Here is a 54,971-nt window from a genome sequence, read left to right on the forward strand (position 1 = left end):
CAGCAGCAGGCGTCGCTGCTGTCGTTCATGGACGTATTCTTCATGCTGACGGTTTTGTTCGCGACGCTTGGGCTCTTCACCCTGGTGATCCGCAAGCCAGCCGCTCAGGGCGGCGGTGGCGGAGGCCATTGAGGCGCGCTGGATCCCCGCCTGGCGCCCTCGCGCATGACCCCGAAAAGCGATTTCGGGGTCATGCGCAAAATCAACCATTACGAAGTCCTCGCGCTCTCCGACAAAGTCAGGGGCGCAGCCATCCTCAGGCCGTCGCCGGCTTGAAGGTCAAGGCGACACCGTTGATGCAATGCCGCAACCCGGTCGGCGGCGGACCGTCGTCGAAGACGTGGCCGAGATGGCCACCGCAGCGGCGACAATGGACCTCGGTGCGGGTCATGCCCAACGACCTGTCCACGGTCTTGCCGATCGCGTTGGGGATTTCCTGCCAGAAGCTCGGCCAGCCGGTGCCGGAATCGAACTTGGTCTCTGACGAATAGACCGGCAGGTCGCAGCCGGCGCAAGCGAAGATGCCTTTGCGGTGCTCGTTGAGCAGCGGACTGGTGCCCGGGTATTCCGTGCCCTCCTTGCGCAGCACATTGAAGGCCGCGTCGGACAGGATGGCGCGCCACTCGGCCTCGGTCTTGGTAACCTCGAAAGTCTCGGCCGCGCGTGCATCCTGGGCTCCGCCCATGCGCAGCGCGGTGGCGCCTGCGACAACGCCAATGGCTGCCGCACCACTCAAAAGAAGCTCGCGACGGTTCATGCCCATTCCTCCTGTTACTGCTTGTGCCAAATTCGACCGCCAGACGGAAATCAAAAGCCGGTGACGATCGCTGTCCTCAAAGCGGGACTCCGCGCCTATCCACTTGCGTGAACGGCGCGGAGTGTGCGCAGGGAGGCCCTTAGCGATATCTTCGCCGGCAGCGTGCGTTTGTTACATCTTCGGCAGGAGAACCTTGTCGACGACGTGGATGACGCCGTTGGACTGCTCGACATCGGCGATCGTCACATTAGCGACATTGCCGTTCTCGTCGGTCACGGTGACCTTGCCGCCGTCGGTCTTGAGCGACAGTTCGCAACCACCGACCGTCTTGACCTTGTGGGTGCCACCGTCATCCTTGACCATCTTGGCGACGTCGGCGGCCATCGCCTTGGCGCCGATGACATGGCAAGTCAGGATCTTGACGAGCTTGTCCTTGTTTTCAGGCTTGAGCAGCGTCTCCACCGTGCCGGCTGGAAGTGCCGCAAAGGCCTCGTTGGTCGGCGCGAACACGGTGAAGGGGCCAGCGCTTTGCAGCGTATCGACCAGGCCGCCTGCCTTGACGGCAGCGACCAGCGTCGTGTGGTCCTTCGAGTTGACAGCATTTTCGACGATGTTTTTCTGGGCATACATGGCGGCGCCGCCGACCATCGGATTTTGGGCATAGGCAATGGTGGCGATCGCAGAAATCGCAACCGTGCCGGCAAGCAAAAGGGTGGCGAATTTACGCATGATTTCAATCTCCTTGGGTTATCGTTCCCCTCGTTCGGGAACGCAAGAAGATACGCAACAGAAATGCCGGAGTTTCGTCCTCACGTAAGAAATATTGTGTCGCTTCAATTTTCCATGTGCTAATCGGTCACCGCCGACAAGCTTTGCATGATTTTGGTTCGTGAGAGATAGATTTCAGGTCTTCTTCCGAAGCAAGAATCGGTCAGATGCTCTTCAGATCGCCCGCTGCGACCACCGGTCCAGTCGGCTGGCCGGTCGGCGAACCGCCGGCAGGCTCGACGCTGACCGCAAGCACGGCGCCTTGCGCCAATTTCTCCCGGACGGCGGGCGGGATGGCCAGATGCGCGGTCGCACCGGCCGGGATGACGCCCATCGAGACCGGCGCGTTCTTGCCTTCGATCATCCACAACTCGAAGTCCTTGCCGGCGGTCCGCTCGCCGGAGACGTGGGAAAGGCCGACATCGTGACGGACGGCGTCGTAGACGACGAGATATTTGACATCGCTGCCTTCGGCTGCCAACGAGGCGACAAGCCGGGTTTGCGGCTCGACGACCGGTGGATTGACGTAAGGCAAGGCAATATAGATTGCCAGCGCCGCAATGGCGGCGGCGGCAAGACCGCGCCAGAAGCCAAGGCTCGACCAGAGGCCGGCGCGCGGCTCTGCAGCGAACAGCCGGCGGTCCAATGCTTCCTTGACCCTGATCGGAGGCTCTGTCTCCGGATAGGCGGCGGCCATCGGCGAAAGATGCGCCTCCCAGGCATCCACAAGGCGCGCGAAGGCGGCGTCCGCATCGATGCGGCGCGACGCGATCTCGCGTTCATCGGCGGCCAGAACGCCAAGAACGTATTCGGCGGCGAACAGGTCGTCGCCCCCACGTTCCGGTCCATTGTCGTCAGCCAGCGTCATCTTTCCAGGCATTCTCTCAGTTTCAACAGGCTGCGCCGCAGCCAGGTCCGCATCGTGTTCAGCGGTACGCCATAGCGCTCCGCCAGCTCCGCATAGCTTTTGCCGTCCAGATAGGCGCCCCGGACGGCCGCCGCCCTGTCCTTTTCCAATTCATCGAGACAATGGTAGATGCGTCCGGACTCACCGCCCGCCACGGCCATGGCCTCCGGCCCCGGCGCCGGATCGGCCACGTCGAGCGCGGCATCGATATAGGCGGCAGGCTCTCGCCGCGCCCTGATCCTATCGATCGAATGATTGCGCGCAATGGCCACCAGCCAGGAGATCGGGCTCAGATCCGAAACGGCGAAACGGTCCGCCTTCGTCCATATTTTGACGAAGACCTCCTGAAGCGCCTCTTCTGCATCTCCCCGGTCCTTCAATACACGAAGGCAGACGCCGAAAAGTTTCGCGCTGGTCTGCCGGTAGAGCAGATCGAACGCGGCCCGGTCCTTCATCGAGGTCCGGACAATCAGGTTGCTGATGTCCTGCGGCGTCATCGGCCGCCAAATTAGGCGATTGCAATGTATTTGCAACGACTGAAATGGTCTGGCCGCACCGGCAGCGCCAGCGTCGATTGCCAAGGAAATCGCCGCCCGCTAGCTTGCCATGAGCGGGAGGGCGACCATGTCGATCGAGCGGGTTCTGTGGGAGCATGACGCAACCGGCCAGGCCGCACTCGTGCACAAGGGAGAGATCACACCGCAAGATCTCGTCGATGCGGCGATCGCCCGGGCCGAGGCCACCCAGCCGGAGATCAACGCCATCGCCGAACCGCTTTTTGAGGCGGCGCGGGCGCGAGCGAAAACCGTCGACCACAAGCTGCCGCTTGCCGGAGTGCCCTTTGCGCTGAAGGACCTCGGCATTGCCATGAAGGGCGTGCCGACGCATGGCGGCAGCCGCATCCCAGCCTACACCCCCGATTTTAACTCGGTCATGACGGAACGCTATCTGGCCGCCGGCCTGGTCCCGATCGCCACCAGTACCGCACCCGAACACGGGCTGAGGCTGGTGACCGAGTCGGTGGCTTACGGCGTCACCCGCAATCCATGGGACACCGCTCACACGACCGGCGGTTCCTCGGGCGGCGCGGCTGCGCTGGTCGCGGCCGGCGTCGTGCCGGTGGCGCACGCCTCGGATGGCGGCGGCTCGATCAGGGTGCCTGCGGCCTGTACCGGGCTGGTCGGGTTGAAAACCTCGCGCGGCCGCGTGCCCTTGACGCCGCTCGTCACTGAAAGCTGGTACGGCTTTGTCGTCGACCATGCGTTGGCCCGCTCGGTGCGCGATACGGCCCCGCTGCTCGACCTGACCCACGGGCCCGACCCGCTGTCGCCCTACGCGGCACCCTCGCCGAACGGCAGTTTCACTGCGGCCGCCGGGCGCGATCCGGGCAAGCTCAAGCTCGCCTTCTACCGAAAATCGCCGCTCGGCCTGCCGATTTCGGAAGAAACCTTGAAAGCTCTGGATGCGGCGATTGGGCTGGCGCGCGAAGGCGGGCACAGCGTCGAGGAGATCGACCTGCCCTATATCGACCGCGATTTCATCGCCGATTTCGCCAGAACCGTCGCCGCGGCGGTGGCCGGCACGATGCGTGGCGAGGCCTTGCGCGTCGGCCGCTCCATCTCAGGCGATATCGAACGCGCCACGCGCGTGATGAGCCGGTTCGGTGAAATCCTCTCGGCCGGCGAAATCTATGCCGGCCTGCAGCGGCTGCACGCAACCTCGCGCCGCCTTATCACCGAAACCGCGCACTATGATGCAGTGCTGATGCCTGTCATCGCGCACCCGCCGCTCGCCTGCGGCACCATGGACCCGAAAGGCGCCGACGAATTCATCGAGAATGTCCTGGACAGACTGCGCCTCGCCGGCCTGCTGAAGTTCAAGCCGCTATTCGGCCAGCTGATGGACAAGAGCCTTTGGTTCACCCACTGGCCGGCGATCCAGAACGTCAGCGGGCAACCGTCGATCACGCTTCCGGTTTACGTGACCGATGCCGGCCTGCCGCTCGGCGTCCAGGCCGCCGGCCGCCCCGGTGACGAGGAGACGCTTTTGTCGTTCGCCGCGCAGATGGAAAAGATCTCTGGCTGGCTGGGACGGCGGGCGCCGCTGCGGGTGCCGGCATAGAGGCGGGATGATTTGATCGATCATGACAGCAAAGCCGTTTGCGGCCTGCTGCAATTCCCGCTAAGACGCCGCCGTTCATGCCAAGCCGGGAACCAAGCCGATGACGGATGTCGCCGCCACCGCCGAAATGCAGGCCGCGCTGCTTTCAAGGGCGCTGCCCTATATGCAGCGCTACGAGAACAAGACGGTCGTGGTGAAATATGGCGGCCACGCGATGGGCGACATCGCGCTCGGCAAAGCCTTCGCCCGCGACATCGCACTGCTCAAGCAATCCGGCGTCAACCCGATCGTCGTGCATGGCGGCGGGCCGCAGATCGGCGCCATGCTCAGCAAGATGGGCATCGAATCCAAATTCGAGGGCGGCTTGCGTGTCACCGACCAGAAGACCGTCGAGATTGTCGAGATGGTGCTGGCCGGGTCGATCAACAAGGAAATCGTCGCGCTGATCAATGCCGAGGGCGAGTGGGCAATCGGCCTGTGCGGCAAGGACGGCAACATGGTGTTTGCCGAAAAGGCGCGCAAGACCATGATCGATCCTGATTCCAACATCGAGCGGGTGCTCGACCTGGGCTTCGTCGGTGAACCGGTCGAGGTCGACCGCACATTGCTCGACCTCCTGGCGCGATCCGAAATGATCCCGGTGCTGGCGCCGGTGGCGCCCGGCCGCGACGGCCATACCTACAACATCAACGCCGACACTTTTGCCGGCGCCATCGCCGGCGCCTGCCAGGCGACGCGCCTGCTGTTTCTCACCGACGTGCCCGGCGTGCTCGACAAGGACAAGAAGCTGATCGACGAGTTGACCGTGGCCGAGGCCAAGGCCCTGATCAAGGACGGAACGGTCTCGGGCGGCATGATCCCCAAGGTTGAAACCTGCATCGAGGCAATCGAGCGCGGCGTCGCTGGCGTCGTCATCCTCAACGGCAAGACGCCGCATGCGGTGCTGCTCGAGCTGTTCACCGAACACGGCGCCGGCACGCTGATCGTGCCGTGAGTGGCCTCAGTCTGTTCAACGCCGCGACAGACCGGAAGACCATCCGATCACCATCGCAGCGCTTGTCGAGACAGGCGGGCGGGCGAACGGTCGACTAGGTAGTCTCCGCCTTCGTCGCTCGCCGCCAATCGATCATCCGGACTGAGGAAGGCGCGCGATGACCTTTATCTCAAAATCGAAGCCCGCCAGCCAATTCACCCCCACCGCGGTCCAGTTCGGGTAGGGCGGTTCACCGATCGCCCTAAGTCGAACGGCGTCAATCGCCTCCCACTGCTTGGCCGGGTCGGTGTGGAACGTGGTCACGTCAACGATGTCGTCGAACGTGCAACCGGCGGCCTTCAGCACCGCCGCGAGATTGTCGAAGGCAAGCTGGACCTGCTTTTCGAAGGCTGGCTCCGGCGATCCGTCCTCGCGGCTGCCGACTTGGCCCGAGACGAACAGAAAGCCGCCTGAGCGGATCGCCGCCGAATAGCGATTGACTTCGTAGAGGGCCTGCCGACCGGCAGGGAAGATCGCATCGCGTTTGGTCATTGTTTCACTCCAATCAGACAAGGCAGGCCGGTCCCGACCATCGCGATGTGGCTTCTCCGAGAAGGTGAGAGCCGCCCGCAAGACTTCGGGGTTTTGGATCGCTGCGTTCCATTTTCCGGGGCGGTCGCTGATATCCGTCCCGTATCCCGAAGTGGGTACATACATTCCGTATGTCAATATACATACGTTGCGTATGCTTGTTAAAAGATTGCCCGAGCCGGTCAGGCGCGCGACGAAATCGTGGTCGCAGGCGGTGTCAGCCTGCGCGCCGGGTGCGCGACCACCATCGATTCCTCTTCCTCGTCCTGCGGCGCGCCCCAGAATTCGGCGAGCGTCGGGCCATTCTTCAGGCGGCGGTCGCGAACCAGAAAGCCCCAGACTTCGCGGAACCAGACGCGGCGGCCCATTTTGGTGTACCAGCGCATCGAATGCCGTTGCTCCGGATCCTTGTGGAACAGGATGCGCGCCAAGGCCTTGGGCCGCGACTGCACGGCCAGTTCGATCAGCTTGACGGCGAAGAACAACATCCACGGCTTGAGGCGGGTCATCTGCAGCACCTGGTGCTTGTAGTCCCACAGGCGGGCGTCCAGCTGGATCACCTTGCGATCCCTGGCAATCCTGAAGAACGGCGTCCAGCGGTGCGGCGTCACATAGAGCGCCTGGATCTGGTCGGGGTCATAAGCGATCAGCTGGCGGAAGCCGCGCCAGAGGTCGCGGAAACTTTCGTCCTCGAAACCGGCCACCCAGGTCGCCATCGACAAGATGCCGTTGAGGCGCAGCAGCCGTATCGCCTCGCGGTCGGATGAGGTGCTGCCGCCCTTGCGGATCAACTGGAGCGTCTGCTCGTCGGTATTTTCCATGCCAAGCAGCCAGCGGATGACGCCGGCCTTGCGATAGAGATGCAGGCTGCCGGCGTCGCGGACGATGTCGTCGGCGCGGGTGGAGCCGACGATCAGCACCGGCACATTCTCGGCGATCATCGCATCGAGAAAGGCGCGCCAGGCTTTTTTGGACGAGGTCGGGTTCTCGTCGGCAAGGTTGATCAGCTCGACGCGGTGCTCGCGGTATAGCCAGGCAATCTCCCGCGCGAACTTCACGGGGTCGCGGTGCCGCCAGCGCGTCCAGAACCCCCGCTGGCCGCAATAGTTGCACAGATGCGGACAGCCTCGCGAGAACTGCATGACCACCGCACGCTTGCCTCCCCAATAGCTATAGCGAGTGATATCGATCAGTTCCCAGCCGATGCGGTAGTCGTCGAGATTGGCGATCGTCCTTGCCGGGTTGGTGGCAAAAGGCCGCCGCAAATCGTCGCGAAAGGCGATGCCCGCCACATCCGACAGCGGCTTGCGTTTTTCAAGCGCTTCGACCAGCGCGACGATGGTCGCCTCCCCCTCGCCACGAACGATGAAGTCGAAGGCCTCCGTTTCGGCCAGTATGTCGCGCCAGTGATAGGTCGGAAACACGCCGCCATAAATCAGGATTGTCGCCGGATCGATGTGTTTGACCATGCCGGCGATCAGTAGGGCTGTCGGATGCGCAGAGGTCGAGCCGGAATGGCCGATCAGAATACAGTCGGGATGATCGCTCAAGGCGTCCCGGACCAGCGTGGCAAGCGGCATCGGCCCGAATTCGGCGTCCACAAGTCGCACTTGATGTCCCGCGTCGATCAGCGGACCGCCCAGTGCCAGCAAACCGAGCGGCGGCAGATGGTCGTCCGGCACACGGCTGCCGATGGCCGTATGTGGCGGGTTGATCAGGACGATTTTCATGGCGGACCTTATGCAATGGCGGTCCGCATGTCGTAGTCGGCGATCTAGCGCTGGAGATTGGCTCGCTTCAGCAGTTTGTGTGCAGCTTTTCCGCAGAAATGCCTACCGTCTGAGATGTGCAAGCGGGACATGGCCCGGCCCCTTGATGTTCTGCAGCACAAGCTGGGTGTGGACGTCGCGCACGCCTTCGAGCCGCATCAGCCGGTGCATGACGAAGGCATTGAGCTCGTCGACCGACGGCACCATCACATGCAACAGGAAATCATGATCGCCGGTCATGGTCCAGCATGAGGACACCTCGTCCATCCGCTGGACGGCGGCGATGAAGCTTTCGGGCGAGCCGTCGCTGTGGCTGGTCAGGCGCACCTGGATGAACACCTCGACCATCAGCCCAACGGCACGACGGCTGAGCACCGCGGCGAAGCCCTTGATGATGCCCGCCTGCTGAAGCGCCTCGAAGCGCCGCGCGCAAGGTGTCGTCGACAGGCCGATCTCCTGCGCCAGTTCGGATACCGGCTTGCGCCCGTCGCGCTGCAGGCTGTCGAGCATCTTGATCTCGAATTCGTCAAACTGAGGCATTTTCACTCTCCCAAAGCTCGATCGTGGAGTCTTTTACCTCCAACCCCGCATTTGAGCCACCATCAAAGCTGATTTGCCTCACGCCATCCGGCTAGAATTTCCGACGATCCGCTGATCATGATTTCCAGGGAGAGCAAGCCATGACGATGAACGTTGCCGACTACGCCCGCGAATGCGCGGCGCGAGGCCTTCGCGGCGATTATTCGGTCTGCCGTGCCGATTTCACCGTGGCGCAGGGCTACAATTATAGCGACGAAGAACAGGCGGTGTGGCGCACGCTGTGCGACCGCCAGACGAAGCTGACCAGGAAGCTCGCCCACCATTCCTATCTCGATGGCGTTGCGGCGCTCGGCCTTCTCGACAAGATCCCGGATTTCGGTGAGGTCAGCGAGAAGCTGCGCAAGCTCACCGGCTGGGAGATCGTCGCGGTGCCGGGGCTCATTCCGGCCCAGCCGTTCTTCGACCACCTCGCCAACCGCCGCTTCCCGGTCACCAACTGGCTGCGAACCCAAAAGGAGCTCGACTACATCGTCGAGCCCGACATGTTCCACGATTTCTTCGGTCACGTGCCGATCCTGACGCAGCCGGTCTTTGCGGACTTCATGCAGATGTATGGCAAGAGGGCCGACAGCGTGATTGCGCTCGGCGGCGACGAGATGATCACCAGGCTTTACTGGTACACCGTCGAATACGGGCTGATACGCGAGCCGGGCCAGCCGCTGAAGGCGTTCGGCGCCGGGCTGATGTCATCCTTCACCGAGCTTCAGTTCGCGGTCGAAGGCGGCGACGCGCACGATGTCCCCTTCGACCTGGAAACCGTAATGCGCACCGGCTACGAGATCGACAAGTTCCAGCGTGCCTATTTTGTGCTGCCGTCTTTCGACGTGCTGCGTGATGCTTTCGAGACCGCCGATCTTGCGGCGATCGTGGCGCGCCGCAAAGGCGAGCCGGCGCTCGACCCGGCGAGCCTATAGGCTGTCGGCTGTTTCCAGGGCCTCGGCTTTCAGCCGGGCAAGCTGGTCGCGCTGAAGGTCGAGCGATGCGGTGACGAAGCGAAGGATCGTGGCCAGCTCGGTGTCGCTAAATGTGGCGATCACCCTTTCTCCCTCCTGCGCGATCGCACCATAATAGCGCGCCGATAGTTCTCGCGTGAGTTCCGTCGCCTCTATGACCACCTTGCGCCTGTCCTCGAGGCTGCGCGTTCGTGTCAGCAGGCCGCGCGCCTCCAGCCGGTCGATCAGCGCGGTGACTGCGGCCGGCGTCAACCCTGTTGCGGCCGCGACCTCGCCAGCCGATTGCGGGCCGCCATAGAGCAGCGCCAGGCAATGGCGTTCCGCCGTACTCAGCTCAAGCCTATCGCCTACTGCCTCGTCATAAGCCTGCGTCGCGTCCTGCCAGCCCATAATGGCGAGGCTGATGGCCGTCTTCATGTCGGCCCGATTCATGCTTGACGAATTTACTTCGATCATCTAACTATCAAGTTGCCTAACATTACGGCTATTATAGTAATATGCTGCGTCGGGCGCAAGGCACGGCCTGTCGCAGCACGCAAGGAGTGGACAATGAACCAGAACCAGACGCGCGGCCCACTCACACCGGCCGAAGAATTCAAATACGCCAAGCTGGCGATGGAATGGTATGGCTGGGGTTCTCCCATTGGCCTTGGTATTGCACTGGTCGCGCTGGCGGCCGCTGCCCTGCTGTTCCGCATCGCCATCTTCGGATTTTGACAGCACTGGCCGCGGCGCGGTTGAATTCTGATAGGTAGAATTTTTCCAGCACAAGGCTTAGGGCTGAGCTCACGCCGCTTCGGAAATGTCACGATCGATGATCGACAGGTTGCGGCCGCGATGCTTGGCCTCGTAGAGCCGCTGGTCGGCGGCGCGCATCAGCTCCGACACTGCGGCGTCCTCGCCGCAGGTGGTCCCGCCGATACTGACCGTCAGCGGAACGGTTCGTTCGTCGACGGGCCGGAAACGGATACGCTCTACTTCACGGCGGATGCGCTCGGCGACGCGCCTGGCTTCGTGTTCGGTGGCGCCGATCAGAAAGGCGCAGAATTCCTCACCGCCGATGCGGCCAAGGACATCGCCGCTGCGCACGCCACGCTCTATCGCACTTGCGATCAGGAGCAGCGCCTCGTCGCCGATCAGATGGCCGTAGCTGTCGTTGATGGTCTTGAAATGGTCGGCATCGACGATCAGCAATGCCCCGCGATCGGATTTACGCCGAGAGCCGTCGAGGGCGGCAAAGAAACTTTCGCGGTTGAGCATGCCGGTCATGTCGTCGCGGCTCGCCTTTTCCGCCAAGCGCCTGTGGGCGGCCGCGAGCTGGGCATGGGCGCGGGCGAGTTCGCGATGCGCGGTCTTCAACCTTTCGCCCTGCCAGACCGTATAGGCGCCGGCGCCCCAGGCAAGAGCCAGCGGGCATACGGTAGACGTCAACCAGATGGTGCGATTGATCGGAAAACCCATTGCCGGCACGACGATCAGCGTCAGCAAAAGTGAGACGGCGACGGAGGCGAAAGCGATGGCGGCAGACTTTAGAAATATGCGATTCATCGCTTGCTCCCACTGGTCCGTCTTGGTGCCAGCAAGCGCTGAATGTCACCTTTCGGCGATGCTTAAGATTTTAATCACGGCACCATTTTCACCACCCAGGGCGCGCATAGGTTGTGGATAAACCTCCTGTTAGAAAGATCGTTTCGTGCCATAAGGACGGTATGACCACGCTTCCCGACCCCGCCCGCTTTGCCCATGTCACCGACTGGGTGTTCGATCTCGACAACACGCTCTATCCGCACCATTCCAATCTGTTCTCGCAGATCGATGTGAAGATGACCGCCTATGTCGGAGAATTGCTGACGCTGCCGCGCGAGGAAGCACGCAAGCTGCAGAAGGAGCTCTACCGGGAATACGGCACGACACTGAACGGGTTGATGACGCGCCACGGCATCGACCCCGACGACTTTCTCGAGAAGGTCCACGACATCGATTATTCCTGGCTGGTGCCAGATCCCGTCCTCGGCACCGCCATACGCCAGCTTCCCGGCCGCAAATTCATCTTCACCAATGGCGATCGCCGGCATGCCGAACGCACCGCGCGGCAGCTGGGCATTCTCGAGCATTTCGACGACATTTTCGATATCGTCGCAGCCGGGCTGAACCCCAAGCCGGCGCGACAATCCTACGAGAAATTTGCCGAACTCCACGCCGTCACCGGGCAAAATGCGGTGATGTTCGAAGACCTCGCCCGCAACCTGTCGGTGCCGAAATCGCTGGGCATGACCACGGTGCTGGTGGTGCCGCGCAATTTCGAGCCGACCTTCTCGGAAATCTGGGAACGCGACCCGGCCAACGAGGACGACGTGGACTTCGTCACCGACGATCTCGCCGGCTTTCTCACGGCGATCGTCGAAGTCCCCGCTTGAGGCAGTCGGCGCGCTTCAAATTCTTGCTTGCATATCAGAGCTTATAGAAGCGGCTGACGATCCCCCAGGCCTCGTCGGCGGTGTCGACGAAATCGATGATGTCCTGGTCGCCGGGGGTGATCGTACCTTGCTCGGCGAGGAAATCGAGGTCGATCGCCCGTGCCCAGAAAGCCTTGCCGAACAGGATGACCGGCACCCGTTCCATGCGGCCGGTCTGGATCAGGGTCAGCGTCTCGAAGAACTCGTCCATCGTACCGAAGCCGCCGGGAAACACCGCAACGGCCTTGGCACGCATGACGAAATGCATCTTGCGGACCGCGAAATAGTGGAAGTTGAAGCAGAGTTCCGGCGTCACGTAGGCGTTTGGCGCCTGCTCGTGCGGCAGCACGATGTTGAGACCGATCGACGGCGCGCCTACATCGTCGGCGCCGCGATTGCCGGCCTCCATGACGCCAGGCCCGCCGCCGGTCACCACGACGAATTCGCGATAGTACGAAGTGGCCGACTGCTGCGAGCAGAGGCGGGCGAATTTGCGCGCCTCCTCATAGTATTTGCTGTTTTGCTCGAGATTCTTCTTCTGCGTCTCGTTCTTGGCCGCCCAGGCTTCACCGCCGGGCTCGGGGATGCGCGCGCCGCCGAACAGGATGACGGTCGATTGGATGCCGCGCTCGGCCAGGATCATCTCCGGTTTCAGCAGTTCGAGCTGCAGCCTGACCGCGCGCAACTCGCGCCGCGTCATGAAATCGGGGTCGTTCCAGGCCAGCCGATATGTCTCCGCGCGCGTTTGCGGCGTGTCCGGCACGCTTTTCGACCGCTCCAGATCCTCGTCCGAATGCGGTAGCGGCGTCCACCCCGCCTTTTCCATGGGAGTCATATTTGCTTTACCCGTCCAATCATTCACTTGCGCCGTCCCGTGACGCTGCCGCGATTGACCCTCCCCAAGCCTTCACATAGGGTCCGCGCGACTTTCAAACAGGTTAAGGCGCCGGCCCTTAACAGCTTGGTAATGGAGCGAATTCATGTCGAAGCCCGATCTCGCGAGTCTCGAGAAGATCATCGAGAACGCCTTCGAGGAACGCGACACCATTTCGACCGCAACCCGCGGCGAGACGCGCGAGGCCATCCAATCGGCGCTCGACCTGCTCGACCGGGGCGTCGCCCGCGTCGCCGAGCGGCAGGCCGACGGCAAATGGCACGTCAACCAGTGGCTGAAGAAAGCGGTGCTGCTGTCCTTCCGGCTCAACCCGATGGAGATCATCAAGGGTGGTCCCGGTCAGGCGGTATGGTGGGACAAGGTGCCTTCGAAGTTCGACGGCTGGAGCGCCGTCGATTTCGAGAAGGCCGGCTTCCGCGCCGTGCCGTCGTCGATCGTGCGCCGCTCTGCCTATGTCGCGCCGGGCGCCGTGCTGATGCCGTCCTTCGTCAATGTCGGCGCCTATGTCGATAGCGGCACCATGGTCGACACCTGGGCGTCGGTCGGCTCCTGTGCCCAGATCGGCAAGAATGTGCATCTGTCGGGCGGCGTCGGTATCGGCGGCGTGCTGGAGCCGATGCAGGCCGGCCCAACCATCATCGAGGACAATTGCTTCATCGGCGCCCGTTCCGAAGTGGTCGAGGGCTGCATTGTTCGCGAGGGCTCAGTGCTCGGCATGGGTGTCTTCATCGGCCAATCGACCAAGATCGTCGACCGCGCCACCGGCGAGATCTTCTACGGCGAAGTGCCGGCCAATTCCGTCGTCGTCGCCGGCTCACTGCCGGGCAAGCCTTTTCCAAACAACGAGCCCGGCCCCAACCTCTACTGCGCCGTCATCGTCAAGCGGGTCGACGCAAGAACCCGTTCCAAGACCTCGATCAACGAATTGCTGCGCGATTGATCTCCCGAGAACGGATGCCCCGGGTTGACTGACAAACCTCAATTCCTATGGCTTTTCTTCAGCCTTTCTGGGCGGGTGAATCCGAGCGCTTATGTTTTGGCTGGCCTCTTGCCGGTCATCGTTCAACTCTTTCTGCTCTACCAGTTCGCGCGAACGCCGTTAGGCACTGCCGCGAGCCAGTATTGGGCGCTCGCCTTATGGATCGCTGTGTTCGTCTCGACATGGTCGACCTTTGCGCTAACGGCGAAGCGGTTCCATGATTTCGGCAAGCCTGCCTATTACGCATTGATCTCTCTCATTATCGGCTTCGTCCTGCTTTTTATCCTGGCTTTTTTCAAAAGTGACCCAGGCCCCAACCGCTACGGCAAGCGCACCAACGCACCGGCCGAACCCTGAGCGCCAATCGGACATTTCGTCATGCGCTACCGCTCGCTTGATTCGAAACTGATCCTCGAAACCGCCGAACGGCTGGAAGAGCGCGTCGCCGAGCGCTTTCCCGATGCAGGCCTGCGCGGCGTCGCCGCCGAGCTCGTGTCGCTGTCGCGCGATCTGGCAAAGGCAGCCAAGGCGCTGGAGGCGCCGATCTGGTGGCTGCGCGGCCTCATCATCGCCGCTTTCGTCGTCGGAGCGCTGATGTTCCTGTTCGTCGGCACAATCCTGCCGCTCGGCCGCATCTCGGGAAACCACGATGCCTTCCAGTCGGTGCAAGGCATCGAAGCCTCCCTCAACATGATCATCCTCGCCGTGCTGGGCTTCCTGGCCCTGATCCGCTCCGAGGAGCGGATCAAGCGCAAGCGGGTGTTCCGCCAACTCCACGGGCTGCGGTCGCTCATCCACGTCATCGACATGCACCAGCTGACCAAGGATCCGGCAGCACTTTCAGCCAGTTTCAAGCCGACTGCACATTCGCCAGCCCGCATCACCAACGCCGCCGACCTTGCCCGCTATCTCGACTATTGCTCCGAAATGTTGTCGATCACCGGCAAGATCGCCGCGCTGTTTGCCCAGTCGGTCAATGACGCCGTGGTCATCGATGGCGTCAATGACATCGAGAACCTGGCGTCGAACCTGTCGCGAAAGATCTGGCAGAAGATCACGCTGATCGAAACCCCTCATGGGCAGCCGGCACATGCGAAGAAAACCGATCCCGAGCCGGGTCCGCCGCGTCGGCCTGCAGTCCGCAGACGACCGGGGCCGGCAAGCTAAGACCCGCGAGCCGGCGGCAGATCGGCTAGAGCGGCAGAGCGGGGAGTTCCGAAACCCGGTTTTGCGCCGGACGCTCTAAGCGAATGTTAATCACCCTGGCCCAGCATGCCGGCGAAAACTGTGTCGACCGGCACGGAGCGCTCGACTGGCAAGCGACCTATCCCTGACCACCAAGGAGCCGCGCAAAACGTGGAGCGCCGCCGCTCGCCTGTTTGCCTGGTTCTCTTCGCCGATGAGATTGGAACCGGAAGCCGTCCGCGCCCGGCTTCTCGACACCACTTTCGACCGCAAATTCGCAGTCTTGTTCGGCACCATCAGCGTTCTGGTGGTTGCGGTCAGCGCCGCACTTGCCACGAAGGATTGGTGGCCCTACGCCTGGATCGCAGCCGACCTGATGCTTTTCGTCGTCCGCGTTCTGCTGATGCGGGAATGCGAGCAGGCCCGCAGGCGCGGCTCGAAAGGGCCGCTGGCGGGCCTGATGGCAGCCAGCGGTGTATGGTCGGTCGTTTTCGGCCTCGGCTGCTATGGCTGTGTTGCCAGCGGGAATATGGCGCTTTCCGTACTTGCCGCCTTGAATGTCGCAGGTGTCGTTGGCGTGGTGTCGTCACGCAATGCGGCCACCCCGCGCTTCGCCATATTCGTCATGTTGGCCGTAAGCCTGCCTTACGTGGTCGGTGCATTGTTTTCCGCAGCGCCCGGAATGCCGATCGTCGGAATTCAAACGCCGTTCTATGTGGCCGGCGTCATCATCGTGCTGCTTCAGAACCACGCAATCAACGCCCGCATGATCCGCGCCGAGCTGGACAATCGCGACCTGGCGATCAAGGACGCGCTGACCGGCCTGCCAAACCGCATCTTCCTGCAGGAAAAATTGCGCGACATGTGCCGCGACCTTGCGGCGCCGGCCGCCAATGGCGGCAAGCCGTTTGCCGTGCTCAGCATGGACCTCGACGGCTTCAAACAGGTCAACGACCGTTTTGGTCATGCGGTCGGCGACGTGCTGCTGCGCAAGGTGGCCGAACGATTGAAGCGCGGCTTCCGGCCGGGGGACGTGGTCTTCCGTATCGGCGGCGACGAATTCGTCATCCTTTTGCCCGCAACCTCGGAGATCGAGGCCACCTATCTGGCAAAGCGGGCCATCGAAAAGGTCTCGGTGCCTTTCGACCTCGGGGTCGGTTCCGCCATCCATGTCGGCTTGAGCGTCGGCAGCGCCTTTGCACCCGCCGACGGCGGCGATCCGGAAATCCTGCTCACCTGTTCCGACCATGCACTCTACGAAGCCAAGCGCACCGGCAAGGGCCGTTATTGGGCGCCTGTGCGGGCTACGATCTGACGGTCGCAGCGACAGCTTCCGGCGGCAAGCAAGGCGATCCGCGCCTCTCCTGCTCGGCCGCGCGCACCAGTGCAGTGACATGCTTCAGCAAAGGCGCCGGCGTGCCGGCCTTTTCGGCCAAACGCAGGACCGCGCCTTGCAGTTCGCCGATCTCCGTCGACCGGCGGCGCCGCAGGTCATCCCACATCGACGAACGCGCGGCCGGATCGATGGCAAGCATCCGCCGCGCCAAGAACTTGAACAGCCCGTCGGGCAGGCGAAGCACTTCGGCAGCAGTGCGGGACGCAGGCCGGCGATGCGAGCGGGTTCGATGCCTGTCGCCGTCATTGCCGCCAATGCTTCGTCGATCTGACCGGCCAGGATCAGCCGCCAGCGGCGATCGGCAAGCTCTGCCGCCAGCGGCAGACCGGAAAGCGCCACCAGCGCGTTGTTGAGGTTGAGCAGCAGCTTGTCCCATAACACCGCGTCGATGTCACCATGCGTCGCGACGGCAAACCCCTCGACATCAAGCAGTTCGTCAAGGCCCGCCGAGCCCTGTTCGATCATCACTTTGCCGCCGCTGGCGCGGTGCAGGCGAAGCGGCAATTCGCCCTCCGGCGATTGGACCACGTTGAACGGCACCATGCCCGCGAGCACCGGCTGGGCGGTGAGATGGGCTCGCAATTTATCGGCATTGTCGACGCCGTTCTGCAGGCTGAGTATCACCACGTCCGGTCGGGCATGGGCGGCAATCAGCCCGGCCATGTCTTGCGTCGCGCCGCTCTTGACCGTTACCAAAATGACATCGGCATCGGAGAATGCTACCGCCGGATCGGCGGTGACCGACAATGCGTCCGGTTTGACAGAACGGTCGCGGCCGTCAGGGTCGGTGATGCGCAATCCAGCTTCTTGCAGGGCCTTCTCGACGCGCGGTCGCGCCAGCAGAAACACCTTTCGCCCGGCAAGTATCAGGCAGCCGCCGGCGTAGCAGCCGATACTGCCGGCACCGGCGATTACGATCGTCTTGCCACGCGTGACCATGCGATGGCCCTGTTCTGGTCGAGAGACCTTGCCGCAATTATACGACATGAAAACCATAATGTCGGCGGCATGGCTGGCCCTCACGTCTGGCCGTGACAGACCTTGCGCTTTCGACTATCGCTTTTGCCCATGATGCTGCCTACCGATCCGGTTAGAAATCTCGCTGCACTCATCCGCTGTGCTTCCGTGACGCCCGCCGAAGGCGGTGCGCTGCGCGCGCTGGAGGCGATGTTGAAGCCGCTCGGCTTTGCGGTCGAGCGACCGGTGTTTTCCGAAGCCGGCACACCGGACATCGAGAACCTTTACGCGCGGCGTTCCGGCAATGGCCCGCATCTGATGTTTGCCGGCCATACCGACGTGGTGCCGGTGGGCGACGAGGCAGCCTGGACGCACCCGCCCTTTGGCGCCGAGATCGCCAATGGCGAGATGTTCGGCCGCGGCGCCGTCGACATGAAGGGCGGCATTGCTTGTTTCGTCGCGGCGGTGGCGCGACATGTCGAGCAGAAGGGCGGCCCGAAGGGGTCGGTCTCGCTGCTGATAACCGGCGATGAGGAAGGCCCGGCGATCAACGGCACGACGAAGCTGCTCGAATGGGCGGCCGCCAAAGGCGAGAAATGGGATGCCTCGATCGTCGGCGAGCCTACCAATCCCGACGCGCTTGGCGATATGATCAAGATCGGCCGGCGCGGCTCGCTATCGGGCACGGTCGTCGTCAACGGCCGCCAGGGCCACGCCGCCTATCCGCAGCTAGCCGACAATCCGGTGCGCGGCCTGGTGACGCTGGTCGACGCCTTGCTGCACCCCGTCTTCGACAACGGAACAAGGGATTTCCAGCCGACGAATCTTGAGGTGACCTCCATCGATGTCGGCAATCCCGCCACCAACGTCATCCCGGCGAAGGCAGCAGCTACCTTCAATATCCGCTTCAACGACACATGGACCGCCGAGACGATCCAGGCCGAGATCCACAACCGCCTCGACCGGGCGGCGAAACGCAAGAAATACCGCGCCGGCAAGAAGACGCCGGTCGACTACGAGATCGTCTGGCGCGACGGGCCGTGCCATGTTTTCCTGACACGCGACGACAGGCTGATCGAGACGCTTGGCGGTTCGGTCAAAGCGGTGACCGGCAGGAAGCCGGCGCTCTCCACCTCCGGCGGCACCTCCGATGCCCGCTTTATCAAGGATTATTGTCCGGTGGTCGAATTCGGCCTGGTCGGCAAGACCATGCACATGGTCGACGAACGTGTGGCGATTGCCGATCTCGAGACGCTGACGCAGATTTATCTGCGCTTCGTTGAAGACTGGTTTGCGCAGGACATATCCTAGTGATGCTTTCAGCGGATGAAACCTATGCTTCGCTTGCCGGCGCCTGGCGGCTGATGCTCGGCAAGGCCGACGGATTTCGCCTGCTCGACCTTTCGGCGGACGGTTTCTGGAACTCCTTTTTTGCCATCGTCGTCGCGGCGCCGGCATTGATCGTCGGCTGGGTCGGCATTGCCAACGAGATCGGCGATCCCGACGCATTCGTCGGCCGTTTCAGCATGTTGATCCGGCTGGCCACCGTCGATATCGGCGCCTGGGTGCTGCCGCTCATCGGCCTGGCCCTGGTCGCGCCGCGGGTCGGCGTCGGCAGCCGTTTCGTCCATTATGTCGTCGCCAGCAACTGGGCCTCGGCGATCATCGCCTGGATGATGCTGCCATCGGCGTTGATCCGGCTTTTCCTGACATCGGCCAACGAAGTCTCCGGGCTGGTGTCGCTGCTGCTGTTCGCGCTGTCAATGGTATTGACCTGGCGGATGACCAACGTTGCCATCGGCAGGGGTGCGGCTGTCGGCAGCGCTGTTTTTGCCGGCATGTTCGTGGCGTCGCTGATCGTCCTGTTCGGCCTGCAGGCGCTGCTCGGTATCAGCGTGCCGGATCAGCCAGGCGTCGGATAATCGACGCCGACTAGAAACAGCCCGTCGGGCGGCGCCACCTGACCGCAGGCCGCACGGTCGCGCGCCTCGAGCGCGGCCTTGAGGTCGGCAATGGCCCAGCCGCCTTCGCCGACACGTTTGAGCGAGCCGACCATCGAGCGCACCTGGTTGTGCAGGAATGACCGCGCCGAAGCGCGGACTTCGATGAAATCGCCCGCCCGGCTGACATCCAGCCGGTCGAGCGTGCGGACCGGGCTGGTGGCTTGGCACTGGGTCGAGCGGAAGGTGGTGAAATCATGCCGGCCAAGCAGCACTTTTGCCGCTTCGTGCATGGCGGCGGCATCGAGCTGCTTCGGTACCCACCAGATCTTACCCTTGTCGAGCGCTGCTGGCGCGCGGCGGTTGACGATACGGTAGAGATAGTGGCGGCCGATCGCCGAGAAACGCGCATCGAAGCCATCCGGCACGACGGCGGCCTTCAGGATGGCGATGTGCGCCTTGGCCGCTTGCAGATGCGCGTTGACGGCGTCGCGCACCTTGTCGCCGGGCCATGCCTTGACCAGATCGACATGCGCCACCTGAGCGGTCGCATGGACACCGGCATCGGTGCGGCCGGCGGCGCGCAGAGAGACCTGCTCGCCGCAGAACTTCTCGATCGCCTGCTCGATCGCCTGCTGCACCGAAGGCTGATTGGCCTGGCGTTGCCAGCCGGCAAAGAGACTGCCGTCATATTCGATGTCGAGGCGAAAACGCGGCATTCCCGGATCGAGGCGAAATCAGGCGGCGAGGGCTGAGCCGAAGGCCGAGGCGTAGACCAGCCTGCCGGTCTCCGGCGCCTCGCCCCAGGCAAGCGCCTGCAAAGCCTCGCCTTGGTAGTCGCTCTCGAATTTCGCTGCACGGGCGCGGCTGTAGCCGAAGCGGCCATAGTAGGCCGGATCGCCGAGCACCACAGCGAGCGTCTCGCCGGCGGCTTTCAGGCGGATATGAGCCTCGCGGACCAGGGCACCGCCGATGCCGGTGCCGTGGAACGACGGCTCGACTGCCAGCGGCGCCAGCGCGACTGCCGGGAAGCTCTTGCCGCCATTCTGCACGAAGAGCCGTGAAAACAGGATATGGCCGACCACTTGCCCGTCTTCGTCCGCCACCAGTTCGACGACGGCATCACCGCCGGTGACCAGCGCGTCGACCAGTCCGGCCTCCGCCTGCTGGCCGAATGCGTGTTCTTCGACAAGGCGGATCGCCTCGCGGTCCCGCGGCGTCGCCGCGCGTATGGACATCATGCTCATGACAATTTCATCCCTTTTTCGAGCTTGGCCCCGCGCAGAAACTCCTGCGCGGCAATGGGCCTTCCGCCCGCACGTTGAACTTCGACCAGCCTGATCGCGCCTGACCCGCAGGCAACCGTCAGCCGGTCATCGAGAATTCCTCCCGGTTCGCCGGCGCCTTGCGAGAGCGTCGAGCGAAGCAGTTTCAGCCGTTCCATGCGGCCGCCGATTTCGGCCTCGCACCATGCACCGGGAAAGGGCGATAGGCCGCGAATCTGGTTGTGCACGTCGCCGGCAGGTCGCAGCCAGTCTATGCGAGTCTCCGATTTATCGATTTTCTTGGCGTAGGTCACCCCCACCTCCGCCTGTGTGGTAAATGTCAGCGTATTCCGCTCGAGCCGTTCGAGCGCTTGCACCATCAGCGCAGCACCCAGGATCATCAGCCGGTCGTGCAGATCGCCGGCCGTCATGTCCGGTCCAATGGCGCATTTTTCAACCATTGCCACAGGCCCGGTGTCGAGGCCTTCCTCCATCCGCATCACCATCATGCCCGTCTCGGTATCGCCGGCCATGATGGCGCGCTGGATAGGGGCAGCGCCGCGCCAGCGCGGCAATAGCGATGCGTGGCCATTGAGGCAACCGAGCCGCGGCGCCTCGAGAATAGGTTTGGGCAGAAGCAGCCCGTAGGCGACGACCACGGCGACATCGGCGCGCAAGGTGCGGAACGCCTGCTGCTCCGCCTCGCTCTTCAGCGACACCGGCGACCGCACCTCGATGCCAAGCCGCTCCGCCTCACGCTGCACCGGCGACGGCGTCAGCTCGAGCCCGCGCCGGCCTGCGGCGCGCGGCGGCTGCGTGTAGACGGCTGCCAATTCATGCCCTGCCCCGGCGATCGCTCGCAGCGTCTGCACGGAGAATTCGGGCGTACCCATGAAGATGACACGCAGGGGCATTCGTCGACCCCTATCCCACCATCTTGCCCGGCGCCTTGTCCCTGGCGAGCTTCTTGAATTTCTTGACCACCATGTCGCGCTTCAGCTTGGAGATGTGGTCGATGAACAGCACGCCGTTTAGGTGGTCGATCTCATGCTGCAGGCAGGTCGCCATCAGCCCCTCGGCCTCGATCTCCTGCAGCTTGCCGTCGCGATCGAGATACTTCACCCGCACCGCTGCCGGACGCTCGACCTCGGCATAGTAATCCGGGATCGACAGGCAGCCTTCCTCGTAGACCGAACGCTGGTCGGAGCTGTCGAGGATTTCGGGATTGATGAAGACGTGCGGTGCCGGCGTCTCGTCCTCCTTGGCGAGGTCGATCACCAGCAAGCGCAAGGGTTCGCCGACCTGGATCGCCGCGAGGCCGATGCCGGGCGCGTCATACATGGTGTCCAGCATGTCGCCGGCCAGTTTACGCAAATCACCGTCGACACGCTCGACCGGTTTTGAAACCTGACGCAGGACGGGATCGGGGAGGATGATAAGCGGCTTGATCGACATGGCGTCTCACCTAAGACCTCGCAGGAAAAGCGTCAACCGGGACGCCTTCTGGTCGTTCACGTTTTGATCTGTGCCGCCAGACCGAATCATCTATGCTGTCGGCATGAACGATCTGGCCACCATCCTGTCCGAACCTGTCGCCCGCCTCGGCGCCACCACGATCACGCTCGGCCATGCCCTGGGTTTCGGCGCAATGCTGTTCCTCGGCCTGTTCGTGGCGCTCGTCATTGCGCTCTGGCGATCGGCCAAGGCGCGTGCAATGGCGGCCGCCGAAGCCGCCGACCACGCCCGCGACGCCGAGGTGCGGATGGCCGGCATCTTGGCAAGCCAGGCGGAAATGCAGGGCCGTATGGGCGCTATCGCCGAAGTGTTCGGGGCGCGTCAGGCCGAACTGACCCAGTCGATCGGCCAGCGCCTCGACGCCATGACCGGCCGCCTCGGCCAGACCATGACCGAGCAGACGAGATCGACGCATGAGAGCCTCGCCAAGCTGCAGGAGCGGCTGGCGGTCATCGATATCGCGCAAGGCAACATCCAGTCGCTGGCCGGCCAGGTCGTGCAATTGCAGGCGATCCTTTCCAACAAGCAGACGCGCGGCGCCTTCGGCCAGTCGCGTATGGAAGCCATCGTCGCCGACGGATTGCCCCACGGCGCCTATGAATTCCAGGCGACCTTGTCGAATGGCAGCCGGCCCGACTGCCTGGTGAAGATGCCGAACGGCGCACCGTCGCTTGCCATCGATGCAAAGTTTCCACTCGAGGCCTGGAATGCCATCCGTGCCGCCGAAGGCGCCGACCTGCAGAAGTCCGCCGCTCAGGCTTTCCGCCGCGACATCGAGGTGCATGTCCGGGATATTTCCGAAAAATACCTGATCCAGGGCGAGACGCAGGACACTGCCTTCATGTTCGTGCCCTCGGAATCGGTGTTCGCCGAAATCCACGAGAATTTCGAGGCCGTTGTCCAAAAGGCGCATCGATCGCGGATCGTCATCGTCTCGCCATCGCTTTTGATGCTGTCGATCCAGGTCATCCAGGCGATCCTCAAGGATGCCCGTATGCGCGAGCAGGCGCACCTGATCCAGGGCGAGGTCATCCGGCTGATGGAAGACGTCTCTCGGCTCGACGAGCGGGTGCGCAAATTGCAGACGCATTTCGGTCAATCGGCCAAGGATATCGAGGACATCCTCGTCTCGACATCGAAGGTGACCAGGCGCGGACAAAAGATCGAGGCGCTGGAGTTTGGCGTGCAGCCGGCGGAGGACACCGCTGGGTCGAATGGCAGCGGAGCAAAAGCGGAAAGCAGCGCGCGTGTTGCCGATTCGAAAACCGGGCAGCTGAGGCTAAGGGTCGTCGAAGGCGACGATTGAGAGCTACGCCGGAACCGGAGCCGAGGCTTCGCCCGGTCTGGCGCTACTGCTCCTCGATGATTGTTGTGCCTTCGAATTCCGGCAGCCAATGCAGCGCCGAGCGATGCCAGATCTGCTTTCTCGGCACCAGTTGATCGCGCTGCCATGCCGTGCCGACCCTGATGCCGTAAACCTTCGGTCCCGCGCCCGCCGACGTGGCGTAGAGATGCGAGCCGCACTCACCGCAAAATGCCTGAGCGCGCTTGGCACCACTCGAACCGGTCTTGATGTAGATTTTCGGCGCGCCCTTGGTGATCGTGTAATTGTCCTCGGACGCCGGCACGGTGACGCGAAAGGCCGTTCCGGTTAGCTTCTGACAATCGACGCAGTGACAAATGGTGGTCTTTTCCGGATCGACCTCGGCCTCGTAAGTAATGGCGCCGCAATGACACCCGCCGTCGATTTTCATCTTCGTTCCTCCTGGAGCTTTTGCGCGCAATCATAACCGGGACTGCCCGATGGCGCAGCCATTTTCCTCAGGCCGGCTCCCCTCCGGACGCCGCCAAGGCCTTGCTCCGCCGTTCCCAGGTGCCGGTGGTCTGCGGCTTGACGAACAGGCGCGTGACCTCCGGCATCTCCGCCTTCAGCCGTGTCTCGAGGCGTTCGACGCAGGTCTCTATCTCGGGCGCCGACAAGTGGTCCTCGAACTCGATGCTCAGAGCGGCGACGATCTCCTGAGGCCCCATATGGAGCGTCAGTACGCCATTTGCCCGCTGCACCGCCGGGTCCTGCTGGACAATGGCCAGCACTTTCATTTGCACCTCGGGCGAGGCCGGCTCGCCGAGCAGCAGGCTCTTGCTTTCGCGGGCCAGGAAGATCGCGGTCGCGCCCAGGATCAGCGCGATGCCGATCGACGCGGCGCCGTCGAGCTTCGGCATGTCCAGCAGTTCCGCCGCCAATATGCCGGCGAAGGCGACAACGAGGCCGAGAAGTGCCGCGCTGTCCTCGAAGAGTACGGTGTAGACACTCGGGTCCTTGCTGAGCTGCACCGCCTCGAGCCAGCCGTGGCTGCCTTTTTGGTGGCGGAACTCGTTCAGCGCCACCAGCCAGGAGGTGCCTTCGAACAGGAAGGAAAGGCCAAGTACAGCGTAGTTCACCTTTGCGTTGGCAATCGGCTCCGGCGCCATGATGTGCGTCACGCCTTCGTAGAACGATATGCCGGCGCCCAGTGCAAAGACGAGGAGCGCGACGATGAAGCTCCAGAAATACAGCTCGCGACCATGGCCTAGCGGATGCGTCCGATCGGCCGGCCGGGCGGCGCGGTGCATGCCGTAAAGCAGCAGGCTGCCATTGCCGGTATCGACGAGCGAGTGGACGCCTTCCGAGAGCATTGCCGAGCTGCCCGTGAACAAGGCAGCGGCGAATTTGGTCAGGGCGATCGCAAGATTGCCGGCGAGCGCCGCATAGATCACTTTTTTCGACCCGCCATGCGCCGCCATGGTGTGCTGCCTTGGTTGATGCACCGAGATTAGCGGAGCACGCCCACGCTCCACAGCTCGAACAACGCCCGAAGTGTCGAGTTGTTCAAAAGGGCAGCGCGAGAGGCTATTCGATGACCTCCTCCGTCCAGACCTTGAAGCCAGCCAGCGCGCCCGGTCCAAAAATGTGGGTGAGTGGGACATCGGCGGCATCGCGTCCGGAGGCAATCAGGATGCGGCCGATGCGCGGCGCGTTGTTGCGCGGGTCGAACGCGTGCCAGCGGCCCCCGAGATAAACCTCCATCCAGGCGGCGAAATCCATGTCCGACCACGGCTTTGGCAGGCCGATATCGCTGATATAACCGGTGCAGTAGCGGGTCGGGATGTTCAGGGCGCGGCAGAAGGCGACTGCGAGGTGGGCAAAGTCGCGGCACACACCACTCTGCTCGCGATAGGCTTCGGCTGCGGTGCGTGTCGGCCGTGCATTGAAATAGTTGAAGACGATATGGTTATGGACGAAGTCGCAGACCGCCTGGACGCGCGGGATGCCGAGCGGGGTATTGCCGAACAGCCGCCAGGCTTCGTTCGCCAGCACGTCGCTCTCGCAATAGCGGCTGGGCAGCAGGAACAGCAGCGTCTCCGACGGCAGATCGCGCACCTCATGCTGCCATGCCGTCAGCTCGCGCGTCTCGAAGGAGCCGGGGTCGCGGATGACCGCGTCCGTGCCGAACGCAAAGCGCCCGGCCGGCGCAACGAGACGGTTGCACCAATTGCCGAAACTGTCGCGATAGCTTTCGATCGGCACCGGCGGGTTCGACGTCAGGAAGTCCGGCCGCTCGAGATCGGATGCGCGCGAATAATGGACGTTGAGCATCGCGATCAGCGGTGTTTCCTGCGGGAAGTCGAAGCTCATCTGGCAACCGATGTGGATCCGCATTGTCGTCCTGACCGGACTGCGCGATCATCAGCCGGCGAAACGCAAGGGCTGATGCTGCAGTGCGAAGAGGACCATCGCACGGACCGCTGCGGTTTACGAGGGAATTAGAAACCGGTTGACAGCCATCGGCCAAGGCGACTGCACGGCAGCGGCCTCTTGCAGTCTAGCGTTTTCTCTTGTTTCACTTCGCCAGACATCAACCGGAGGAACGAATCATGGCTAAAGGTGCGATGAAGGCAGGCAAGGAAGCCCGCAAGCCGAAGAAGGACGCGAAGAAACCCGCTCCGGCGCCGGCCCTGAAGGCACCGCCGGTGAAGGCGATGAAGCTGAAGGACAAGTAGGGCCGCAGCTACCGTTTTGGCTTATTTCAACCGGCCGCAAATGCGGCCGGTATTGTTGTTCATTAAGCGCACGAGCATCCCATATGGATGCGGCGAAGATAGTTTTTGCGCTTTCAAGAGATCGGCCGGGAGCCATCGAAACGGAGCGTTCCGATGTCGTGGATTTTCCTGTTCTTCGCCGGCCTGTTCGAGATCGGCTGGGGGATCGGCCTAAGATACACCGACGGATTCTCGAAGCCGCTGCCAACCGTCCTGACGGTAGCCTCGATGATTGTCAGCCTGACCTTGCTCGGCCTGGCGCTGAAGGCACTGCCGGTCGGCACAGCCTATGCGGTATGGACCGGCATCGGCACCGTCGGCACGGCGCTGTTGGGGATATGGCTGCTCGGGGAGCCGGCGACCGCGATCAGGCTGGCCTGCATCGCGCTCATCGTTTGCGGCATTATGGGACTGAAGCTCGCGGCTTAAGTCGGCCCGACAGACCAAACGCCTTCAGGGCCGCTGCAAGGCGGCCCTGATTCTTGAATTCGGCTGATCAGCGCCGGAAGGCGCTATCGGGCGGAGAAGCCGGGCGGCGTCCTGCCGGTGCGCTGCTTGCGCGCGGCATAGCGTGCGTCACGCTTGGCCTTGCGTTCGGCCTCGTCGGCAAGAAAACGGGCGATGCGCTCGTTCTCTTCAGCTTCCCGGATCTTCGCTTCGGCCTGTGCTGCCTCTTCGGCGGCAATGCGTGCCGCTTCGGCAGCTGCCTCGCGCTCGGCCTTTTCGGCCGCTTCGCGCGCCAGCTTTTCCTGCTTCAGCCTGGCCTTTTCGGCCTCGCGTATCGCGCGGGCCTCGAGGATTGCCTTGCGCTCGGCCTGTCGTGCCAGCACCGCTGGATCATCTGCCGCCGGCTTTGCCTTGAAGCGCTCCAGAAGCGCCTTCTTTGCCTCGTTTGCGGCATTGCGCCGCTCGAAAACGTCTTTTTCCCTGTAGATAGCCAAGTCCACTTCCCTAGAGTCAATTTGCGAGGCTTACATACGCGTGAAAACCGAGAGTTCAAGCGCCAAAACGGTATGCCAGCCATGAAATTCTGATCTGTTGCAACCGGGAGACGCCATTTCGATCGAATTCGGCTGAAAGCCACCCGCACTGTTCACCATCCAGGCCTCTGGCGGCGCAGCGGACTGATCGCTACCTGTAGCGCCAAGACAAAACGCTAGGATGACACCACTATGGAACTCGGTCTCTACACCTTCGCTGACGTCAGCCCGGAACCGGGTCCCGGTGCGATCGGTGCGCATGAGCGGCTGCGCAACCTGATCGAGGAGATCGAGCTCGCCGATCAGGTCGGGCTGGACGTCTTTGGTCTCGGCGAGCACCACCGTCCCGACTATGCTGCCTCCGCTCCGGTGGTGGCGCTGGCGGCGGCTGCCGAACGAACCAAGCGCATAAGGCTGACCAGCGCGGTCACCGTTTTGTCCTCCGACGATCCGGTGCGCGTCTTTCAGCAGTTTGCCACCCTCGATCTTCTGTCCGGCGGCCGGGCCGAGATCATGGCCGGGCGCGGCTCGTTCATCGAATCCTTTCCGCTGTTCGGCTATAATCTCGAAGACTATGACGAGCTCTTTGCCGAGAAGCTCGACCTGCTGCTCGCCATCCGTGATCATGTCAAGGTGACCTGGTCGGGCAGTCTGCGCGCGCCGATCAACGATCGCGGCGTCTATCCCCGGCCCTTTCAGGACAAATTGCCGATCTGGATCGCGATCGGTGGTACGCCGCAATCGGCGGCGCGGGCTGGCGTACTCGGGTTGCCGCTGGCTCTGGCGATCATCGGCGGCGAACCGGCGCGGTTTGCACCACTGTTCGACATCTACAGGGATGCAGCCAGGCGGGCCGGCCGCGATCCGGCGAGCCTTGCCACCAGCCTCAACGTGCACGGCTTCATCGCCGACACCGCCGACCAGGCAGCCGACGATTTCTACAGGCCGCAGGCCGAAGTGATGAACCGCATCGGCCGCGAGCGCGGCTGGGGGCCGACGTCGCGGGCTCATTTCGACCAATCGCGCGGCCCGAACGGCGCCCTGTTCGTCGGCAATCCAGAACAGGCGGCCCACAAGATCATTGCCCAGCACAGGATATTCGGCAACGACCGCTTCCTGCTGCAAATGGCGATCGGCACCATGCCGCACGCCAAGGTCATGAAGGCTATCGAACTCTACGGCACCAAGGTGGCGCCGATCGTGCGCCGGGAAACTGCGAAGGCCGTCGCCGCGGCAGCGCCGGTTGCCTGATTCACCAGCAAAGCCGCGAGGCGGCCTTGCCGGTGACGCCGGCTAACGGAACCTTGAAGCCGCAGAGGCGTTTTCGCCAACGGTCTACACCAATCGCGGTGTGCCGCCGAGGGTCAGAATGAAGGCCGAACCCGCCGCTTCGGGCGCAAGCGCTGCCGAAAGCCCGGATTCGCGCGTCGAGGCGCGGGCGGATGCGCATCTGATGCGTTCGCTGCTCGTCGGCATCTTCATCCTCATGGCGATCTACGCGCTTTACTTCGCCCGCGCCTTCTTCATGCCGGTCATTCTGGCTTTTCTGCTGGCGCTGACGCTGACGCCGATCGTTCGCTTCCTGCGCAAGCATGGCATGCCCGATGTCATTTCGGCGACACTGCTGGTGCTGCTTTCGTTTTGCCTCGTCGCCGTCGCGGGATATCTGCTCAGCGGCCCGGTCATCGACCTCATCAACAACACCTCGACGATCGGCCAGCAGCTTACCGAACGTCTGGCACAACTGCGCCGTCCGTTCGAACGGATCGTGGAGATTTCGCGCCAGATCGAGGGCCTGACACAGACGTCCCAGGAGCCGGGCGTTCAGAGGGTGGCGATGGCGCCATCGGGTATTCTCTCGCAGGCCGCCGGCAATGTGCTGTCGGCCGGCGCCAGCGTCACCATCGTCTTCGTCCTGTCGCTGTTCCTGCTCGCCTCGGGCACGATGTTCTATGAAAAGATCGTCCAGTCCTTCCCCAGTCTAAGCGAAAAGAAGCGGGCGCTGCGCGTAGTCTATGACGTCGAGCGTGAAATCTCGCACTATCTGCTTACTGTCACGGTCATCAATACATGTCTCGGCGTGGTCATCGGGCTCGGCCTGTGGGCACTCGGCGTGCCCAACGCGCAGGTCTGGGGCGCGGCAGCGGCCTTGCTCAATTTCCTGCCCTATATCGGGGCGCTGACCACCATCACGCTGGTCACGATCATCGCGCTGATCAGCTTCGACACGATTTCCTATGCGCTGCTGGCGCCGGCCTTCGTCCTCTTATGCGACGTCGTCGAAGGCCAGTTCGTGACGCCGACGGTGGTCGGCCGCCGTCTCGAAATCAACGCCGTGGCGATCCTGATCGCCATCGCCTTCTGGTCGTGGCTATGGGGTTTCGTCGGCGCGCTGATGGCGGTGCCGCTGCTGGTCGTCATCAAGGTATTCTGCGATCATTTCGACGGTCTCAGCCATGTCGGCAATTTCCTCGCGGCGCAGCACACGGCGGTAATCGAGGATGAAGAGATTTCCGAGCCAAAAAGGTAGCGGCTTAAGAGCCCAAAAGCGTCACTGATTGGTGTGCATATCAACGACCTTGCATCGGTTGCACATCCGTCGGGCGCACAGCGCTCTATCAACATTTTGAATTTGCCGCCCCGGCAACGGCTTCCTACATCCGTCCGGTCCACAGGAATCCCCGCCGATGACCGCTCTTTCCGTTCTCGACCTGTCGCCGATCGTCGAAGGTAGCAATGCTTCGCAGTCGCTCGCCAATTCGCTCGATCTCGCCCGTCATGCCGAGCGGCTGGGATATAAGCGCTACTGGCTGGCTGAGCATCACAACATGCCCGGCATCGCCAGCGCCGCCACTTCGGTAGTCATCGCCCACGTTGCCGGCGGCACCAAGACGATACGCGTCGGCGCCGGCGGCGTCATGCTGCCCAATCATTCGCCACTTGTCATCGCCGAGCAATTCGGCACGCTCAACGCTCTGCATCCTGGCCGCATCGATCTCGGCCTCGGCCGGGCGCCCGGCACCGACATGCCCACGGCACGGGCGCTGCGCCGCAACCTCGACGCTGGCGCCGACAATTTCCCGCAGGACGTCGTCGAGCTGATCGGTTACTTCCAGCCAGCCGAAGACGGCCAACGCATCCGCGCGGTGCCCGGCGAAGGCGAAAAGGTGCCGATCTGGATTCTCGGCTCCAGCCTCTACGGCGCGCAGCTTGCCGCCATGCTCGGCCTGCCCTACGCCTTCGCTTCGCATTTTGCGCCGGCCGAGCTCGACCATGCGCTGGAGATCTACCGCTCGCGCTTCCAGCCTTCGGAGCAGCTCGACAAGCCCTATGTGATGCTCGGCCTCAATGTCTTCGCTGCTCCTTCCAATGCCGAGGCGCGGCTGTTGTTCACCTCGCTGCAGCAGGCCTTCGTCAATCTGCGCACCGGCCGGCCCGGCCGATTGCCGCCGCCGGTCGAAGGATATGAGCGCGACCTCGATCCAATGGCCAAGACCATGCTCGGCCAGGCGCTTTCCTGCGCTGTCGTCGGCTCCCCCGAAACGGTCAGGCAAGGCATCGAGGCATTCGTGCGCCGCACCGGCGCCGACGAACTGATGGTCACAGCGCAGATTTTCGACCATGCGGCGCGGGTGCGCTCGTTCGAGATCCTGATCGACGCCCACAAATCGCTGTCGGAAGCTGCCTGAGAGCTGGTTCGCCACTTGGCACTGTTGCGGGCAAGGCCGGCCTTAGGCAGGGAACATCGCGAACAGGTGTGCGAAGACATCGCGAACAGTTCGCGCGCTTTACGCGGAGAGTTTTCGATCCGTCATGCTCGTCTGTTAGACGGAAACGCGGCGTCTACTAAATGACGATCACCTTGGTGCCGATTGTGGAGCGGTTATAGAGATCGATGATGTCCTGGTTCATGAGGCGAATGCAGCCCGCCGACACAGCTTTGCCGATGGACCACCATTCAGGGCTACCGTGCAGGCGATATCCAGTGTCACCTTTCTCGTTGAAAAGATAGAGCGCCCGCGCCCCGAGCGGGTTCATGAGTCCGCCCTCCATATGAGCCGGTATGATGCGGCCCCGCTTCTGCTCGCGCACGATCATCGCAGACGGCGCGCTCCAATCCGGCCATTCGCGCTTCCTCGCAACGTGAGCAGTGCCATGCCACTCGAAGCCCGCCTTGCCAACGCCGATTCCGTAGCGCAGCGCCTGACCGTCTCCCAACACGTAGTAGAGGAACTTCGCTCCTGTATCGACAATGATGGTGCCAGGCGCCTCTTCAGTCGCATAAGGCACTGTCTGCCGAAGGAACTTTTGGTCAACCTTGTAGATCGGAACCGGCGGAACGCGAAAACCGGCGTCGGTGAGGCCGCCATAGGCCGAGGGGAAAGTCTTTAATGCGCCGCCGGTGGTGCAGCCGAAGAATGCGACCATCCCAGCAAGTACCAGCCCGATTAGGATCGATTTCACGCGCATGACTCAAGCCGGCGCCCGTGTGAGCGATCAGCCGCATCTCGTCATATTCCTAATCCGACATGCTTCGATTGCCAAGATTTTCCTGCTTGTCGGCGGGCTGATTGTTGGCCACTTGGCTCGATCAGCGCCGCGTCCTTCAATTGCTCGGTTTTCGAACGACGAACGCCCGTAGCGGCTGCGAAAGGGCCGGGGTCGGCAGGACAGAGGGAGCGCTGTCCGTCCGGCATTACAACGTTTCTGAACAGAGCCCAAGCGCTACGCGCTGACGCTTTGTGCGATCGCGCCAAGTGGCCGGCATGAATTGCGGATCATCAGGCGTCCCTTGAGCGTCAGCTTGCGCGGCGGCGCATCCCTGTTGCCGGCGAGCCGGTCGAGCAGCAGATTGGCCGCCTGTTCGCCAATCGCCTGCACCGGCTGTGCGACCGTGGTCAATTGCGGCCGGAACACATCCGACCACGGAAAATCGTCGAAGCAGGCGACCGAAATATCCTCCGGACAGGACAGGCCGATATCGCGGATGGCCTTCATCGTGCCGATCACCATCGGGTTGTTGGCCGAAAAGATGGCGCTCGGCCGGTCGTGCAGCGAAAGCAGCTGCATGGTGGCGTTGTAGCCATCGACTTCGTGGAAATTGCCGAAGCGGACGAGCTCGGGCTCGGCCGGCAGGCCCGCGGTCTGGAGGGCTTCCCGGTATCCCGCCATGCGGTCATGCATCGGCGAGATATCGAACGAGCCGGAGATGTAGCCGATGCGCCGATGGCCGAGATCGATCAGATAAGTGATGGCGTCGAACACCGCGCGCTGATTGTCGAGAACGACGGCATCGGTGTCGACACCCTGGCAAACACGGTCGAGTAGCACGACCGGCACATTGGCGTCGTCGACAATCCGTTTGAGGATCGCGCCGTCGCCGACACGCGCGACGATCAGCCCGTCGACCATCCGGTCGAGCAGCAGCCTGATCTGGTCGTCCTGCGTGTTCAGGTGCTCGTCGGTGCAGCACAGCATGACGGCGTAGCCGGCCCTGTCGAAAGCCTGCTGGATCACCGAAACCACGTCGGTAAAGAACGGGTTGGTGATGTGTGGGACGGTGAGCCCGATGGTGCGTGTGGTGCCCATCTTGAGGCTGCGGGCGATGGCGTTGCGCTTGTAACCGATGTCGCGGATCGCCTGTTCGATGCGCTGGCTGAGCTCGGGGCTGACGGTCGCGGTGCCGTTGATCAACGCCGATACGGTGGCCACGGAAACACGCGCCGCTTCGGCCACGTGAAGCATGGTCGGTGCAGTGGATTTGCGCTGCTTTTTTCGTCCTGACGCTGTCATTTTCGAAACGTTTCACCACTCCGCGGCAGCAATACGTACGGAATCTTATGGTTTTGCGCAAGAATTGAAATGGAACAATCTTCGACACCAGATATTGGCTTGACATGATCGAAACGTTTAGATTAGCGTTTGAGGCGTTCGGTGACGACGGAGGGAGGCCGTCCTTGTCATGCAGCACGGCAATTCCATCCCTGCGGAAGGCGTTATGGCGGACGGCTCGGCTATCGTGCTGAGCGCCGAGCACATCTCCAAGTCCTTCGGCGGCATCGCCGCGCTTGTCGATGTCGGCTTCGAACTGGGGCGCGGCGAGGTCCATGCGCTGATGGGCGAGAACGGCGCCGGCAAGTCGACGCTGATGAAGATACTATCCGGCGTCTATACGGACTATAACGGAACGGTCAGTATCGATGGCCATCCGGTGCGCTTTGCCGGCGTCCGCGAAGCCGAGCGCGCCGGCATCGCCATCATCCACCAGGAGCTGAACCTCGTTCCCGAACTCAGCGTCGCGGACAATATCTTTCTCGGCCGCGAGAAGCTGATCGCCGGGCTGATTGTCGACCGCAAGGCGAGCAGCCGCGCTGCCGGCGCGCTCTTGCAAAGGCTCGGCATCGAGCTCGACCCGGATGCGCGCGTCGGTGCCTTGCGCGTCGGCGAACAGCAGTTGGTCGAGATCGCCAAGGCGCTGTCTATGTCGGCGCGCATTCTGATCATGGACGAGCCGACCTCGGCGCTGTCGCCAGCCGAATGCCAGCGGCTGTTCCGCATCATCCGCCAGCTCGCCGATAGCGGCGTGGCGATCGTCTACATTTCGCACCGCATCGACGAGGTCATGCATCTGGCCAGCCGGGTCACCGTGTTTCGCGATGGACGCCACGTCCTGACGCAGACGATGGACAAGCTCGACGAAGACGCCATAATTTCGGCGATGGTCGGGCGAAACCTGCTTGCTTCCTCCCAGGAGCACCGCATCCCCGGTGGCAACACCATCCTTTCCGTAAGCGAGCTGTCGCTATCGAAGCCCAATCGCCATGGCTGGCGCACCGTGCTCGACGGCGTCAGCTTCGATCTTGCCGCAGGAGAAATCCTCGGTATCGGCGGGCTGCTGGGCTCGGGCCGTACCGAAATCCTGGAAACGATCTTCGGGTCCAGCGGAGGACGTGCTGGCGGTGAGATCAGGCTCGATGGCGAGGCAGTAGAAATCCGTTCGCCGCGCGATGCGCGCCGGCTCGGCATCGCCCTGGTCACAGAAGACCGCAAGACGCAAGGCCTGCATCTCGAGGCCTCGATCACCGACAATGTCGCGCTGCCGCTGGTCGGCGCGCTGGCGCGGTTCGGCCTGCGCTCGCTGGCCGGCGAGCAAGGGCTGGCACGGGACGCCGTCAAGGCGCTCGGTATTCGCTGCGAAACCGTCGAGCAGCCGGCCGGCACGCTGTCCGGCGGCAACCAGCAGAAGGTCGTCATCGGCAAATGGCTGGCGACGAGGCCACGGGTGCTGCTGCTCGACGAGCCGACGCGCGGCATCGATGTCGGCGCCAAGCGGGAAATCTACGATCTCATCTTCAAGCTGGCGCGAGACGGGCTGGCGATCGCCGTCATCAGCTCGGAATTGCCGGAGCTGCTGCATCTTTCCGACCGTATCCTGGTCATGGCCGATGGCCGCCAGACGGGAATCCTGTCCCGCGCGCAAGCCAGCGAGGAGGCCATCATGCGGCTTGCAGCGCCGCGACGGACCATGACGAGGCCTGCTGCATGAGCATTTTGCATATCCTGTCCCGGACGAAGCTCTATTGGGGCCTGATCGCAATCTTCCTGATCGGCGTGCTTGGCTCGCCGATCAGCTCCAAGGGCAACAACATCTTCCTGTCCTACGGCAACCTGCTCGATGTGCTGCGCCAGGTGTCGACCACGGGGCTGATTGCCACTGGCATGACGGCGGTAATCATCACTGGCGGTATCGACCTTTCCGTCGGCTCGCTGATGGCGATCTGCACGGTAGTCTGTGCCATGCTGCTGACGGTCCCCGGCGTGACGCCGGCGGTGGTGCTGGGGGTGCCGACAGTTGCTGTGGCAGCCCTTTGCCTCGGCATTCTCGTCACCCGTTTCATCCTGCTGAACATCGAAAAATCCCGCGCCGGCGCGCAGGCCACGCACGACATCAGGTTGGATAGCGTTCGTGGGCTGGTTACCCCCGGCATTGTCGGGGTGATCCTGTGCAGTCTGGTGCTGTGGTTCCTGCTGCCGCAGGTAGGCTCAAAATTCGGCGTGCTCGGCGTGCTGCTGGTGGCGCCTTGCGTCGGCCTGCTGTTCGGCGCGCTCAACGGCTTCATCATCGTCGCCGGACGGCTGCAGCCCTTCATCGTGACGCTGGCGATGATGGTCACTGCGCTCGGCATCGCCCGGCTGACAGCCGGCCAAAACAATGCGGTGCTGCCGGTCTACACCGGCTCGAATGCCACCGCCGATTTCGAAATGCTGCGCTCGCTGGTGTTCGGCGTGATTCCGATGCCGGGCCTGTTCTTCCTCGGCGCGATCCTGATCTACGGCGCCGTGCTGCGCTTCACGCCGTTTGGCCGCTATGTCTATGCCATCGGCGGCAATGAGGAAGCGGCCCGGCTGTCCGGCATCGCCGCCGGCCGCGTCAAGATCGCCACCTACGCGGTTTCGGGGCTGCTGGCCGGCATCGCGGCGGTGCTCTATGTCGCGCAATACCGGCAAGGCAAGCCGGACGCCGGCGCCGGGCTGGAACTCGACGCGATCGCCGCCGTGGTCATCGGCGGCACCAGCCTGATGGGCGGACGCGGCAGCCTCACCGGGACGTTCTGCGGCGTGCTGATCTTCGGGCTGCTCTCTAACATCCTGCAGCTGCACAACATCAATTCGAACCTTCAGCTGGTGCTGAAGGGGATGATCATCATCGGTACCGTGCTCGTACAGGAGCGCAATGCCGGCGATCTTCTCTTCTATCTGCGATTGCCCGGTGGGCAAGCGCACAAGGAAACGGCCGCGGCAAAGCGGCCGTCGCAAGAGACCGCGTCTCTGAATATTGGAGGAAACAAGAAATGAAACGACGTGAATTGTTGAAGCTTGCCGCGCTGACAGCGGCACTCCTGACCACGACCGCGATGCTTGCCAGCGGTGCCCACGCGCAGGACAAGAAATGGAAAATCGGCTTCTCGCAGGTTACGACCATCGAACCCTGGCGTGCCCAGTTCAACAAGGACATCCTGGCCGAAGCGGCCAAGCATCCGGAAGTCGAGCTGATCGTAACCGACGGCGAGGACAAGACCGAGAAGCAGGTCGCCGATGTCGAAAACCTGATCCGTCAGGAGGTCGATGCGCTCTTGGTGTCGCCGAAAGAGTCCGCCGGCCTGACCGGCGTCGTGCAGCAGGCGATCGATGCCAAGATCCCGGTCTTCGTGCTCGACCGCAACGTCGAAACCAACGACTACACGCAGTTCGTCGGCGGCGACAACAAGCTGATCGGCCGGGCTGCCGGTGAATATGCCGTCGAGCTGCTTGGCGGCAAGGGCAAGGCCGCCGGCAACGTCGTCGAAATCTGGGGCGGCATGGGCACCCAGCCGGCGCATGACCGCCATGACGGCTTCCATGAATTCACCGACAAGGAGCCGGGTATCAAGAACCTGCTCGACCAGCAGTCGGGCGACTGGAAGCAGGACCAGGCCTACAACATCATGGCCACGGCGCTGCGCAACAACGAAAAGATCGATCTCGTCTACGGCCACAATGATCCAATGGCCTATGGCGCCTATCTTGCCGCCAAGGACGCCGGACGTGAGAAGGACATCAAGTTCATCGGCATCGACGGCCTGCCCAATGAAGGCGTGCAACTCGTCGCCAATGGCGAGCTGACGGCGACGTTCACTTATGTGACGCCGGGCGCCGAAGGGCTGCGGCAGGCGATCAAGTTCCTGAACGGCGAGAAGGTGGAAAAGACCATCATCCTGCCGACGCAGAAGATCACCAAGGAAAATGCTGCCCAGATCCTGAAGGACAACGGCCTCTGAGACGAGGCTTTCCTGCCGGGCGTTCAGCGCCCGGCAGGAGTAACAACTAAACGCTCGGCAGGTGGCAGCTCAAGCCAGCTTGGCCAGCAGCTTCATGAAAATGGCAGCCTCCTTGGCGGAAAGCGGTGCCAGCGTTTCCTGCGTAATCTCGCGGGCAAGCGGAATCAGCCGCTCGATCGAGTCGCGCCCCTCGGCCGTCAGATTGACCAGCAGGCGCCGTTTGTCGACTTCGTGTTTGCTAAGTTCGACAAAGCCTCGCGCTTTCAGCCGGTCGATGACACCTTTCACCGTCGCCGCATCCATGGCGATCAGGCTGCCAAGCTGGTTCTGCGAGGTCTCGCCGACGTCGCGCAATTTGGCCAGGGCGGCAAATTGCGGCGGCGTCAGATCGGCGATGTGTGCGGCGAAGATCGAGACATGGCGCTGGTGCGCCTTGCGCAGGATAAAGCCGACCTGCTCCTGCAAGCGATAGTCGTTTTCGTCAGGTTCCTCGGCCTCGACCAGCTTGAGCAGATTGTCTTCGGCGCTCACCTCAGCCCATCCCATGCCTTGATGTCCTTGGCAGCCAGCCCGCCCATGCGGTCATGCACGCGCGGGCCGCAGGTCATTGCGAGGCAAAACAGGATCTCGTCGGGACGCGGGCCATCGCTGATGCCGATTTCCATGGCATCGAAATGGCTGCGCACATAGGCCGCGTTGATGTGGCCGAGCGGCACATCGAGCCGCGCGCCGAAGCCGCCGACCTTCTTCGACGACGGCACGATCGACTTGGCGTCGCCAAGCCGTTCGCGCATGGCATAGCCGCCCGGCACATGCCACAGCGCGCCATGCTCCAGCTCGCCCGCCGCGCCGACGATGGCACCCTTGCCATAACCGTCGATCTGTTTCACGTCGCCGCCCAATGCGGCAATGAGCCTGTCGGAGAGCAGCAGCCCGAGCGGCTTCAAATCCTCCATCGCGCTCTGCAGTTCCTCGACGTAACGGCCGGCGAACGGGTTCTTCACCACGGCCATGGCCGCGGCGCGGCGCCGCGGCACCTTCGCCACCGGCCCGCCTTCGTGAAAAATCTCTTCGGTCAGCACGGCGATCTTGCGGATCGGAAACTCAGGCATGGGCAATTTCCCTCTCTAAAACTTTATTGGCGAGCGCCATCGGACCTGCGATGCGCGCCTGACCGTCGAGGAAAAGCGCCGCGGCGGCAATCAGGCCGCGCCGCCGAAAGTCTTCCGCCACGGCAAGCCCGCTGTCCAACGCGGTAGCGATTTCGACGGCGGACAGTGGCCCTACGTCTTGCGTCACCTGTCGGTCGCCCAGATCGCTGTCCGGGGCGAGATCGCGCGCCCGTACGCGCGTAACGGCGGGATGACCGGGCAGATCGACGGCGTTGGCGATCAAGGTCGCGGCGGCGTCGGCTTCAGCACCCGTCCGCGCCAGCACGGTGACGGCGTCGGCGATGCCCAGCGAAAAGGACCGGCCGCGCCAGCCGCTTGTTGCGACGCCGCGGATCCCGTCTTCGGCGCGGATCGTGAGACGGTCTGCCAGTCCGTGACCTGTTCCGGCAATGGCAAGCGTCATCGACTGGCCGTGGCCGAGATGGATCGCGCTGTCGCCGCCATTGTTGACATAGGCGCGCTCGAGCCGGCGGCCGGCGAGCAGAACGCCAAGCACTTCGTCGGCTACCGAGCCGGCGACGGCCGCCATCGGCGTGATGAATTGTTTCGCTAGCGGAACGACCGCCGCTTCCATGCGACGTGCCGTCGGGCCGACAAACATGCGAGGACGCAGCGGCGCCTGGCGACGCAGTTCGGGCAACTCTTCGACCAGTTCGGGCAGGATTGTCTGGAAGCGCGTTGCCGCCTGATGATAGGCGGCGCGGCATTCGCTCGCCTCGCCGAAGGCCTCGACGATCAGATCGATCGGCCCATGATTGAGGTGAAGCCTTCGGCCGTCCTCGAGCCAATGCGCCTGCGGGCCGTTCATCACCCTGCCCCATTTGTCGTCGCGCGCCGCAGCTGCACCAGCGGCGGCCAGGGATTGTCGCGAGGTGCGGCCTTGCCGCGGCGCGGGTTGAGATACTCGCCGCCCTTGGCCAGGATATCGTCGACGCTGCGGATTTCGGCTTCATAGCCGCCGAGCCTGACATAATCGTCGCGGCGCATGGTGAATTCGATGGGCGCCACCAGCGCCGGCGTCGGGACATAGCCGAAGGCGCCTTCCGGCACGCGGATGACGTCGACCATCAGCGTGATGCCGCCGCCCGGCCAGACATAGACCGGCGCGCCGCCGACCGTCACATAGGTCTTGAGGCCCTGCACCGAGCGGGTCAGATTGACCGGGTTCTCGGTGACGCCGGCGCGCAGCGAGCCGCCGGCGCCGCCGACGAAAAGCACGGTGCAGAGCGCCGGCTCGCAATTGTCCTCGATCAGTTCAACCGACTTCCGCAGCCGCTCCGGGAACGGTTTCTGCACCGGCTTCAATTCGTCGTCGAGCTCGTAATAGGCGAATTGCTCACCGGTGGTCGAGACCATCAGCAGCGACATGCCGGGGCGCGCACCCTTTTTGGCGCTCCATTCACCAAGGATCGACAGCGGGTCGGAGATATTGGTGCCGCCCCAGCCGAGGCCGGGCTCCGACACCTTGAAATAGCGGCCCGGCGTCGAACGGCGGCCGATGATCTTGATGCCGGTATCCTGCCAGCCAAGCACCTTGCCCGCCTGATGCTCGGAGACGACGCCGGTGATGTGGTCGTCGACCACCACCACCTCGTCGACAAGGCCGCGCCACTGGGTGGCGAACATGCCTATGGTGGCCGAACCGCAGCCGACGCGCATGCGCTGCTCAAGTTTGCCGTCGATGACAGGCGGTTTGCCGGCTTCGACGATGACGGTGGCGCCGCCGTCGATGACGAGCTCGACCGGCTTGCGGTTGCACAGCCTGAGCATGGCATCACAGGTGGCGCGCCCTTCAGCCTTTGAGCCGCCGGTCAAATGATGCACGCCGCCCAGCGACAGCATCTGCGAGCCGTATTCGCCGGTGGTGACATGGCCGATCGCCTCGCCTTCGGCACGGACCGTTGCCGTTTCGGGGCCGATATGACGGTCGGTGTCGATCTTCACCTTGACGCCGCAATAGGAGAAGATGCCCTCGGTGACGACGGTGACCAGATCGACGCCCTCGACCTCCTGGCTGACGATGAAGGGCGCCGGCTTGTAGTCGGGATAGGTGGTGCCGGCGCCGATCGCGGTGACGAAGCGGCGGCCGGTGTTGACCAGTTCGCCGTCCCAGCCCTTGCCTTCCTCGGCAAAGGGCACGACCGCGCCGCCTGTCTCGGCCGCGTGGTCGAGGATGGTCAGCGGATCCATCCGCACGATCCTGCCGCCAACATTGCCGTAGCGATCGCAGGCGCCGGTGCGGCCATCGGCGATGTAGCACATGACCGGACAGGCATCGCACCGGATCTTCTCCGCCACCAGCTTCTCGCCGGGATCGTGTGTCTCGAAGCGTTCGGCAAGCTCGCTCATCGGCGCGCCTCCTTGTCGAGGATGGCGGCGCGGATGCGGGTCGGAGTCGCCGGAATCTTGGTGACCACCACACCGGCGGCATGGCGTATGGCGTTGAGGATCGCCGGCGCCGTCGGGATCAGCACATGCTCGCCCAAACCCTTGGCGCCGAAGGGTCCTTCCGGATCCGGAACTTCTATCAAGATGGTCTCGATCGGCGGCACGTCGCCGATCGTCGGGATCAGATAGTCGTGCAGGTTTTCGGTGCGGCCGGGGATGTATTCTTCCATCAGCGCCATGCCGATGCCCTGGGCGATGCCACCCTCGATTTGGCCTTCGGCAAGCAAGGGATTGATGGCCTTGCCGACATCGTGCGCGGCGGTGATTTTTATCAGCTTCACGGTGCCGAGCCTGAGGTCGACCTCCAGTTCGGCGATCTGGGCGCCATAGCCATAGACGGCGTAAGGCTTGCCCTGACCTTTTGCATCGAGCGGCTGCGTCGGCGGGTCGTAGCTTTCCTCGGCCCGGAAGACGAATCCTTCGGCGTCTGCCTTCAGCGAGGAAAGATCGATGCGGCGCGTCGCTTCGCCTTCCCCGATGCTCAGACTTGTGCCGTCCAGCGCAATCGCCGCCTTTTCCGAGACATTGGCGAAACGCAAGATCTCATCGCGCAAGGCGCGGCCGGCCTTTTCGGCGGCCTTGCCGGTGACGAAGGTCTGGCGCGAGGCCGATGTCTTGCCGGCGTCGGGGGTGATCGCCGTGTCGGCGCCTTTCAGCCGGAGCTTTTCAAGCGGAAGCCCCAACGCGTCGGCGCAGATCTGCGCGATGACAGTGTTCGAACCTTGCCCGATATCGACCGCCCCCTGATGCAGGACGACTTCACCCGATACCGAGATGCCGACCTTGACGGTCGACGGATTGGGCAGCGAGGTGTTGCCGCAGCCGTACCAGCAAGAGGCCACGCCGACGCCGCGTTTTTTGATGCTGCTACCGGCATTGAACGCTTCGGCATCACGAAGGGCACGCCGCCAATGTGAGCGGAGGGCCTCCAGGCAGTCGGCGATGCCGACGCCTGACTCGAGCCGCTGCCCGGTAACTGTTTCGGATCCGTTCCGAAGGCAGTTCTTCAGGCGAAAGTCGAGCCGGTCCATGCCTAGCTTGTCGGCCAACTCGTCATAGAGGGTCTCCTGCATGATCGTCGCCTGCGGCACGCCGAAACCGCGAAAGGCGCCGGCAATCGGGCCATTGGTGTGGATGGCGCGGCCTTCGGCGCGATAGTTCGGCGTCGCATAGGGGCCGGAGGCGTGCACCGGCACGCGGTTGGCGACCGTCGGCCCCCAGCTGGCATAGGCGCCGGTGTTGAAATCGCCGGCGAAGACCATGCCGGTGACGCGGCCGTCGGCATCGGCGCCGATGCTCGCTCTCATCCGAGCGGGATGGCGCTTGGTGGTCGAGATCATCGATTCGGTGCGGGTATAGGCGAGTGCCGCCGACCGGCCGGTTTTCATGGCGACGAGGCCGATGAGCGGTTGCAGCGAGACATCGAGCTTGGAGCCGAAGCCGCCGCCGGTGGCGGTCGGCACGATGCGCACCTTTTCCGGGGCAAGGCCGAGCACTTTTGCCGTGTCGTCGCGGTCCATATAGGGGGCCTGCGTGCAGGCGACGACAACCAGCGTATCGCCGTCCATGAAGGCATAGCCGGCTTCCGGTTCGATATAGGCATGCTCGACATAGGAGGTGTCGATGGCGCCGGAAACGACGAAAGCCGCACCGGCAAGGGCGGCCTCGGGGTCGCCACGCTCGACGAAGCCGGAGGTGAGCAAGTTCGAGGGCCGGTTTTCATGGACCAGTGGCGCGCCGCTGGCCTGTGCTTCGCAAGGGTCCAGACAATGCGGCAATTCGGTCCAACTGACAGGAAAATCGGCAAGGTCGAGATCGAGGATAGCCTCGCGTTCGCCGGCAACCAGGGCCACCGCCTCGCCGCGAAAGCGCGAAAATCCTTCGGCAAGCGCCGGCTGGTCGGCGAAGGGGGCAATGACGCCGAAACAATTCTTTCCCGGGATATCGGCGGCGGTAAAGACGCCGGCAATGCCGGGACAGGATTTCACCCAGCTGCCGAGATCGCCAAAAGTGAAAGCGGCATGATAATGCGGCGAGCGGACGACCAGCACTGACAGTGCATCCGTGGGGAAGGAATCGCCGCCGAATTTCTCGACGCCGGTGACTTTCGGCACGCCATCGAGGCGGATCGGAGAGGAGCCCACGGCATGGCCGGATCGTGGCAGGCGCGGATCGAGACCGTCGGCATGGCGCGAAGCATCCATCACCGCGGCGACGATCTTGCGGTAACCAGTGCAGCGGCAGAGAACACCGCCCAGTGCATCCTGCGTTTCGGCCTCGGTCGGGTAAGGCGTCCTGTCCAGGAGTGCCGTTGCGGCGACCAGCAGGCCGGGCGTGCAGGCGCCGCACTGTGCTGCGCCATGGCTGAGGAACGAGGCCTGCAGCGCCGACAGCCTGCCGTTGGCGAGACCTTCGACGGTCGTTACCACGGTGCCGGAGGCGGAAGCCGCCGGCGTCAGGCAGGCGCAGACCGGCTCGCCGTCGACCAGCACCGTGCAGGCGCCGCAATCGCCGGCATCGCAGCCGATCTTGGTGCCGGTCAGCCGCAGCTCGTCGCGCAGCACCGCGGACAGCCGTCGCACCGGCGGTACGCAAACGCTGACGGCGGCGCCGTTGACCTCGAAGGCGATGTTGGCTCGCTCCATGCCCATCAGGCCGCCGCCCTTTCGCCGGGAATAGCGCCCATCGCACCAAGCACGGCGCGGACGACGATCTCGCGCGCCGCATCCAGCCGGTATTCGGCGCTGCCGCGCACGTCGCCGATCGGCGACAGATCGTCCATTGGCGCGGATTGGATGGCAGTGGCCAGCGCGGGGCCGACCGGACGGCCGCGCAGCGCCGCCTCGACGCCCGCCAAGCGCCTGGCGACGACCGAGCAGGACCCGACGGCGACGACCGCGTTCCTGACGATGCCATCTTCGATGGCCAGGCGTGCGGCGGCCATGGCGATGGAGATGACGAGATAACGCCGTGCGCCAAGCTTCACGAAGGCGGAGCTGCCGGCGGTCGCGGGTTTGGGAATGCGGATTGCCGTGACCATTTCGCCGGGCTGCAGAGCGGTGCGACGGTTGCCGAGGATGAATTCTGCAAGGGGCAGATGCCGGGTCGCCACCGAGGAACGCAGTTCGACCTCGGCGTCGAGCACCAGCAGCGCCGGCACGCCGTCGGCGGCCGGCGAGGCATTGCAAAGATTGCCGGCAATCGAGGCAACGTTCTGGATCTGCACCGAGCCGACTTCCCGCGCCGCCTGCTTCAGCGCGTCGAAAGCCGCCGGCAGCGGATGGCGGACGAGATCGGTCCAGGTGGTGCGCGCGCCAACGAGCCAATGGTTCTCGGCTTCGGCAATGCCGCGCAATGCCGCCAAGCCATTGATGTCGAGGACATTGTCGCGGAAAGGCTTGCTGCCCTGTGCCGGATAGAAGTCGGTGCCGCCGGCGAGGATGCGCCATTGTCCTTCGCCCAGCAAAGCGAGGGCGTCGTCGACCGTGGTGGGTTTTGCGTAACGGATCACGCTTTGCCTTCCCAGAATGGACTTCCCGAGAGGGGATCCTGCCGAAAGATTTTCCCGAGCATGCAAGGCAGGAAATTCATTCGTATGCAAATGATATCAAGCCGGCAGGAATTGTCAAAGCCAGAGTTTGCACGGCTATGGGCACCGGTGCGCCCGGAACGCATTTGTTATGCCGTGAGAGGTTGACGCAGCCGGCCATCTGGTCAAGTTTCTGCGTCCGGTCGCGTTTTCATTGGAGCCTAAGCTCAAGACCAAGAAAATAAGGAGGCTCCATGGCCGACGAAGCGCTTGTCGTCATCGACCTGCAGAACGATTTCTGCCCGGGTGGCGCCCTGGAAGTGGCTGGCGGCGACGAAATCGTGCCGTTGGTCAACGACCTGATCCGGCGGACCGAGCACGTCCTGCTGACGCAGGACTGGCACCCTGCCGGCCATTCCAGCTTTGCCTCCAGCCACCCCGGCAAGCAACCGTTCGAAACGATCGATGTGCCTTATGGCCACCAGACGCTGTGGCCGGATCACTGCATCCAGGGCAGCCTGGGATCGGATTTCCATTCGGGCCTCGCCTGGAGCAAGGCCGAGCTGGTGATCCGCAAAGGGTTCCGTCCTGCGATCGACAGCTATTCGGCATTCTTCGAGAACGACCGGACGACGCCGACCGGCCTTGCCGGCTATCTTCGGGATCGGAACATCGAGACGCTGACCCTGGTCGGCCTAGCGACGGATTTCTGCGTCGCCTTTTCGGCGCTCGACGCGGTCAAGCTCGGTTTTGAGACGTCCGTGCGGCTCGACGCCTGCCGCGGCATCGATCTCAACGGCTCCGTGGAGAGGATGCTGGGCCGGATGCGCGATGCCGGCGTGGCACTGATTTGAACGTCATCCAGCCGAACCTGACAGACTTTTGAGGGGCTCCATGCGGTTTGCGGCGTTGACGGCAAGTGCTGCACTGATTGCCGCAATCTTTTCTCCGGGAGCGGTTCTCGCGGCCGAAGCGCACGAATTGCCGGGCGCCGCCATGTCGCTGTGGTGGGTGCTGCCGTTTGCCGGGCTATTGCTTTGCATCGCGACCGGGCCGTTGCTCTTCCGTCATGCCTGGGAGCACCATTACGGCAAGGTTGCCGCTTTCTGGGCAGCGTTGGTGATCGGGCCGCTGGCGCTCGCCTTCGGCATCCCGTCGGCAACGCAGGCGGTGCTGCACGCGCTGCTCACCGAATACATGTCGTTCATCATCCTGTTGTTCGCACTGTTCACCATTTCGGGCGGCATCTTCGTTGCCGGCAACATCCACGGCACGCCGCTGGTCAATGCCGGGCTGTTGCTGGGCGGCGCTGTGCTTGCTTCGATCATCGGCACAACCGGCGCCTCGATGATCCTGATCCGGCCGCTCATCCGCGCCAACGACAACCGGCGCTTCAACGCCCATGTCGTCATCTTCTTCATCTTCCTGGTGTCCAACATCGGCGGGTCGCTGACGCCGCTCGGCGATCCGCCGCTGTTCGTCGGCTTCCTGCGCGGCGTCGATTTCTTCTGGACGACAGTTCACCTGTTGCCCGAGACACTGTTCGTCGCCGGCGTGGTGCTGGCGGTTTTCCTGGCGATCGACATCATCATGCATCACCGGGAGGAAGGCGCGCCGAAGATCAAGGATCCGACGCCCGACAGCAAGGTGCGCATTCGCGGCCTGGCCAACATCCCGCTGCTGGCAGGGGTGATCGCCGCGATCCTGATTTCCGCTGCCTGGAAGCCGGGAGTGAGTTTCTCTTTTCAGGGCGTCAGCCTCGAGCTGCAGAATCTGGTGCGCGACGCCGCCATCCTGATACTGGCCTTCACGTCGCTTGTCGTCTCGCCAAAGGAGTTTCGCGGCGCAAACGCCTTCAGCTGGGGGCCGATTGCCGAGGTGGCGAAGCTGTTCGCCAGCATCTTCATCTGCATCGTGCCGGTCGTCGCCATATTGCGGGCCGGCCTCGACGGCGCGCTGGCGCCGTTGGTGCTGCTGGTCAGCTCGCCGACCGGCGCGCCCGACAATCTCGCTTATTTCTGGCTGACCGGGGCGCTGTCGTCCTTCCTCGACAATGCGCCGACCTATCTGGTGTTCTTCGAGCTGGCCGGCGGCGATGCGCAGCATCTGATGACCGAGCTCGCCTCGACGCTGGCGGCCATCTCGGCCGGCGCGGTGTTCATGGGTGCCAACACCTATGTCGGCAATGCGCCGAATTTCATGGTCTATGCCATTGCCAGGCATCGCGGCATCAAGATGCCGAGCTTCTTTGGCTACATGGCGTGGTCGGGCGCCGTGCTGATCCCGACTTTCCTGCTCGCCGGCTTGCTGTTTTTTGCCTGATCAGCCGACGCCGACATAGCGGCGGACCGCCGAGGGATCAGCACGCAGTTCCTCAACGTCGACCGTCTCGCGGTTGCGGCCGTTTTCGATGAAGCAAACGCGGTCTGCGACCGAGAGCACGGCATCGACGCGCTGCTCGACAAGGATTGTCGACACGCCAAGCGCACGCAGCTTCGAAACGGTTTCGCGGATCTTGGCGATCATCGACGGCATCAGCCCTTCGGTCGGCTCGTCGAGTAGGAGCACCTGTGGTTCCAGACACAGGGCGCGGGCCATGGCCAGCATCTGCTGCTCGCCGCCCGATAGCGTGCCAGAACGCTGCCTGAGGCGCTGGCGCAGCAGCGGGAAGAGATCGAGCACGTTTTCGCGCGTCGCCTTGCCCTTGTTGCGGGCCATCAGGCCGATCTCGATGTTTTCAGCCACCGTCATCTCGGCGAACAGCCGCCGGCCCTGCGGCACATAGGCGACGCCGGCCTTGGGCACCTCGTGCGCCGGCAGGCCGGTCAATTCCCGCCCTTCGAGCCGGATCGAGCCGGCGCTTGCCGGCACCAGGCCCATGATCGCCTTCAGCGTCGTCGTCTTGCCGGCGCCGTTGCGGCCGAACAGGCAGAGCACCTCGCCCTCGCTCAAGACGAGATCGAGGCCATAGAGCACCTGGACCTCGCCATAGAAGCAATCAAGCCCGGAGATCGTCAGTGCCCTGGACTGGGCCTCAGCCATGGGTCGTCCCCAGATAGGCGTCCTGCACCGCGGCATTGGCGCGGATCTGCTCGGGCGTGCCTTCAGCTAAAATCCTGCCGGCGTTGAAGACGGTGATGCGGTCGGCGAGCTGCATGACCACCGGCATGTTGTGCTCGATCAAAAGCACGGTGGCGCTATCGGCGATCTCGCGCACCAGCTCGATGAAATTGTCGATCTCGCTGTCGGCCAGCCCTTGCGTCGGTTCGTCGAGGATCAGCAGCCGCGGCTTCAGTGCCAGCCCCATCGCCACTTCCAACAGGCGCTGGTGACCGTAGGACAACTGCCCGGCCGGCATTTGCGCCCAGTCGGCAAGTCCGGTGCGCTCGAGCGCCGCCATGACGCCGGTGTGAACCGCGCCCTTCGAGCGGCTGTCGGTCAGCGTGCGCTGCACCGGCAGGGCAACATTGTCGTAGGCGCTGAGATTGGCAAAGACGCTGGTGATCTGGAATGTATAGGCGATGCCAAGGCGAACCCTGGCGTAGGCAGGCAGGCTGGTGATATCGGCGCCGTCGAAGATGATCGTGCCCGACGAGGGCTGGATGCGGCCGCTGACCAGGCTGACGAAGGTGGTCTTGCCGGCACCGTTGGGGCCGATGACAGCGCGGATCTCGCCCGGCATCAGCGCGAAGTCGACGCCGTCGACGGCGCGCAAGCCGCCGAAACTGCGCGACAGGTCTTTGGTGGTCAAAAGCGGCATCATGGCAGCCATCCGAGCCAGCGCTGGCGAATGCTGCCGAGAATGCCTTTTGGGAAAAACAAAACCAGCAGGATCAGCGCGATGCCGACGATCAGCAGATAGGCGGAGGTGTAGCCGCTAGCGACGTCGATGACATAGTACATGAACAGCGTGCCGATCAGCGGCCCGAGCGTGGTGGCAGCACCGCCCAGCAGCACCCAGAGCAGCGGCAGGATGGAATACTGCACCGAAGCGAAGCTCGAGCCGACATAGCCGAACAGCAGCGCATAGGCGGCGCCGGAACCCGCGCAGATGGTGCCGGAGACGATGACGGCGGCGAGCTTGTTGGAAAACGTATCGTAGCCGAGCATTTTTGTCCGCTCCTCGTTCTCGCGGATGGCGACCAGCACGCGGCCATAGCCGGAGCGGACTATGGCCAGGCTTATAAGCAGCACGATCGAGAACAGCGCCAGCGCGCTCATATAGCGCACGGTCGGGTTGGTGAGGTCGAGCGACGTGCTGCCCAGGACAAGGACACGCATCGACTGCGGTACGACCATGCCCTGGTCGCCGCCGGTCCAGGCGGCGAGATAGAGGATGACGAGATAGAATACCTGAGCGAACATCATTGTTACGATCATGAAGGCGACGCCGGAGGTGCGCAGCGCCAGCAGCGCGATCACCAGCGCGAGAAGTGCGCCGCAGGCAAGCCCGGCTGCGAAGGCGGCCGATACGCTCCAGCCGAGATGAATGACGGCGAGGCCGGCGCCATAGAGCCCGGCTGAAAAAAACATGGCATGGCCGAGGCTGAGCAGCCCGACATAGCCGAACAGCAGATTGTAACCCATGGCGAAGACCGCCAGCACCATGATGCGAGCGAGCAGGCCGTGATGGTATTCCGGCAAGACGAAGCTCAGGGCGAAAAGCAGGGCGATGACGCCGAGGTGCAGCGCATATGGCTTTGCCGGCGAAGCATCCTTCATCGCGATGCCGTCCCGAACAGGCCCTGCGGCCGGAACACCAGCACCATGGCGACGAGCAAGGTGGCGATGATCTTGGCCAGCGTCGGTGAGAAGAACACCGAGATGATGCCGTCGGAAAGGCCGATCAGCACCGCGGCGACGACCGTGCCGCGCAGCGAGCCGAGGCCGCCGATGATGACGACGATGAACGACAGCAACAGCGGGTCTTGTCCCATCAGATAGTGGGCCTGGCTGATCGGCACGATCAGCACCGCGGCCACAGCCGCCAGCATGGCGCCGAGCGCGAAGACGCCGGCATAGACTCTGGTCACCGGAATGCCAAAGGCCTGCGCCGTCTCGCTGTCATATTGCGTGGCGCGCATGATGAGGCCGATTTTCGTGCGCGTCAGCACCAGCCAGGTCGCGACCAGAAGCAGCGCGGATGCGGCGATGATCGACAGCTTGTAGCCGGAATAGCCGAACCACGGCAGGAGGATGCGGTAGCTGAACGGCGGCTCCACAGGCCGCGCCTCCGGGCCGTAGAAGGTCAGCGCCAATTGCTGGATGATGTAGAGCATGCCGATGGTGGCGACGATGGTGGCTTCCGGATTGTAGTTGAGCCGGCGCAGGACCAGCCGTTCGGCGAGCAGTGCGATCAAGCCGACGATCAGCGGCGCCAGCACCAGGGCGGCCAGGAAGCCGAGCGCCGGATGGCCGGATATCGCCGTAGAAATCGCCCAGGCAAGCACCGCGCCCAGCATGAAGAACTCGCCATGCGCGACATTGACGACGCCCATGACGCCGAACACCAGCGACAGGCCAAGCGCCGTCAGCGCCAGGACGGCGGAGGTGACGAGGCCTTCGAGGGCGGCGAGGAGCAGGTGGGGTCCGAAGTGCATCGGCTAAGCACCGGCGGATGCGCGAAGCACCCCCCTCTGGCCAGAGGGGGGTGTCTTGGCGCTCACGCTTGCTGCAGCAGCCAAGCTCACAGCGCCTGCGTCGTGTAATCCCCTTCCGGCTCGTAGAGGCCGTCCTCGATCTTGGTCTTGTGGACGACATTCAGCCGGCCGCCTTCGACCTTGGAGATGTTCTGGATACCAAAACACTGGTGGATCTTGCCGTTGAAGGTTTTCGGTCCCTGCGGATGCTCGGGCCCCTCGGCGAACTCGGTCAACGCCTCGGTCGCCTCGACCAGCTTGGCGCGGTCTTCCGGGCCCTTATAGCCGGCATCCTCCATCGCCTTCTTGACGACGTAGAGCGTTTCCCAGCAGCCGAACATGTGCGCGGCGGTGGAGACGTCCTTGGGATCGCCGACAGATGCACCATTGTCGTCGATGCCGACGGCGGCACGATAGGCCTTCTGTGCAGGGGAGTCATCGGGCTGCGCATAGCGTGGCGAGCCTTCCCAGAAATGGCTGCCATCGAGGAATTCGAGGCCGGGGCTGTTGATGTCGGTGGCTTCGAGCGAATCGATGAAGCCGAACAATTGCGGCCGGTTGGAGCCGTAGAACTCGCCGAGTTCCTTGACGAAGGTGAGCACCGCCGGGCCGACCATGACGTGGTAAATCACCTCGGTCTCGGCCGGGATCTGCGGAAAATATTTGGTGAAGGAGGATTCCGTCGGCGGGATGGCGATCTGCGCGATGACCTCGGCGCCTTGCGCCTTCAGCGCCGGCGGCAGGTAGTCGCGATGATCGTAGCCGAAAGCGAAATCGGGGAATATCTGCGTCACCTTCTTGCCGGCATTGGCGGCAATCCACGGCGCCATCGACTGGATCTGGCTCTTCACGTCGGTGATGCCGGGCTGGAAGACGTAGCGGTTCAATTTGGTCGACGCGACGTGGTGACCTTCACTGACGACGAAATAGGGCATCTTGGCCTCGCCGGCGGCCGGCGCCGAGCCGATGACGACATGCGAAAACAGCGTGCCGTAGACGATGTCGGTCTTGTGCTGGGAGGCGAATTTGCCGACCACTTCGGCGCCCCGGCCGGGATCGGTGCCGTCATCCTCGATGATCACCTCGACCGGCCGGCCGTTGATGCCGCCGGCATCGTTGATCGCCTTGACCGCCGCGGCCGTGGTCTTCTCGTACCAGCGGCCATAGGCGGCGCCGATGCCGGTGCGGTGCGACTGGAAGCCGATCTTGATCGGCGCCGAGCTCTGCGCCTGGCTGTAGCGCACGAAGCCCGGCGCGACGGCAAGACCGGCGCCGGCGGCAAGGACCTTCAGCGCCGTGCGGCGGGTGAGAGCGGATCTGGAGAGATCGAAAAACCCATTCTTGTCAGTCACGGCAGTTCCCCTTGTTTTTGAGCTTTGACCAATGGCTGTAGCGAGGCGGGCCACTCTTGCTAAGAGGGCCGAAAATTGCATGTGTACAAACTAAATCACCAAAGCTCTGACGTGGCAAGCGAGCTTTCCCCAAGGTTCGATTGACGGGCATCGCGCATCTCGTTCACCCGGCGGTTGGCGTCGCAAGCAGCCACAAGCCGAAGACGGTGTAGGCGATCATCAGCAACGTGAGCGGAAACTGGCTGAGCGCGGCGCGAGCGGGAATGGGGTGCAATCGCCAGGCCAAGCCATGGGCGACAAGCACTGCAAGCATGTGGCCGGCTATGATGACGCCGGCCTGGAGATTCCACAGCCACCACGCCGAGCCGGCGCCGGCGACGACGCCGGCTTCAATTGGCAGTTCAGCGGTGCCGAACAGGTTCCAGCCCAGCGCAAACGGGTCGGAGAGAGCGGCAATCGCATATTGGCCGTCGACCAGCAGCGCCGTCAGATAATGCGCGAAGTGATAGGCGAGCGCGATCGGCACGATCGACCAGACTAGTAGCCCTGCGGCGTGAGCGAGGGAATGCTTGCTGCCGGCAAGGTGCTGGCCAAGAAAGACGGCAAGCGCGAACACGGCCGCAAGCACGACAAAGGTCAGCACAAGGCCGAAACTGCCGATGCCGATCAAGGCGGTGCGTCCCGGAAACTCCAGCGGATTGATGCCGAACCGGCCTAGCCAGAAGAAGGTTTTCGACAGGCCGTCGAAGGATACCGACGACAGCGCAAGCAGCAGGAAGGCGACGCCGCTGAGCGGCAGCGGCGCATCCTCGAGCAGCTTAGCGCCCGGCCAGCAGAGTTTGAGCCGGCCGTCCTCGTTGCGTTCGACGATGGCGAAGCGCGCCACCATCGAAAAGAACACTGTCAGGAACTCGCCGCTGCGGGTCCAGCCGCGGTAGCCGAAGACCTGCATGGCCGCGAAGCTTAGCAGCCAGTAGACGCCGGCGGCCCAGGTCAGCCGCCCCGGGTCATCGGGCGCCGGGTCGATCAGCTCGAACCCGGCGAAGGCGAAGAACAGCACGAAAGCCGGCCAATAGCCGAGCCACTGGGGCAGCCGCCGTGGCTCCGTTCTGTCGGACAGGCGCGAGACGACGCGGCAAGGCCCGTACCACGGATTGAGCCACGACCAGAGATCGCCGCTGAGCCCTTGCAGCAAAGCCAGCCCAACCCAGAGCAATGTCCATACGGTCAGCGGCAGCGGATTGGAGAGCGGATCGCGGCTGCCGAACAGGCCGGCGGCAGTGAGAATTGCAAAGCCGGCAAAGGATATCAGGCTGACGGCAGTCCGCGCGCCGTCGCCGAAGGTGAAAAGCGGCAGGCGTTTGCGCCAGAAGCGGTCGAGGGAGTCCGGCCTCAGTAGCGCCAGGACAAGGAAACTGGCGGCGACGGCGAGCGCGCCGCCGGCGACGTAGTAGCCGGTGGGGAGGAGCAGGACGTGGCCGCGGTCGGAGGCGTGGGCGAAGGCGGGGGTGGGCAGGAATACAGGTGCAAGGGCCAGGAAGAAGGAGAACCGCGGCAGGGCTACTAGGTTATGGCAGCGCTCTACGGCACCCCCCTCTGTCCTGCCGGACATCTCCCCCTCGAGGGGGGAGATTGGCAGTTGAATCGGCCGGCGCTTTTCTTGCCTCGTTGAGGGTTGGCCAGAGCGGAGATGAGAGCCAATCTCCCCCTCAGAGGGGGAGATGTCCGGCAGGACAGAGGGGGGTGGGCGGGAACTCATGCTTTCCAAGAAATACTTCTTGTCGGCCCTCACACCTTCACCAGCTGCTCCACGCGGTCCTTTTGGCCGAATATCCGCAGATAGCGCTCGATCTCTTTCTCGTCGCCTGTCGACTTGGCCGGATTGTCGGAGAGCTTGACCGCCGGCCTGCCGTTGGCTTCGGTGACCTTGCAGACCAGCGAGATGGCGTCTAGCCGGTTGGTCTCGGTCGGCGCGCAGCCCTCGAAATCGTTGGTCAGGTTGGTGCCCCAGCCGAAGGACATGCGCACCTTGCCGCGGAAGTGGCGGTAGGTTTCCTCGATGGTCTCGACCTCCAGCCCATCCGAGAAGATGAGCAGCTTCTGCTTGGGGTCCTTGCCCTTTTCGCGCCACCAGGAAATGATTTTCTCGCCGCCTTCGATCGGCGGCGCGCTGTCGGGGCGGAAACCGGTCCAGTCGGCGACCCAGTCCGGCGCATCACGCAGGAACGCCGCGGTGCCGAAGGTGTCCGGCAGTACGATCAGCAAATTGCCGCCGTAGTAGCGCTGCCAGTCCTGCAGCACGTTGTAGGGCGACTGTTTCAATTCCTTTTCCGAATTGGTGAGCGCGGCGAACACCATCGGCAGTTCATGCGCATTGGTGCCGAGCGCCTCGAGATCGTTGTCCATGGCGAGCAGGACGTTGGAGGTGCCGGTAAAGGCCTCGCCGATGCCCTCCTTCAACGCTTCGACGCACCAGCGCTGCCACAGGAACGAATGACGGCGGCGGGTGCCGAAATCCGAGATGCGGATGCCGGGCAGCGCCTTCAGCCGCTCGGTCTTGGCCCACATCTTGGCCTTGGCGCGGGCATAGAGCACGTCGAGCGCGAACGGCCCGAACGCCCGCATGGCCGCGCGAGATCGAAGTTCATTGATAATTGCCAGCGCCGGGATCTCCCACAGCGTCGTGTACATCCACGGGCCGCTGAAGGCGAGTTCGTATTGGCCGTCGCGCCTGGAGAGCTCGTATTCGGGCAGCCGGAAATTTTCCAGCCAGGCGAGGAATTCCGGTTCGAAGATCTGCTTGCGGCCATAGAAGGTGTTGCCGCCGAGCCAGATCATCTCTTTCTTCGAGAAGCGCAAGGTGCGGGCATGGTCGAGCTGCTCGCGCAGCTCCGTCTCGTCGATCTCCTCGGCAAGGCGGACCGAGGTGGTACGGTTGATCAGCGAGAAGGTGGCGTCGACCTTGGGATACATGCCCCAGATCATCTGCAGCATCAGAAGCTTGTAGAAATCGGTGTCGAGCAAGCTACGCACGATCGGGTCGAGCTTCCAGGTGTGGTTGTAGACGCGCCGCGCTATATCGGTCTTTGCCATCGCTCAATGCGCCTTCGCTGCTCGCTCTAGCTTTTGTCTAGCGCAATTCCGGACGGAAAACCGCTGCGCACTTTTCCTGGAATTGCTCCAAATGCCTCTTAGCATCGAATTTTTGAACGCGCCTCCCGCTTTGCGGGCTGGCCCGACAAAAAGAAGCCCCTGCGGCAAGCGGCGCCCACGGCAGTTTCGGCCTCAGGATGCGGTCTTGGCGCCGACCACCTTGAGCGCTGGACGCTTGCGGCGAAAGCCGATGCGGCCTGCCACCGGCGCGTCGGCGCGGCGATCGGCCTGCTCTTTCTCGGCAAACAGCCAGTCGATGAACAATTGCACGATCGGCGCCGACCGCATCTCGTTGCGGCAGACGACGTAGAAATCGTCGACGGCCGGCACGGAAAGGCTGAATGGCGCGACAAGCAGACCCCTGGCGAGCAGTCCGCTTGCCGTTACCGTGTCGCCGAGCGCCACGCCATGGCCGTGAACCGCAGCCTCGGTCGCCATGCGCGCGTCGCCAAGATGATGGCGGCGGCCGCGCTCCAGGTCCAGCGCGTCGGCGGCGGCCAGCCAGGTGTGCCATTCGCGGCCGTCGTCGCCATGCAGGAAGACGTGATCGGCGAGGTCGCGGACGGTGCGGATCGGGCGGTTGTTGATCAGCGTCGGGCTGACCACCGGGAACAGTTCGAGACCCGACCATTTGCGCATCCAGCAGTCGGTCCAGCTGCCGTCACCATAGTGCACGCAGACATCGATATGCGGGGCGCGGACGTCCTTGGCGTCATTCGATGGGATCAGCGTCAGCCGGATATCCGGATATTGCGAAGTGAAGCTGCCGAGCC

57 protein-coding genes and 1 pseudogene (2 of these 58 only partly in view) are annotated in these 54,971 nt (G+C 63.5%); 23 read left to right on the forward strand and 35 right to left on the reverse strand.

Translation table 11 applies throughout. The features are described from left to right. Positions 1-132, forward strand: partial view of a DHA2 family efflux MFS transporter permease subunit gene (locus tag NKH29_RS06390; protein WP_352999298.1) — the final stretch only. The gene continues 1,422 nt to the left of window position 1, outside the view; only the last 132 of its 1,554 coding nucleotides appear in the window; the start codon falls outside the window, past its left edge; it ends in the stop codon at positions 130-132. A gap of 124 nt (positions 133-256) precedes the next feature. Here NKH29_RS06390 and msrB read toward each other — a convergent pair whose 3' ends face one another. The 4 genes from msrB to NKH29_RS06410 form a co-directional block, all read right to left on the reverse strand. Further along, complete coding sequence (gene msrB / locus NKH29_RS06395) at positions 257-757, reverse strand: peptide-methionine (R)-S-oxide reductase MsrB (RefSeq protein ID WP_292655897.1); 501 nt, start codon at positions 755-757, stop codon at positions 257-259. Positions 758-928: 171 nt separating this feature from the next. Further along, positions 929-1,486, reverse strand: coding sequence for a fasciclin domain-containing protein (locus tag NKH29_RS06400; RefSeq protein WP_352790283.1), 558 nt, complete (start codon positions 1,484-1,486; stop codon positions 929-931). Positions 1,487-1,688: 202 nt separating this feature from the next. Then, entirely contained in the window at positions 1,689-2,393 is a 705-nt protein-coding gene (locus NKH29_RS06405; RefSeq protein WP_352484356.1) for an anti-sigma factor, read from the reverse strand. Further along, positions 2,390-2,929, reverse strand: coding sequence for a sigma-70 family RNA polymerase sigma factor (locus NKH29_RS06410; RefSeq protein WP_352484318.1), 540 nt, complete (start codon positions 2,927-2,929; stop codon positions 2,390-2,392). Before NKH29_RS06410 ends, NKH29_RS06405 begins: the two co-directional genes overlap by 4 nt. A gap of 127 nt (positions 2,930-3,056) precedes the next feature. On the opposite strand from NKH29_RS06410, the gene NKH29_RS06415 reads away from it, so the two are divergent. Together NKH29_RS06415 and argB are read left to right on the forward strand one after the other, a co-directional pair. Then, positions 3,057-4,553: an amidase gene (locus tag NKH29_RS06415; protein ID WP_352999222.1), complete on the forward strand. Its 1,497-nt coding sequence runs from the start codon at positions 3,057-3,059 to the stop codon at positions 4,551-4,553. A gap of 100 nt (positions 4,554-4,653) precedes the next feature. Beyond that, positions 4,654-5,547 carry an acetylglutamate kinase gene (gene argB, locus NKH29_RS06420; protein ID WP_023677482.1) on the forward strand — a complete coding sequence of 298 codons (894 nt, stop codon included), beginning with the start codon at positions 4,654-4,656 and terminating at the stop codon, positions 5,545-5,547. A 132-nt stretch (positions 5,548-5,679) separates the two neighbouring features. Here the strand turns inward: argB and NKH29_RS06425 are convergent, their stop codons facing one another. The 3 genes from NKH29_RS06425 to NKH29_RS06435 form a co-directional block, all read right to left on the reverse strand. Beyond that, positions 5,680-6,078: a RidA family protein gene (locus tag NKH29_RS06425; RefSeq protein ID WP_352716549.1), complete on the reverse strand. Its 399-nt coding sequence runs from the start codon at positions 6,076-6,078 to the stop codon at positions 5,680-5,682. Positions 6,079-6,299: 221 nt separating this feature from the next. Next, positions 6,300-7,847 (reverse strand): magnesium-protoporphyrin IX monomethyl ester anaerobic oxidative cyclase, encoded by a 1,548-nt coding sequence (gene bchE, locus NKH29_RS06430; protein WP_352495033.1) that lies wholly within the window; start codon positions 7,845-7,847, stop codon positions 6,300-6,302. A gap of 102 nt (positions 7,848-7,949) precedes the next feature. After that, positions 7,950-8,426: an Lrp/AsnC family transcriptional regulator gene (locus tag NKH29_RS06435; RefSeq protein WP_023718203.1), complete on the reverse strand. Its 477-nt coding sequence runs from the start codon at positions 8,424-8,426 to the stop codon at positions 7,950-7,952. Between the two features lie 140 nt (positions 8,427-8,566). Here NKH29_RS06435 and phhA point away from each other — a divergent pair, with 140 nt between their 5' ends. Beyond that, the gene (gene phhA / locus NKH29_RS06440) at positions 8,567-9,400 is read left to right on the forward strand and encodes a phenylalanine 4-monooxygenase (protein ID WP_023718202.1); all 834 of its coding nucleotides are present in this window, start codon (positions 8,567-8,569) and stop codon (positions 9,398-9,400) included. On the opposite strand, the gene NKH29_RS06445 is transcribed toward phhA, so the two are convergent. Then, on the reverse strand, positions 9,395-9,895 hold the full coding sequence (locus NKH29_RS06445; protein WP_352484322.1) for a MarR family winged helix-turn-helix transcriptional regulator: 501 nt from the start codon (positions 9,893-9,895) through the stop codon (positions 9,395-9,397). The two genes, phhA and NKH29_RS06445, sit on opposite strands and share 6 nt — an antisense overlap. 93 nt (positions 9,896-9,988) lie before the next feature. Between NKH29_RS06445 and NKH29_RS06450 the strand changes: the two genes are divergently transcribed. Next, a complete protein-coding gene (locus NKH29_RS06450) occupies positions 9,989-10,156 on the forward strand; it encodes a hypothetical protein (RefSeq protein WP_023718200.1) in 168 nt (55 codons plus the stop codon). 69 nt (positions 10,157-10,225) lie between these two features. Here NKH29_RS06450 and NKH29_RS06455 read toward each other — a convergent pair whose 3' ends face one another. Beyond that, positions 10,226-10,987: a GGDEF domain-containing protein gene (locus tag NKH29_RS06455; RefSeq protein WP_023718199.1), complete on the reverse strand. Its 762-nt coding sequence runs from the start codon at positions 10,985-10,987 to the stop codon at positions 10,226-10,228. Positions 10,988-11,148: 161 nt separating this feature from the next. Between NKH29_RS06455 and NKH29_RS06460 the strand changes: the two genes are divergently transcribed. Next, the gene (locus tag NKH29_RS06460; RefSeq protein WP_023677476.1) at positions 11,149-11,856 is read left to right on the forward strand and encodes a pyrimidine 5'-nucleotidase; all 708 of its coding nucleotides are present in this window, start codon (positions 11,149-11,151) and stop codon (positions 11,854-11,856) included. A gap of 34 nt (positions 11,857-11,890) precedes the next feature. Here the strand turns inward: NKH29_RS06460 and NKH29_RS06465 are convergent, their stop codons facing one another. Then, positions 11,891-12,730 (reverse strand): LOG family protein, encoded by an 840-nt coding sequence (locus tag NKH29_RS06465; RefSeq protein ID WP_023718198.1) that lies wholly within the window; start codon positions 12,728-12,730, stop codon positions 11,891-11,893. A gap of 145 nt (positions 12,731-12,875) precedes the next feature. On the opposite strand from NKH29_RS06465, the gene dapD reads away from it, so the two are divergent. The 4 genes from dapD to NKH29_RS06485 all read left to right on the forward strand — a co-directional run bounded on the left by dapD (position 12,876) and on the right by NKH29_RS06485 (position 16,269). Further along, complete coding sequence (gene dapD, locus NKH29_RS06470) at positions 12,876-13,730, forward strand: 2,3,4,5-tetrahydropyridine-2,6-dicarboxylate N-succinyltransferase (protein ID WP_352918201.1); 855 nt, start codon at positions 12,876-12,878, stop codon at positions 13,728-13,730. A gap of 24 nt (positions 13,731-13,754) precedes the next feature. Then, positions 13,755-14,126: a DUF805 domain-containing protein gene (locus NKH29_RS06475; RefSeq protein ID WP_031193743.1), complete on the forward strand. Its 372-nt coding sequence runs from the start codon at positions 13,755-13,757 to the stop codon at positions 14,124-14,126. A 21-nt stretch (positions 14,127-14,147) separates the two neighbouring features. Next, on the forward strand, positions 14,148-14,936 hold the full coding sequence (locus tag NKH29_RS06480; protein WP_352484325.1) for a hypothetical protein: 789 nt from the start codon (positions 14,148-14,150) through the stop codon (positions 14,934-14,936). Positions 14,937-15,168: 232 nt separating this feature from the next. Beyond that, positions 15,169-16,269 (forward strand): GGDEF domain-containing protein, encoded by a 1,101-nt coding sequence (locus NKH29_RS06485; protein ID WP_023718195.1) that lies wholly within the window; start codon positions 15,169-15,171, stop codon positions 16,267-16,269. Here the strand turns inward: NKH29_RS06485 and NKH29_RS06490 are convergent. After that, a pseudogene (locus NKH29_RS06490) lies at positions 16,259-17,289 on the reverse strand (2-dehydropantoate 2-reductase). The gene NKH29_RS06485 and the pseudogene NKH29_RS06490 sit on opposite strands and share 11 nt — an antisense overlap. Positions 17,290-17,418: 129 nt before the next feature. Here NKH29_RS06490 and dapE point away from each other — a divergent pair. Beyond that, positions 17,419-18,618 carry a succinyl-diaminopimelate desuccinylase gene (dapE, locus tag NKH29_RS06495; RefSeq protein ID WP_023718194.1) on the forward strand — a complete coding sequence of 400 codons (1,200 nt, stop codon included), beginning with the start codon at positions 17,419-17,421 and terminating at the stop codon, positions 18,616-18,618. A 2-nt stretch (positions 18,619-18,620) separates the two neighbouring features. Further along, positions 18,621-19,229, forward strand: coding sequence for a hypothetical protein (locus NKH29_RS06500; protein ID WP_023718193.1), 609 nt, complete (start codon positions 18,621-18,623; stop codon positions 19,227-19,229). On the opposite strand, the gene truA is transcribed toward NKH29_RS06500, so the two are convergent. From truA to def, 4 genes are read right to left on the reverse strand one after another with little or no spacing between them, the layout of a single operon-like run. Next, positions 19,211-19,966: a tRNA pseudouridine(38-40) synthase TruA gene (truA, locus tag NKH29_RS06505; RefSeq protein WP_023718192.1), complete on the reverse strand. Its 756-nt coding sequence runs from the start codon at positions 19,964-19,966 to the stop codon at positions 19,211-19,213. The genes NKH29_RS06500 and truA overlap by 19 nt on opposite strands. An 18-nt stretch (positions 19,967-19,984) precedes the next feature. Then, positions 19,985-20,494 (reverse strand): GNAT family N-acetyltransferase, encoded by a 510-nt coding sequence (locus NKH29_RS06510; RefSeq protein ID WP_292662840.1) that lies wholly within the window; start codon positions 20,492-20,494, stop codon positions 19,985-19,987. Beyond that, a complete protein-coding gene (fmt, locus tag NKH29_RS06515) occupies positions 20,491-21,420 on the reverse strand; it encodes a methionyl-tRNA formyltransferase (protein WP_352548109.1) in 930 nt (309 codons plus the stop codon). The genes NKH29_RS06510 and fmt overlap by 4 nt, the downstream gene beginning before the upstream one ends. A 16-nt stretch (positions 21,421-21,436) precedes the next feature. Beyond that, positions 21,437-21,967: a peptide deformylase gene (gene def, locus NKH29_RS06520; protein ID WP_023718189.1), complete on the reverse strand. Its 531-nt coding sequence runs from the start codon at positions 21,965-21,967 to the stop codon at positions 21,437-21,439. 103 nt (positions 21,968-22,070) lie between these two features. On the opposite strand from def, the gene NKH29_RS06525 reads away from it, so the two are divergent. Beyond that, positions 22,071-23,333 (forward strand): DNA recombination protein RmuC, encoded by a 1,263-nt coding sequence (locus tag NKH29_RS06525; RefSeq protein ID WP_023718188.1) that lies wholly within the window; start codon positions 22,071-22,073, stop codon positions 23,331-23,333. Positions 23,334-23,376: 43 nt separating this feature from the next. On the opposite strand, the gene NKH29_RS06530 is transcribed toward NKH29_RS06525, so the two are convergent. From NKH29_RS06530 to NKH29_RS06540, 3 genes are all read right to left on the reverse strand, one after another. After that, positions 23,377-23,781 (reverse strand): GFA family protein, encoded by a 405-nt coding sequence (locus tag NKH29_RS06530; protein WP_023718187.1) that lies wholly within the window; start codon positions 23,779-23,781, stop codon positions 23,377-23,379. 67 nt (positions 23,782-23,848) lie between these two features. Continuing rightward, positions 23,849-24,811: a cation diffusion facilitator family transporter gene (locus NKH29_RS06535; protein ID WP_352548083.1), complete on the reverse strand. Its 963-nt coding sequence runs from the start codon at positions 24,809-24,811 to the stop codon at positions 23,849-23,851. Positions 24,812-24,917: 106 nt separating this feature from the next. Beyond that, the gene (locus NKH29_RS06540) at positions 24,918-25,727 is read right to left on the reverse strand and encodes a transglutaminase-like domain-containing protein (RefSeq protein WP_023718185.1); all 810 of its coding nucleotides are present in this window, start codon (positions 25,725-25,727) and stop codon (positions 24,918-24,920) included. A 215-nt stretch (positions 25,728-25,942) separates the two neighbouring features. Between NKH29_RS06540 and NKH29_RS06545 the strand changes: the two genes are divergently transcribed. Next, the gene (locus NKH29_RS06545; protein ID WP_013528464.1) at positions 25,943-26,068 is read left to right on the forward strand and encodes a hypothetical protein; all 126 of its coding nucleotides are present in this window, start codon (positions 25,943-25,945) and stop codon (positions 26,066-26,068) included. Between the two features lie 153 nt (positions 26,069-26,221). Further along, positions 26,222-26,536 (forward strand): quaternary ammonium compound efflux SMR transporter SugE, encoded by a 315-nt coding sequence (sugE, locus tag NKH29_RS06550; RefSeq protein ID WP_352999225.1) that lies wholly within the window; start codon positions 26,222-26,224, stop codon positions 26,534-26,536. An 83-nt stretch (positions 26,537-26,619) separates the two neighbouring features. On the opposite strand, the gene NKH29_RS06555 is transcribed toward sugE, so the two are convergent. Beyond that, a complete protein-coding gene (locus tag NKH29_RS06555) occupies positions 26,620-27,048 on the reverse strand; it encodes a DUF6481 family protein (protein WP_023718183.1) in 429 nt (142 codons plus the stop codon). 231 nt (positions 27,049-27,279) lie between these two features. On the opposite strand from NKH29_RS06555, the gene NKH29_RS06560 reads away from it, so the two are divergent. The 3 genes from NKH29_RS06560 to NKH29_RS06570 all read left to right on the forward strand — a co-directional run bounded on the left by NKH29_RS06560 (position 27,280) and on the right by NKH29_RS06570 (position 30,776). Beyond that, positions 27,280-28,338, forward strand: coding sequence for an LLM class flavin-dependent oxidoreductase (locus tag NKH29_RS06560; RefSeq protein ID WP_352999227.1), 1,059 nt, complete (start codon positions 27,280-27,282; stop codon positions 28,336-28,338). 118 nt (positions 28,339-28,456) lie between these two features. Then, the gene (locus NKH29_RS06565; RefSeq protein ID WP_023718182.1) at positions 28,457-29,617 is read left to right on the forward strand and encodes an AI-2E family transporter; all 1,161 of its coding nucleotides are present in this window, start codon (positions 28,457-28,459) and stop codon (positions 29,615-29,617) included. 157 nt (positions 29,618-29,774) lie between these two features. Continuing rightward, entirely contained in the window at positions 29,775-30,776 is a 1,002-nt protein-coding gene (locus NKH29_RS06570) for an LLM class flavin-dependent oxidoreductase (RefSeq protein ID WP_352999229.1), read from the forward strand. A gap of 157 nt (positions 30,777-30,933) precedes the next feature. Here NKH29_RS06570 and NKH29_RS06575 read toward each other — a convergent pair whose 3' ends face one another. Together NKH29_RS06575 and NKH29_RS06580 are read right to left on the reverse strand one after the other, a co-directional pair. Next, the gene (locus NKH29_RS06575; RefSeq protein ID WP_352591290.1) at positions 30,934-31,557 is read right to left on the reverse strand and encodes a L,D-transpeptidase; all 624 of its coding nucleotides are present in this window, start codon (positions 31,555-31,557) and stop codon (positions 30,934-30,936) included. 255 nt (positions 31,558-31,812) lie between these two features. Beyond that, positions 31,813-32,832 (reverse strand): LacI family DNA-binding transcriptional regulator, encoded by a 1,020-nt coding sequence (locus NKH29_RS06580; RefSeq protein ID WP_023718178.1) that lies wholly within the window; start codon positions 32,830-32,832, stop codon positions 31,813-31,815. A 217-nt stretch (positions 32,833-33,049) separates the two neighbouring features. Here NKH29_RS06580 and NKH29_RS06585 point away from each other — a divergent pair, with 217 nt between their 5' ends. The 3 genes from NKH29_RS06585 to NKH29_RS06595 are packed head-to-tail and all read left to right on the forward strand — an operon-like array spanning position 33,050 to position 36,905. Next, positions 33,050-34,633 carry a sugar ABC transporter ATP-binding protein gene (locus tag NKH29_RS06585; RefSeq protein WP_352999230.1) on the forward strand — a complete coding sequence of 528 codons (1,584 nt, stop codon included), beginning with the start codon at positions 33,050-33,052 and terminating at the stop codon, positions 34,631-34,633. Beyond that, positions 34,630-35,943 carry an ABC transporter permease gene (locus NKH29_RS06590; RefSeq protein WP_023718176.1) on the forward strand — a complete coding sequence of 438 codons (1,314 nt, stop codon included), beginning with the start codon at positions 34,630-34,632 and terminating at the stop codon, positions 35,941-35,943. The genes NKH29_RS06585 and NKH29_RS06590 overlap by 4 nt, the downstream gene beginning before the upstream one ends. Next, on the forward strand, positions 35,940-36,905 hold the full coding sequence (locus NKH29_RS06595; protein ID WP_023718175.1) for a substrate-binding domain-containing protein: 966 nt from the start codon (positions 35,940-35,942) through the stop codon (positions 36,903-36,905). Before NKH29_RS06590 ends, NKH29_RS06595 begins: the two co-directional genes overlap by 4 nt. 69 nt (positions 36,906-36,974) lie before the next feature. On the opposite strand, the gene NKH29_RS06600 is transcribed toward NKH29_RS06595, so the two are convergent. From NKH29_RS06600 to NKH29_RS06625, 6 genes are read right to left on the reverse strand one after another with little or no spacing between them, the layout of a single operon-like run. Beyond that, positions 36,975-37,436, reverse strand: coding sequence for a MarR family winged helix-turn-helix transcriptional regulator (locus NKH29_RS06600; RefSeq protein WP_352484337.1), 462 nt, complete (start codon positions 37,434-37,436; stop codon positions 36,975-36,977). Next, the gene (locus tag NKH29_RS06605; RefSeq protein WP_023718173.1) at positions 37,433-38,017 is read right to left on the reverse strand and encodes an amino acid synthesis family protein; all 585 of its coding nucleotides are present in this window, start codon (positions 38,015-38,017) and stop codon (positions 37,433-37,435) included. The genes NKH29_RS06600 and NKH29_RS06605 overlap by 4 nt, the downstream gene beginning before the upstream one ends. Beyond that, positions 38,010-38,885, reverse strand: coding sequence for a UPF0280 family protein (locus NKH29_RS06610; protein ID WP_352484338.1), 876 nt, complete (start codon positions 38,883-38,885; stop codon positions 38,010-38,012). The genes NKH29_RS06605 and NKH29_RS06610 overlap by 8 nt, the downstream gene beginning before the upstream one ends. After that, the gene (locus NKH29_RS06615; RefSeq protein ID WP_352484339.1) at positions 38,885-40,426 is read right to left on the reverse strand and encodes a 6-hydroxynicotinate reductase; all 1,542 of its coding nucleotides are present in this window, start codon (positions 40,424-40,426) and stop codon (positions 38,885-38,887) included. The genes NKH29_RS06610 and NKH29_RS06615 overlap by 1 nt, the downstream gene beginning before the upstream one ends. Beyond that, complete coding sequence (locus NKH29_RS06620; protein WP_352790254.1) at positions 40,423-43,176, reverse strand: molybdopterin-dependent oxidoreductase; 2,754 nt, start codon at positions 43,174-43,176, stop codon at positions 40,423-40,425. Before NKH29_RS06620 ends, NKH29_RS06615 begins: the two co-directional genes overlap by 4 nt. After that, positions 43,176-44,036 carry an FAD binding domain-containing protein gene (locus NKH29_RS06625; RefSeq protein ID WP_352484341.1) on the reverse strand — a complete coding sequence of 287 codons (861 nt, stop codon included), beginning with the start codon at positions 44,034-44,036 and terminating at the stop codon, positions 43,176-43,178. The genes NKH29_RS06620 and NKH29_RS06625 overlap by 1 nt, the downstream gene beginning before the upstream one ends. Positions 44,037-44,308: 272 nt before the next feature. Here NKH29_RS06625 and pncA point away from each other — a divergent pair, with 272 nt between their 5' ends. Together pncA and NKH29_RS06635 are read left to right on the forward strand one after the other, a co-directional pair. Beyond that, positions 44,309-44,908, forward strand: a complete 600-nt coding sequence (gene pncA, locus NKH29_RS06630; protein WP_023718168.1) for a bifunctional nicotinamidase/pyrazinamidase — start codon at positions 44,309-44,311, stop codon at positions 44,906-44,908. 40 nt (positions 44,909-44,948) lie between these two features. Continuing rightward, a complete protein-coding gene (locus tag NKH29_RS06635) occupies positions 44,949-46,376 on the forward strand; it encodes a sodium:proton antiporter (protein WP_352999232.1) in 1,428 nt (475 codons plus the stop codon). Here NKH29_RS06635 and NKH29_RS06640 read toward each other — a convergent pair whose 3' ends face one another. From NKH29_RS06640 to gcvA, 8 genes are all read right to left on the reverse strand, one after another. Continuing rightward, entirely contained in the window at positions 46,377-47,096 is a 720-nt protein-coding gene (locus NKH29_RS06640) for an ABC transporter ATP-binding protein (RefSeq protein ID WP_352484342.1), read from the reverse strand. After that, entirely contained in the window at positions 47,089-47,817 is a 729-nt protein-coding gene (locus NKH29_RS06645; protein ID WP_023718165.1) for an ABC transporter ATP-binding protein, read from the reverse strand. The genes NKH29_RS06640 and NKH29_RS06645 overlap by 8 nt, the downstream gene beginning before the upstream one ends. Beyond that, complete coding sequence (locus tag NKH29_RS06650; protein WP_023718164.1) at positions 47,814-48,776, reverse strand: branched-chain amino acid ABC transporter permease; 963 nt, start codon at positions 48,774-48,776, stop codon at positions 47,814-47,816. The genes NKH29_RS06645 and NKH29_RS06650 overlap by 4 nt, the downstream gene beginning before the upstream one ends. Further along, positions 48,773-49,654: a branched-chain amino acid ABC transporter permease gene (locus NKH29_RS06655; protein ID WP_352999234.1), complete on the reverse strand. Its 882-nt coding sequence runs from the start codon at positions 49,652-49,654 to the stop codon at positions 48,773-48,775. The genes NKH29_RS06650 and NKH29_RS06655 overlap by 4 nt, the downstream gene beginning before the upstream one ends. 86 nt (positions 49,655-49,740) lie before the next feature. Beyond that, on the reverse strand, positions 49,741-51,045 hold the full coding sequence (locus tag NKH29_RS06660; RefSeq protein WP_023718162.1) for an ABC transporter substrate-binding protein: 1,305 nt from the start codon (positions 51,043-51,045) through the stop codon (positions 49,741-49,743). 163 nt (positions 51,046-51,208) lie between these two features. After that, complete coding sequence (locus NKH29_RS06665) at positions 51,209-52,657, reverse strand: hypothetical protein (protein ID WP_352999235.1); 1,449 nt, start codon at positions 52,655-52,657, stop codon at positions 51,209-51,211. 176 nt (positions 52,658-52,833) lie between these two features. After that, a complete protein-coding gene (gene pncB, locus NKH29_RS06670) occupies positions 52,834-54,138 on the reverse strand; it encodes a nicotinate phosphoribosyltransferase (RefSeq protein WP_352999236.1) in 1,305 nt (434 codons plus the stop codon). 192 nt (positions 54,139-54,330) lie between these two features. Continuing rightward, a protein-coding gene (gene gcvA / locus NKH29_RS06675; RefSeq protein WP_023722516.1) for a transcriptional regulator GcvA crosses the window boundary here: on the reverse strand, positions 54,331-54,971 show its 3' portion. The gene runs 334 nt beyond the window's last position; only the last 641 of its 975 coding nucleotides appear in the window; its start codon lies off the right edge, out of view; the stop codon is at positions 54,331-54,333.

The organism is Mesorhizobium sp. M1295 (assembly GCF_040318135.1).
In the GTDB taxonomy this organism is placed as follows: Bacteria; Pseudomonadota; Alphaproteobacteria; order Rhizobiales; family Rhizobiaceae; genus Mesorhizobium.

Bases quoted from the DNA above. Each gene is read 5' to 3' on its own strand.
- msrB (WP_292655897.1), bottom strand. From the start codon at position 757: ATGAACCGTCGCGAGCTTCTTTTGAGTGGTGCGGCAGCCATTGGCGTT.
- NKH29_RS06400 (WP_352790283.1), bottom strand. From the start codon at position 1,486: ATGCGTAAATTCGCCACCCTTTTGCTTGCCGGCACGGTTGCGATTTCT.
- NKH29_RS06405 (WP_352484356.1), bottom strand. From the start codon at position 2,393: ATGACGCTGGCTGACGACAATGGACCGGAACGTGGGGGCGACGACCTG.
- NKH29_RS06410 (WP_352484318.1), bottom strand. From the start codon at position 2,929: ATGACGCCGCAGGACATCAGCAACCTGATTGTCCGGACCTCGATGAAG.
- NKH29_RS06415 (WP_352999222.1), top strand. From the start codon at position 3,057: ATGTCGATCGAGCGGGTTCTGTGGGAGCATGACGCAACCGGCCAGGCC.
- argB (WP_023677482.1), top strand. From the start codon at position 4,654: ATGACGGATGTCGCCGCCACCGCCGAAATGCAGGCCGCGCTGCTTTCA.
- NKH29_RS06425 (WP_352716549.1), bottom strand. From the start codon at position 6,078: ATGACCAAACGCGATGCGATCTTCCCTGCCGGTCGGCAGGCCCTCTAC.
- bchE (WP_352495033.1), bottom strand. From the start codon at position 7,847: ATGAAAATCGTCCTGATCAACCCGCCACATACGGCCATCGGCAGCCGT.
- NKH29_RS06435 (WP_023718203.1), bottom strand. From the start codon at position 8,426: ATGCCTCAGTTTGACGAATTCGAGATCAAGATGCTCGACAGCCTGCAG.
- phhA (WP_023718202.1), top strand. From the start codon at position 8,567: ATGACGATGAACGTTGCCGACTACGCCCGCGAATGCGCGGCGCGAGGC.
- NKH29_RS06445 (WP_352484322.1), bottom strand. From the start codon at position 9,895: ATGATCGAAGTAAATTCGTCAAGCATGAATCGGGCCGACATGAAGACG.
- NKH29_RS06450 (WP_023718200.1), top strand. From the start codon at position 9,989: ATGAACCAGAACCAGACGCGCGGCCCACTCACACCGGCCGAAGAATTC.
- NKH29_RS06455 (WP_023718199.1), bottom strand. From the start codon at position 10,987: ATGAATCGCATATTTCTAAAGTCTGCCGCCATCGCTTTCGCCTCCGTC.
- NKH29_RS06460 (WP_023677476.1), top strand. From the start codon at position 11,149: ATGACCACGCTTCCCGACCCCGCCCGCTTTGCCCATGTCACCGACTGG.
- NKH29_RS06465 (WP_023718198.1), bottom strand. From the start codon at position 12,730: ATGACTCCCATGGAAAAGGCGGGGTGGACGCCGCTACCGCATTCGGAC.
- dapD (WP_352918201.1), top strand. From the start codon at position 12,876: ATGTCGAAGCCCGATCTCGCGAGTCTCGAGAAGATCATCGAGAACGCC.
- NKH29_RS06480 (WP_352484325.1), top strand. From the start codon at position 14,148: ATGCGCTACCGCTCGCTTGATTCGAAACTGATCCTCGAAACCGCCGAA.
- NKH29_RS06485 (WP_023718195.1), top strand. From the start codon at position 15,169: ATGAGATTGGAACCGGAAGCCGTCCGCGCCCGGCTTCTCGACACCACT.
- dapE (WP_023718194.1), top strand. From the start codon at position 17,419: ATGATGCTGCCTACCGATCCGGTTAGAAATCTCGCTGCACTCATCCGC.
- NKH29_RS06500 (WP_023718193.1), top strand. From the start codon at position 18,621: ATGCTTTCAGCGGATGAAACCTATGCTTCGCTTGCCGGCGCCTGGCGG.
- truA (WP_023718192.1), bottom strand. From the start codon at position 19,966: ATGCCGCGTTTTCGCCTCGACATCGAATATGACGGCAGTCTCTTTGCC.
- NKH29_RS06510 (WP_292662840.1), bottom strand. From the start codon at position 20,494: ATGAGCATGATGTCCATACGCGCGGCGACGCCGCGGGACCGCGAGGCG.
- def (WP_023718189.1), bottom strand. From the start codon at position 21,967: ATGTCGATCAAGCCGCTTATCATCCTCCCCGATCCCGTCCTGCGTCAG.
- NKH29_RS06525 (WP_023718188.1), top strand. From the start codon at position 22,071: ATGAACGATCTGGCCACCATCCTGTCCGAACCTGTCGCCCGCCTCGGC.
- NKH29_RS06530 (WP_023718187.1), bottom strand. From the start codon at position 23,781: ATGAAAATCGACGGCGGGTGTCATTGCGGCGCCATTACTTACGAGGCC.
- NKH29_RS06535 (WP_352548083.1), bottom strand. From the start codon at position 24,811: ATGGCGGCGCATGGCGGGTCGAAAAAAGTGATCTATGCGGCGCTCGCC.
- NKH29_RS06540 (WP_023718185.1), bottom strand. From the start codon at position 25,727: ATGCGGATCCACATCGGTTGCCAGATGAGCTTCGACTTCCCGCAGGAA.
- NKH29_RS06545 (WP_013528464.1), top strand. From the start codon at position 25,943: ATGGCTAAAGGTGCGATGAAGGCAGGCAAGGAAGCCCGCAAGCCGAAG.
- sugE (WP_352999225.1), top strand. From the start codon at position 26,222: ATGTCGTGGATTTTCCTGTTCTTCGCCGGCCTGTTCGAGATCGGCTGG.
- NKH29_RS06560 (WP_352999227.1), top strand. From the start codon at position 27,280: ATGGAACTCGGTCTCTACACCTTCGCTGACGTCAGCCCGGAACCGGGT.
- NKH29_RS06565 (WP_023718182.1), top strand. From the start codon at position 28,457: ATGAAGGCCGAACCCGCCGCTTCGGGCGCAAGCGCTGCCGAAAGCCCG.
- NKH29_RS06570 (WP_352999229.1), top strand. From the start codon at position 29,775: ATGACCGCTCTTTCCGTTCTCGACCTGTCGCCGATCGTCGAAGGTAGC.
- NKH29_RS06575 (WP_352591290.1), bottom strand. From the start codon at position 31,557: ATGCGCGTGAAATCGATCCTAATCGGGCTGGTACTTGCTGGGATGGTC.
- NKH29_RS06580 (WP_023718178.1), bottom strand. From the start codon at position 32,832: ATGCTTCACGTGGCCGAAGCGGCGCGTGTTTCCGTGGCCACCGTATCG.
- NKH29_RS06585 (WP_352999230.1), top strand. From the start codon at position 33,050: ATGCAGCACGGCAATTCCATCCCTGCGGAAGGCGTTATGGCGGACGGC.
- NKH29_RS06590 (WP_023718176.1), top strand. From the start codon at position 34,630: ATGAGCATTTTGCATATCCTGTCCCGGACGAAGCTCTATTGGGGCCTG.
- NKH29_RS06595 (WP_023718175.1), top strand. From the start codon at position 35,940: ATGAAACGACGTGAATTGTTGAAGCTTGCCGCGCTGACAGCGGCACTC.
- NKH29_RS06605 (WP_023718173.1), bottom strand. From the start codon at position 38,017: ATGCCTGAGTTTCCGATCCGCAAGATCGCCGTGCTGACCGAAGAGATT.
- NKH29_RS06610 (WP_352484338.1), bottom strand. From the start codon at position 38,885: ATGAACGGCCCGCAGGCGCATTGGCTCGAGGACGGCCGAAGGCTTCAC.
- NKH29_RS06615 (WP_352484339.1), bottom strand. From the start codon at position 40,426: ATGAGCGAGCTTGCCGAACGCTTCGAGACACACGATCCCGGCGAGAAG.
- NKH29_RS06620 (WP_352790254.1), bottom strand. From the start codon at position 43,176: ATGGGCATGGAGCGAGCCAACATCGCCTTCGAGGTCAACGGCGCCGCC.
- pncA (WP_023718168.1), top strand. From the start codon at position 44,309: ATGGCCGACGAAGCGCTTGTCGTCATCGACCTGCAGAACGATTTCTGC.
- NKH29_RS06635 (WP_352999232.1), top strand. From the start codon at position 44,949: ATGCGGTTTGCGGCGTTGACGGCAAGTGCTGCACTGATTGCCGCAATC.
- NKH29_RS06640 (WP_352484342.1), bottom strand. From the start codon at position 47,096: ATGGCTGAGGCCCAGTCCAGGGCACTGACGATCTCCGGGCTTGATTGC.
- NKH29_RS06645 (WP_023718165.1), bottom strand. From the start codon at position 47,817: ATGATGCCGCTTTTGACCACCAAAGACCTGTCGCGCAGTTTCGGCGGC.
- NKH29_RS06650 (WP_023718164.1), bottom strand. From the start codon at position 48,776: ATGAAGGATGCTTCGCCGGCAAAGCCATATGCGCTGCACCTCGGCGTC.
- NKH29_RS06655 (WP_352999234.1), bottom strand. From the start codon at position 49,654: ATGCACTTCGGACCCCACCTGCTCCTCGCCGCCCTCGAAGGCCTCGTC.
- NKH29_RS06665 (WP_352999235.1), bottom strand. From the start codon at position 52,657: ATGTCCGGCAGGACAGAGGGGGGTGCCGTAGAGCGCTGCCATAACCTA.
- pncB (WP_352999236.1), bottom strand. From the start codon at position 54,138: ATGGCAAAGACCGATATAGCGCGGCGCGTCTACAACCACACCTGGAAG.